51 protein-coding genes and 6 pseudogenes are annotated in these 57527 nt (G+C 60.2%); 36 read left to right on the top strand and 21 right to left on the bottom strand.

The window, feature by feature from the left end:
- Nucleotides 1-162 precede the first annotated feature (162 nt).
- Nucleotides 163-1056 (bottom strand): LysR family transcriptional regulator, encoded by an 894-nt coding sequence (locus CO656_RS23675; protein WP_037421639.1) that lies wholly within the window; start codon nt 1054-1056, stop codon nt 163-165.
- 98 nt (nt 1057-1154) lie between these two features.
- On the opposite strand from CO656_RS23675, the gene CO656_RS23670 reads away from it, so the two are divergent.
- The 3 genes from CO656_RS23670 to CO656_RS23660 all read left to right on the top strand — a co-directional run bounded on the left by CO656_RS23670 (nt 1155) and on the right by CO656_RS23660 (nt 2979).
- Nucleotides 1155-1616 (top strand): cupin domain-containing protein, encoded by a 462-nt coding sequence (locus tag CO656_RS23670; protein ID WP_097527389.1) that lies wholly within the window; start codon nt 1155-1157, stop codon nt 1614-1616.
- A 71-nt stretch (nt 1617-1687) separates the two neighbouring features.
- Nucleotides 1688-2512: an arylamine N-acetyltransferase gene (locus tag CO656_RS23665; protein ID WP_097527334.1), complete on the top strand. Its 825-nt coding sequence runs from the start codon at nt 1688-1690 to the stop codon at nt 2510-2512.
- A gap of 161 nt (nt 2513-2673) precedes the next feature.
- Nucleotides 2674-2979 carry a hypothetical protein gene (locus CO656_RS23660; RefSeq protein WP_234819568.1) on the top strand — a complete coding sequence of 102 codons (306 nt, stop codon included), beginning with the start codon at nt 2674-2676 and terminating at the stop codon, nt 2977-2979.
- Here CO656_RS23660 and CO656_RS30960 read toward each other — a convergent pair.
- Entirely contained in the window at nt 2897-3142 is a 246-nt protein-coding gene (locus tag CO656_RS30960) for a hypothetical protein (RefSeq protein ID WP_037426829.1), read from the bottom strand. The two genes, CO656_RS23660 and CO656_RS30960, sit on opposite strands and share 83 nt — an antisense overlap.
- Nucleotides 3143-3326: 184 nt before the next feature.
- Between CO656_RS30960 and CO656_RS23650 the strand changes: the two are divergent.
- Nucleotides 3327-3565: pseudogene (locus CO656_RS23650) on the top strand (LysR family transcriptional regulator); the annotation flags it as partial.
- A 424-nt stretch (nt 3566-3989) separates the two neighbouring features.
- Here the strand turns inward: CO656_RS23650 and CO656_RS23645 are convergent.
- Nucleotides 3990-4895 carry a LysR family transcriptional regulator gene (locus CO656_RS23645; protein WP_097527333.1) on the bottom strand — a complete coding sequence of 302 codons (906 nt, stop codon included), beginning with the start codon at nt 4893-4895 and terminating at the stop codon, nt 3990-3992.
- 117 nt (nt 4896-5012) lie between these two features.
- On the opposite strand from CO656_RS23645, the gene CO656_RS23640 reads away from it, so the two are divergent.
- On the top strand, nt 5013-5741 hold the full coding sequence (locus CO656_RS23640) for an SDR family oxidoreductase (RefSeq protein ID WP_097527332.1): 729 nt from the start codon (nt 5013-5015) through the stop codon (nt 5739-5741).
- Nucleotides 5742-5814: 73 nt separating this feature from the next.
- Nucleotides 5815-6066: an Atu4866 domain-containing protein gene (locus CO656_RS23635; RefSeq protein ID WP_097527331.1), complete on the top strand. Its 252-nt coding sequence runs from the start codon at nt 5815-5817 to the stop codon at nt 6064-6066.
- Nucleotide 6067: 1 nt separating this feature from the next.
- Here CO656_RS23635 and CO656_RS23630 read toward each other — a convergent pair.
- Nucleotides 6068-6474, bottom strand: a pseudogene (locus CO656_RS23630) (WYL domain-containing protein); the annotation flags it as partial.
- A 107-nt stretch (nt 6475-6581) separates the two neighbouring features.
- Complete coding sequence (locus tag CO656_RS23625) at nt 6582-9038, bottom strand: EAL domain-containing protein (protein WP_097527330.1); 2457 nt, start codon at nt 9036-9038, stop codon at nt 6582-6584.
- A gap of 399 nt (nt 9039-9437) precedes the next feature.
- Here CO656_RS23625 and CO656_RS23620 point away from each other — a divergent pair, with 399 nt between their 5' ends.
- The 9 genes from CO656_RS23620 (at nt 9438) to CO656_RS23580 (ending at nt 18765) form a co-directional block, all read left to right on the top strand.
- Nucleotides 9438-10010: a hypothetical protein gene (locus tag CO656_RS23620; RefSeq protein WP_144353230.1), complete on the top strand. Its 573-nt coding sequence runs from the start codon at nt 9438-9440 to the stop codon at nt 10008-10010.
- Between the two features lie 256 nt (nt 10011-10266).
- Nucleotides 10267-10671: a hypothetical protein gene (locus CO656_RS30555; protein ID WP_202862273.1), complete on the top strand. Its 405-nt coding sequence runs from the start codon at nt 10267-10269 to the stop codon at nt 10669-10671.
- A gap of 106 nt (nt 10672-10777) precedes the next feature.
- Nucleotides 10778-12019, top strand: coding sequence for an MFS transporter (locus tag CO656_RS23610; protein WP_097527329.1), 1242 nt, complete (start codon nt 10778-10780; stop codon nt 12017-12019).
- A 555-nt stretch (nt 12020-12574) separates the two neighbouring features.
- Nucleotides 12575-13006, top strand: a complete 432-nt coding sequence (locus CO656_RS23605) for a CHRD domain-containing protein (RefSeq protein ID WP_037421656.1) — start codon at nt 12575-12577, stop codon at nt 13004-13006.
- 52 nt (nt 13007-13058) lie between these two features.
- Nucleotides 13059-13250: a CsbD family protein gene (locus CO656_RS23600; protein ID WP_097527328.1), complete on the top strand. Its 192-nt coding sequence runs from the start codon at nt 13059-13061 to the stop codon at nt 13248-13250.
- Between the two features lie 657 nt (nt 13251-13907).
- Nucleotides 13908-14480 (top strand): DUF4157 domain-containing protein, encoded by a 573-nt coding sequence (locus CO656_RS23595; RefSeq protein WP_037421662.1) that lies wholly within the window; start codon nt 13908-13910, stop codon nt 14478-14480.
- A gap of 407 nt (nt 14481-14887) precedes the next feature.
- Complete coding sequence (locus CO656_RS23590) at nt 14888-16432, top strand: MFS transporter (protein ID WP_037421665.1); 1545 nt, start codon at nt 14888-14890, stop codon at nt 16430-16432.
- Between the two features lie 337 nt (nt 16433-16769).
- On the top strand, nt 16770-17558 hold the full coding sequence (locus CO656_RS23585; protein ID WP_097527327.1) for an alpha/beta hydrolase: 789 nt from the start codon (nt 16770-16772) through the stop codon (nt 17556-17558).
- A 31-nt stretch (nt 17559-17589) separates the two neighbouring features.
- Entirely contained in the window at nt 17590-18765 is a 1176-nt protein-coding gene (locus CO656_RS23580) for a PAS domain-containing sensor histidine kinase (RefSeq protein WP_097527326.1), read from the top strand.
- An 820-nt stretch (nt 18766-19585) separates the two neighbouring features.
- Here CO656_RS23580 and CO656_RS23570 read toward each other — a convergent pair.
- Entirely contained in the window at nt 19586-20392 is an 807-nt protein-coding gene (locus tag CO656_RS23570) for an SH3 domain-containing protein (RefSeq protein ID WP_097527325.1), read from the bottom strand.
- Between the two features lie 1038 nt (nt 20393-21430).
- On the opposite strand from CO656_RS23570, the gene CO656_RS23565 reads away from it, so the two are divergent.
- From CO656_RS23565 to CO656_RS23515, 11 genes are all read left to right on the top strand, one after another.
- Nucleotides 21431-22498: an ABC transporter substrate-binding protein gene (locus CO656_RS23565; protein WP_097527324.1), complete on the top strand. Its 1068-nt coding sequence runs from the start codon at nt 21431-21433 to the stop codon at nt 22496-22498.
- A 24-nt stretch (nt 22499-22522) separates the two neighbouring features.
- Entirely contained in the window at nt 22523-24031 is a 1509-nt protein-coding gene (locus CO656_RS23560; RefSeq protein ID WP_097527323.1) for a sugar ABC transporter ATP-binding protein, read from the top strand.
- Nucleotides 24028-24996 (top strand): ABC transporter permease, encoded by a 969-nt coding sequence (locus tag CO656_RS23555; protein WP_097527322.1) that lies wholly within the window; start codon nt 24028-24030, stop codon nt 24994-24996. The genes CO656_RS23560 and CO656_RS23555 overlap by 4 nt, the downstream gene beginning before the upstream one ends.
- Nucleotides 24978-25934, top strand: a complete 957-nt coding sequence (locus CO656_RS23550) for an ABC transporter permease (RefSeq protein WP_179864831.1) — start codon at nt 24978-24980, stop codon at nt 25932-25934. Before CO656_RS23555 ends, CO656_RS23550 begins: the two co-directional genes overlap by 19 nt.
- The gene (locus CO656_RS23545; RefSeq protein ID WP_097527321.1) at nt 25931-26881 is read left to right on the top strand and encodes an amidohydrolase family protein; all 951 of its coding nucleotides are present in this window, start codon (nt 25931-25933) and stop codon (nt 26879-26881) included. Before CO656_RS23550 ends, CO656_RS23545 begins: the two co-directional genes overlap by 4 nt.
- Complete coding sequence (locus CO656_RS23540; RefSeq protein WP_097527320.1) at nt 26874-28184, top strand: alanine racemase; 1311 nt, start codon at nt 26874-26876, stop codon at nt 28182-28184. Before CO656_RS23545 ends, CO656_RS23540 begins: the two co-directional genes overlap by 8 nt.
- Nucleotides 28185-28217: 33 nt before the next feature.
- Entirely contained in the window at nt 28218-28562 is a 345-nt protein-coding gene (locus CO656_RS23535; RefSeq protein WP_097527319.1) for a RidA family protein, read from the top strand.
- A gap of 7 nt (nt 28563-28569) precedes the next feature.
- Nucleotides 28570-29595, top strand: coding sequence for a succinylglutamate desuccinylase/aspartoacylase family protein (locus CO656_RS23530; protein WP_097527318.1), 1026 nt, complete (start codon nt 28570-28572; stop codon nt 29593-29595).
- 19 nt (nt 29596-29614) lie between these two features.
- The gene (locus tag CO656_RS23525; protein WP_097527317.1) at nt 29615-30814 is read left to right on the top strand and encodes a hypothetical protein; all 1200 of its coding nucleotides are present in this window, start codon (nt 29615-29617) and stop codon (nt 30812-30814) included.
- 247 nt (nt 30815-31061) lie between these two features.
- On the top strand, nt 31062-31337 hold the full coding sequence (locus tag CO656_RS23520; protein WP_097527316.1) for a type II toxin-antitoxin system ParD family antitoxin: 276 nt from the start codon (nt 31062-31064) through the stop codon (nt 31335-31337).
- Nucleotides 31334-31663: a type II toxin-antitoxin system RelE/ParE family toxin gene (locus CO656_RS23515; RefSeq protein WP_097527315.1), complete on the top strand. Its 330-nt coding sequence runs from the start codon at nt 31334-31336 to the stop codon at nt 31661-31663. The genes CO656_RS23520 and CO656_RS23515 overlap by 4 nt, the downstream gene beginning before the upstream one ends.
- 129 nt (nt 31664-31792) lie before the next feature.
- Here CO656_RS23515 and CO656_RS30955 read toward each other — a convergent pair whose 3' ends face one another.
- The gene (locus CO656_RS30955; protein WP_234819566.1) at nt 31793-32173 is read right to left on the bottom strand and encodes a hypothetical protein; all 381 of its coding nucleotides are present in this window, start codon (nt 32171-32173) and stop codon (nt 31793-31795) included.
- Between the two features lie 109 nt (nt 32174-32282).
- Nucleotides 32283-32483 carry a hypothetical protein gene (locus tag CO656_RS23510; RefSeq protein WP_097527314.1) on the bottom strand — a complete coding sequence of 67 codons (201 nt, stop codon included), beginning with the start codon at nt 32481-32483 and terminating at the stop codon, nt 32283-32285.
- Nucleotides 32484-32958: 475 nt separating this feature from the next.
- On the opposite strand from CO656_RS23510, the gene CO656_RS23500 reads away from it, so the two are divergent.
- Nucleotides 32959-33600, top strand: coding sequence for a peroxiredoxin-like family protein (locus CO656_RS23500; RefSeq protein WP_037424518.1), 642 nt, complete (start codon nt 32959-32961; stop codon nt 33598-33600).
- Nucleotides 33601-33925: 325 nt separating this feature from the next.
- Here the strand turns inward: CO656_RS23500 and CO656_RS23495 are convergent.
- Nucleotides 33926-34147: pseudogene (locus tag CO656_RS23495) on the bottom strand (hypothetical protein); the annotation flags it as partial.
- A 116-nt stretch (nt 34148-34263) separates the two neighbouring features.
- On the opposite strand from CO656_RS23495, the gene CO656_RS23490 reads away from it, so the two are divergent.
- From CO656_RS23490 to CO656_RS23480, 3 genes and pseudogenes are all read left to right on the top strand, one after another.
- On the top strand, nt 34264-34635 hold the full coding sequence (locus CO656_RS23490) for a DUF2188 domain-containing protein (protein ID WP_097527312.1): 372 nt from the start codon (nt 34264-34266) through the stop codon (nt 34633-34635).
- A gap of 44 nt (nt 34636-34679) precedes the next feature.
- Entirely contained in the window at nt 34680-34976 is a 297-nt protein-coding gene (locus CO656_RS23485) for a hypothetical protein (RefSeq protein ID WP_234819565.1), read from the top strand.
- 13 nt (nt 34977-34989) lie between these two features.
- A pseudogene (locus CO656_RS23480) lies at nt 34990-35175 on the top strand (hypothetical protein); the annotation flags it as partial.
- On the opposite strand, the gene CO656_RS30950 reads toward CO656_RS23480, so the two are convergent.
- On the bottom strand, nt 35142-35357 hold the full coding sequence (locus tag CO656_RS30950) for a hypothetical protein (RefSeq protein WP_037424507.1): 216 nt from the start codon (nt 35355-35357) through the stop codon (nt 35142-35144). The pseudogene CO656_RS23480 and the gene CO656_RS30950 sit on opposite strands and share 34 nt — an antisense overlap.
- Before the next feature lie 686 nt (nt 35358-36043).
- Here CO656_RS30950 and CO656_RS30340 point away from each other — a divergent pair.
- The 3 genes from CO656_RS30340 to CO656_RS23460 all read left to right on the top strand — a co-directional run bounded on the left by CO656_RS30340 (nt 36044) and on the right by CO656_RS23460 (nt 39159).
- Nucleotides 36044-36220, top strand: a complete 177-nt coding sequence (locus CO656_RS30340; RefSeq protein ID WP_158255695.1) for a hypothetical protein — start codon at nt 36044-36046, stop codon at nt 36218-36220.
- A gap of 37 nt (nt 36221-36257) precedes the next feature.
- On the top strand, nt 36258-36554 hold the full coding sequence (locus tag CO656_RS23465; RefSeq protein ID WP_103452582.1) for a hypothetical protein: 297 nt from the start codon (nt 36258-36260) through the stop codon (nt 36552-36554).
- A gap of 475 nt (nt 36555-37029) precedes the next feature.
- Nucleotides 37030-39159 (top strand): TonB-dependent siderophore receptor, encoded by a 2130-nt coding sequence (locus CO656_RS23460; RefSeq protein WP_097527310.1) that lies wholly within the window; start codon nt 37030-37032, stop codon nt 39157-39159.
- A gap of 492 nt (nt 39160-39651) precedes the next feature.
- On the opposite strand, the gene CO656_RS23455 is transcribed toward CO656_RS23460, so the two are convergent.
- From CO656_RS23455 to CO656_RS30945, 9 genes and pseudogenes are all read right to left on the bottom strand, one after another.
- Nucleotides 39652-40818 carry an ABC transporter substrate-binding protein gene (locus CO656_RS23455; protein ID WP_037424525.1) on the bottom strand — a complete coding sequence of 389 codons (1167 nt, stop codon included), beginning with the start codon at nt 40816-40818 and terminating at the stop codon, nt 39652-39654.
- Nucleotides 40815-42044, bottom strand: coding sequence for an MFS transporter (locus CO656_RS23450; RefSeq protein ID WP_097527309.1), 1230 nt, complete (start codon nt 42042-42044; stop codon nt 40815-40817). Before CO656_RS23450 ends, CO656_RS23455 begins: the two co-directional genes overlap by 4 nt.
- Nucleotides 42041-43927, bottom strand: coding sequence for an IucA/IucC family protein (locus CO656_RS23445; RefSeq protein ID WP_179864830.1), 1887 nt, complete (start codon nt 43925-43927; stop codon nt 42041-42043). The genes CO656_RS23450 and CO656_RS23445 overlap by 4 nt, the downstream gene beginning before the upstream one ends.
- Nucleotides 43927-45066 (bottom strand): NAD/NADP octopine/nopaline dehydrogenase family protein, encoded by a 1140-nt coding sequence (locus tag CO656_RS23440; protein WP_097527307.1) that lies wholly within the window; start codon nt 45064-45066, stop codon nt 43927-43929. Before CO656_RS23440 ends, CO656_RS23445 begins: the two co-directional genes overlap by 1 nt.
- Nucleotides 45063-46073, bottom strand: coding sequence for a cysteine synthase family protein (locus CO656_RS23435; RefSeq protein ID WP_037424530.1), 1011 nt, complete (start codon nt 46071-46073; stop codon nt 45063-45065). The genes CO656_RS23440 and CO656_RS23435 overlap by 4 nt, the downstream gene beginning before the upstream one ends.
- Complete coding sequence (locus CO656_RS23430; protein ID WP_097527306.1) at nt 46074-47447, bottom strand: Y4yA family PLP-dependent enzyme; 1374 nt, start codon at nt 47445-47447, stop codon at nt 46074-46076.
- Complete coding sequence (locus CO656_RS23425) at nt 47444-47875, bottom strand: ParB N-terminal domain-containing protein (RefSeq protein ID WP_097527387.1); 432 nt, start codon at nt 47873-47875, stop codon at nt 47444-47446. Before CO656_RS23425 ends, CO656_RS23430 begins: the two co-directional genes overlap by 4 nt.
- A 543-nt stretch (nt 47876-48418) precedes the next feature.
- Nucleotides 48419-50188: an adenylate/guanylate cyclase domain-containing protein gene (locus CO656_RS23420; protein ID WP_097527305.1), complete on the bottom strand. Its 1770-nt coding sequence runs from the start codon at nt 50186-50188 to the stop codon at nt 48419-48421.
- 418 nt (nt 50189-50606) lie between these two features.
- Nucleotides 50607-50969 (bottom strand): annotated as a pseudogene (locus tag CO656_RS30945) (DDE-type integrase/transposase/recombinase); the annotation flags it as partial.
- Nucleotides 50970-51741: 772 nt separating this feature from the next.
- Between CO656_RS30945 and CO656_RS31430 the strand changes: the two are divergent.
- The 3 genes from CO656_RS31430 (at nt 51742) to CO656_RS23385 (ending at nt 54870) form a co-directional block, all read left to right on the top strand.
- Nucleotides 51742-51909, top strand: coding sequence for a hypothetical protein (locus CO656_RS31430; RefSeq protein WP_210421641.1), 168 nt, complete (start codon nt 51742-51744; stop codon nt 51907-51909).
- Nucleotides 51910-53674: 1765 nt separating this feature from the next.
- Complete coding sequence (locus tag CO656_RS31305; RefSeq protein ID WP_097527302.1) at nt 53675-53797, top strand: hypothetical protein; 123 nt, start codon at nt 53675-53677, stop codon at nt 53795-53797.
- A 437-nt stretch (nt 53798-54234) separates the two neighbouring features.
- On the top strand, nt 54235-54870 hold the full coding sequence (locus tag CO656_RS23385) for a DUF1326 domain-containing protein (RefSeq protein WP_097527301.1): 636 nt from the start codon (nt 54235-54237) through the stop codon (nt 54868-54870).
- A gap of 723 nt (nt 54871-55593) precedes the next feature.
- Here CO656_RS23385 and CO656_RS23375 read toward each other — a convergent pair.
- Both CO656_RS23375 and CO656_RS30545 read right to left on the bottom strand, forming a co-directional pair.
- Complete coding sequence (locus CO656_RS23375) at nt 55594-56949, bottom strand: PHB depolymerase family esterase (protein WP_234819564.1); 1356 nt, start codon at nt 56947-56949, stop codon at nt 55594-55596.
- Nucleotides 56950-57124: 175 nt separating this feature from the next.
- Nucleotides 57125-57244, bottom strand: a pseudogene (locus CO656_RS30545) (DNA polymerase IV); the annotation flags it as partial.
- Nucleotides 57245-57527 lie beyond the last annotated feature (283 nt).

Genomic DNA, 57527 nt, shown 5'->3' with positions numbered 1-57527 from the left:
CTTGCTACTCTATATTGTTGTGCTGGGCTGTGTCGTGTGGCGGTCGAACCGAGCATCTGTACCATCATACGAACTGCTGGCATGGTCCTGTCGATTGCCTCGGGCAGGGACTGGAATCCGGCGCCCGTGCAGCGCACACTGGCGCTGAAGCACGACATTCTGCTACTGCCGGAGCTTTCCCGCCAAGAATGAGACGAAGCGCCGGACCTTCACCGCGATATGGCGATTGGCCGGATAGACCACCTGCAACTGTATCGTGCTGATATCCCAATCGGGGAGAAGACGTACGAGCCGGCCCTGCCGGATGTCCTCTCCGACGATGAAGTCGGGCAGGAGGACGATGCCGATCCCGAGCAAGGCGGCATCGCGCAAACCAAGACTGTGATTGAGTTCCAGCCGGGGCACGATCGGAACGCGGAACTCCTCACCGTTCCTGCTGAACGGCCAGATCCGTCCCCATCTTAATTCCGCAAAGTGTAGACAGGAGTGGTGGGCGAGGTCGTGCGGCATTTCCGGCGCACCATGTTCGTCAATATAGGCGGGCGAAGCGCATATTACGATTTGCGATGTCGCCAGTTGCCGGGTGATGAGATTGATATCGACCGACAGGCGGCCGCGAATTGCAAGGTCGAAACCATCCTCGACCAGGTTCACGGCCCGATGCGACAGGTCCAGCTCGATGGACACGGCCGGGTTGAGCTTGAGGAACTCGGAAACTGCCGGCACGATCACCAGATGCCCGAGATCGGGAGGCGCGGACACCCGCAATCGCCCGACGGCTTCCTTCTGGAACGACATTGCCGCCCGTTCCGCCTCCCTTATCTGCGGCAGGATTCCCGAAAGCGCCTCCCGGTAGGCGGCGCCCGCCTCGGTCAGGACGACCTTGCGCGTCGATCTCTGGAAGAGGCGGATGCCGAGGCGATCCTCGAGCTGCCTCACCTGGGCTCCCACCGTCGCGCGCGACATGCCGAGTTCGTCTGCCGCCTTCGAGAAGCTGAGATGTGTGGAAACCGTTAGAAAGGCGGCAATCCCGTCAAGCGGATCGAGCGTTTTCATGAGAGCGATTATCCGTTCAATGATGACAATTCATCGATCTTATCATCAGGAGCGGCAGAAGGTAATCGATGGGTGCCCTCAAGCAGATGGAGACCGACATGAAGACATTCACCCATGCGGCGGTATCACCGCCCGACCATGGAACGCCGGCAATGGCGTTCGGCAAACACGTCATACGCATGATGGCGGCCAATACAGGCGGCTCGTTCGGCATGCTTGAGACCTTCGTGCCGCCCGGAGGAGGTCCGCCGCTTCACGTGCATGAGCGCGAGGACGAGTTCTTCCGCGTCCTGTCCGGCTGCTTCGGCTTCTGGTGTGCCGGCGACTATGTCGAACTGGCGGAGGGTGGCTGCATCGCGCTGCCACGTGGTGTGCCGCATCGATTCCAGAACATTGGAGAGACGGAAGGCCACCTCATGGTCGTCGTGACGCCGGGCGGGTTCGAAGCCTTCTTTCCAATCATCGAGCTCTGCAAGCCCGAAACGCCCGAGCAGATCGCCTCCGTCGCAATGGAATTCGGCCTCACCTTCCTGCCCGACGAAGATCGCAAGGTCGCCTGATCTGGCGACGCGCCGACCTGAAACACAGCGTCGAGAACCTCAACAACGGTCGATCGAAAGGAGGCCGAAGGATGACATACGCACCTTCAAACGAAAACGGAATGACCCTGACAGCCCGCCAGTTGGATACCTATCTCGCAAGGATCGGAATCGACCGGCCGGTTGCTCTCGACCTTCACAGCCTGTCGAGACTGCACCGTGCTCACCTCATGACATTCACCTGGGAAGCGCTGGATGCCTTCATGGGGTGGCCTTCCTCGATCGCCCCGGCATCCGCCTTCGTCAAGATGGTGGAGGGCAGGCGCGGCGGCTGGTGCTACGAGATGAACGGTCTCTTCGGCGCCGCTCTCGATGCGCTCGGTTTCCGGGTGACCCGCCTTTGCGGCGGCGTTGATCGTGAAAAACTGGGCGACATTGCCATCGGCAATCATCTGACTCTCCGTGTTGATCTCGACCGCTCCTATCTCGCCGAGGTCGGCGTGGCCGACGCCATCATCGAACCCGTGCCGCTTGCTGTCGGACCGTTCAGCCAGCGCGGTTTCGATTTTTCGATCATGCCGACGGAGGACGGCTGGCTGCGCTTCAACAATCATGCGCATGGCATCGCACACAGCTTCGATTTCCGGGCCGATCACAGCGACGAGCCCGCCATGGCCGCCACCTATGCCTGGTTGACGCGGGATCCAGGGTCGCCGTTCACAAACGCATTGGCAGTCCTGCGTCACACCGCGGACGGCTATGTCGGAACTGGGGGACGAGGTGAAGCTCGTCATCGAAACGCAAATGGTCCCGGCCGACTATGCCTTCCGCTGACGGTCCGGCGGGCGGTTCGACCTCGAACGGTGTGTCTCATAACCATAGTGAGAGGGGCCAAGTTCATCCCTCAACCAAGGTGACAAGGCCATTATCGAGACCCGCTGGAGAGACGGATCTCAAAGAAAGCTGCCGCCATCTGTCATCCGCGGCAGCAATTTAAAGAATCTAATCCGCTTCGACGCCGCGCCTCCGCGTGCCGGCGAACGAAGCCTCTATGCCAACACATACTCAGGAGGCACGAATGGCAATGATACCGGGTAGCGATGGTGCCGATACGCTGAATGGCGATTTCGGCGCCGACAACATCTTCGGCATGGGCGGAAACGACACGCTCAGCGGATCATTTCAGGGCGACGTCCTCTTCGGCGATACCGGTGAAGACACGCTGAACGGCGACAGCGGCAACGACTTCCTCGATGGCGGCGAAGGCAGCGACGACATCAATGGCGGCTCCGGCTCCCAATCTAACGCCAGTACCTCCGCCCGCTGTCGACTGACGATCGACCCACAACAAACCCGATTGCGAAGGCGAGGGCGCCGACCGTGAGCGCCAGGCCGGTTGCTGTGTATGGGTGATCCGCGGCGCCGACCACCACAGCGTTTGCTTCGCGGCTCACTGCGTCGGTGGCTGTCTTCGCTACCTTTCGGACGCCGGTGGGCGGTTCGGTCGGCGTCCCGGTGAAGCCGGCGCTCAGTTCGTCTTTGGCCATGTTGTTTCTCCTTCTGGGGAAGGAGGAACCGACGACGGGCGAGGAGGTTCCGGATATCAGTGCACCGACCCCGAACGCGCGTACAGCGGGTTCAGGCGCCGGCCAGCGAGGGGATCGCGGCTTGTCCGCCGCGATGGAATGGCGGATCACAGCGCGAAACCGCCGTGCTGTCGGCTGTCGCGGCGAATGTGCAAGCGCTGCTGGAATCGTTGCAGCGGTCATTCGGCCATGGGTGTAGCACTTCTGAGCGAGCGCCATCTGCGGCCCGAGATGCAGATCGTCACCAACCGCCTGCCCGCGCCTCCTGCGTTGGCCTATGTCGCGCGCCCCGCACGAAAGACGAGAAACCCGGCGCTTGATACCCTTGTCGCCGAAATCGAAAACGAAATCAGTCGTTACGGAGGGCTGGTTCTAGCGAGCTGAGTTCGCTAGGCTGACTCCCTATCGGAGACACCGGGGTACTTCTACGAGGGATTTGCCGCAGAATGGCAGCAAATCGCCTGATAGTGGTTCGTCTGGTTGCCAGGAATGTCCGCTCCGGCCAGCTGGTGCGATTGTCGAGCGTCTGCAATGGGTCGAGAGTTCACCTTCACCAGCGTCGTGGGTGGGTGGACAGCTGAAGTTCGGACAATCTCTGCTGAAGGCCTGGTCCGCGCCCAAGAGCCGCCACTGCATCGTTTTCCAATTCCGCGGGCTGAATGTCGTCTCCTAGCCTGCAGCATAGCGCCAAACCATCATCGGGCGGAAATCAACGTCAGCTCACTTTGGCCCGAATCATGGGCCCGGCTAAGATCCCTTTCCAGTGCTGAGTTTGTCGCCGGGCGATGCAAGCGGGGCAGAGATTGCATCAAATCGATGACCCACTATCAAATCGCTTCACGTGATCGACGAATGCGCGCAGCTTCGCGGCCATGTTGCGCCGGCTGGGATAATAGAGATAGAACCCGGCAAAGCTGGGGCTGTAATCCTCCAACACCGGGACCAGGTTGCCTTGCTCGATCCATGCGCGAAAGTATTCCTGCATGCCGAAGGTGATGCCTGCACCAGCGCAGGCGAGGCTGGTCATCAGCGCCATGTCGTTGGTGGTAATCTCAGGCTTCACTGCGACGCTGAATTCCGTCCCGTTCTCGGCGAACTCCCAGCGGTAGGGCGCCACTTTCGGCGCGGGTCGCCAGCCGATGCAACGATGGCTCGTGAGTTCACGTGGATGCGACGGCCGCCCGAAGCGATCGATATAGCCGGGCGTGCAGACTGCGAGCTGCCGCTGCTCGCCTGAGACCGGCACAGCGATCATGTCCTGCGCGATCACCTCGCCGAGCCGAACGCCGGCATCGTAACCTTCGGCGACGATGTCGAACTCTTCGTCAGTGACGGTGATGTCGAGTTCGACGTCCGGGTAGACATCCGCGAAGGCGGCGAGCATGGCTCCGGACAGGAAGCTCTCGGCGATCGAGGAAACCGCGAGCCGCAACTGGCCGCGTGGACGTCCACGAACATCACCAATCGCTGAAAGTGCTGCGTCGAGCTCGGCAATCGCCGGCGCCACCTCAGAGTAGAGCCGTTCGCCGTCCTCGGTCAGGCTGACGCTGCGGGTCGTTCGTCGGACGAGCGCGACGGCCAAAGTTTCTTCCATGCGGCGGATCGTCTGGCTGACGGCCGAGCGGGTGACGCCCAGGCGGTCCGCCGCAGCACGAAAACTCCTCTCTTCCGCGACGAGGGCAAACGTGGCTAGCGCGTTAAGGTCAGAATGCATTGGTTAAAAATCCTTGCCAGTATGGAAAGCTAGGTCGGGCTTATCGCGACAATCGCATCGGCTTATCTCTGTGACAACTGCTCAACGCAGTTCGACGTCATCGGAAAGGAGATCCACATGTCGTTAGATAAGGTCGTCCTCATCACAGGTGCTTCCAGCGGTATTGGCGCGGGGATCGCTCGCGAACTGGCTAGCTCAGGCACAAAGCTCGTCCTCGGCGCGCGTCGCACGGATCGTCTCGAAGCACTGGCGGGAGAAATCAGATCGGGTGGCGGCGAGGTGCTGACCCGCAGGCTCGATATCACCGACCGCTTGGACGTCGTCGGTTTTGCCGAAGCGGCGCAAAATAGGTTCGGGCGCATTGATGTGATCGTCAACAATGCGGGAGTGATGCCGTTGTCCCTGATGGCCTCGTTGAAGGTCGAGGAATGGGACCGGATGGTCGACGTCAACATCAAAGGCGTGCTCTACGGTATCGCCGCTGTGATGCCAGAAATGACGGCACGCGGCTCGGGCCACATCATCAACATCGCCTCGGTGGGAGCGCTCACCGTGTCACCGACGGCAGCCGTCTACTGCGCGACGAAATATGCGGTGCGGGCAATCTCGGACGGACTGCGTCAGGAGCGGAACGACATCCGCGTGACCTGCATCCATCCCGGCGTGGTTGAGAGCGAGCTTGCCGATTCGATCACTGACCCCGCCGCAGCCGAGGCGATGAAGAGCTACCGCGCCATAGCGCTGCAGCCGGATGCGATTGGGCGGGCAGTGCGTTTCGCGATTGAACAGCCGGAAGATGTCGACGTCAGCGAGATCGTCGTGCGTCCAACGCGGGCGGCTCACTGATGCGCCTCGCGTTCACCTTGGCGTCACCGCCTCACTCGAGGCGGTGCTTTCTCACGCTTCTGCAGAGGACGACATGACCCGCAACAATCAGATGCACCTCTTTATTGGCATGTGGGTGACCGCCGACGGCTTTATCCGTCACGAACTGTTGCCGAACGGCCGTTACGACGAGGCGCGGGGAAACCGTAAGAGCGTCTATCAAGGCCGGTATGAGGTAACCGGCGAGCACATCGAATATCGGGACGACACCGGCTTCACTGCCGATGGTAGCTTCATCGATGGCGTGCTGCATCACGCAGGGATGGTCCTCTATCGCGAGCCGTAGATCAGCGGGTGCCCTGGCAGGGTAAATATTTCTGCATTTCGGCATCGCGCCGTTGCTGCCATTGCTGCCATTGCTGCCTCAGCTTGCTCCTGGACATGCCTATGGGCTCATCGAAAGATCTCGACTTTGAGGATACGTTCGGTGCGGAAATGACGGAAGGCTTGTTTCGATTGGCACCACGCGATCAAGAGGCTGTGCGTATCGGCATAGCCGAGAAGCACAGGCCACACGATGCGGCTGGTGACCGCCCCATTCGCCGCGCGATTCGATCTCAAGCTTGCGGCCTTCCCGGATCGCCAGCCTGAGCGGTCGCGTGTCGAGTGTCACATCACCGCTAACGGCATCCGTTTTGATGCCGACGGCGGGTTGGGCAATATAGGGAAGAAGGTCCTGCGGCATAACCGATGTGGATCTTGGCCATCCCGGCCCTGCTGTGCGCATGGCCACAACCCCGCGATACTAACCGGCATCGGTTGCGCTCGAGACGGTGCCTAACGACAGAAGCGTTCCTTGGGTCATCCCTGCTCGGTCGTGAACATCCCGGCGCGGGCGGAATGAGCGAGCTCCAGTGCCTGCGGACCGGGCAGGGGGCGTGCGATCAGGTAACCCTGCGCCTCATCAAAGCCTTCTGCCTTGATCAGGTCGAACTGGTTCTTGCGCTCCACGCCTTCTACCGTCGTTACGATGCCGAGTGAGCGGCCGATCGCGGCAACCGCTCGAACAATTGCCAGGGACTCCCGACCTTCCGGGAGATCGGTGATGAAACTGCGGTCGACCTTGATTTTATCGAACGGAAAGGTTCTGAGATAACCAAGCGAGGAGAAGCCGGTCCCGAAATCGTCAATTGCAATCTTTACGCCGAGTCGTCGGATCGCCTTCAGTGTCTGAAGATTGCCGTCGCAGTCGTCGAGCAACACCGTCTCGGTGATCTCCAGCTGCAGGCGCGAGGCATCCAGGCCCGTCTCATCCAAAATGCTGCACACGCTCGCGGCGAGGCGCCGGTTTCTGAATTGCAGCGGTGAAAGGTTGACAGCCACACCGATATGGGAGGGCCACTTGACCGCTTCGGTACAAGCCTGACGAAGGATCCACTCGCCAAGCGGACCAATCAGGCCGGTTTCCTCGGCAACAGGAATGAACTCGGCCGGCGACACCTGGTCTCTTTGCGGATGTGGCCAGCGCGCCAGCGCCTCAAATGTCGTAATCTCGCCTGTATGAAGGTTGACGAGCGGCTGGTAGTGGACTTCCAGATCGCCGTTTTCGAGCGCCTGTCGCAGTGAAACTCGCATTTGCTGCACCGCCTGCAGATGCGCATCGATTCCAGGCTCATACTGGACATATGTGCCACGCCCGTCGGACTTGGCCCGGTCGAGCGCCACGTCTGCAGCCTTGATCAGTTCGTCGACCGGCTGGCCACTCTTCGGAGCAGCCGCAAGTCCGACAATAACCCCAAGATCGACATGCGTGCCGGCGAGTTCATACGGTACTTCGATGACATCGATCAGCTGCTGGGCCAGCAAACGGGCCTCAACATCGCTATTGATCCCAACGCGCAAGACGACAAATTCGCCGCCACCCAAGCGACAGAGGATGTCGGATTGCCTAAGACAGTTTTGTAGCCGTTCAGCCACACGGCGCAACAGCAGGTCGCCGGTAGCGCGACCATAGGCGTCGTTGACCGCCTTAAAGCCATCGAGGTCAAGGCAGAGAACTGCGATTCTCGTCCCCGGGGCGATCTTGTCCGACAGGCGCTCGAACTCCTCGCGCAGGAACTGACGGTTCGGCAAGCCGGTCAGCGCATCGTGGCGCGCCATGTGATGAATTTGCTTCTGTGCCAGCAATCGCTCCTGTTCCGCGTTACGGCGTTCGGTGATGTCGAGCGCAATGCCGACGAAGCCGAGAAACTTGCCGTCCGTTGCAAAGCGCGGTTGTCCTATGTCGATGATCCAGGCCGAGCCTCCGCCGGCGCGTTTCAGACGATATTCCATCTGGACGGGCTTGCGGCGGTGAAAGGCCTCGTAAAAGGCTCGATCGACAGCGTTCCGGTCATCGGGATGGACGGCATTCAACCAGCCTTCTCCGGCCGCCTGTTCGGCGGTCTGGCCGGTCGTCTCGAGCCAGAGCCGGCTGTGGTAGTCGTCTTCGCCGTCTTCGCCAGTCGCCCAGATCATCACCGGCGCGTCGTCGGCGATTGCCCTGAAACGGGCCTCGCTCTCCTTCAGGGCTTCGAACATTTTGCGACGATCATCGATGTTCTCGACTGTGCCGTACCATCGACGGATGCTTCCGTCTTCGGTCCTGCGGGCGGCGGCACGACCGCGGAACCAACTGTAGCCGCCCTCCGCGGCCGCCAGGCGGAACTCGATATCGAGCGGCTCTCCGGTCTTGAGCGATTTCGACCACTCTCGCTGAACGTCGTTCAGGTCGTCGGGGTGCATCGCCTTTGCCCATCCCCCTGCGAGAGCTTCCTTTGCGGCAAAGCCGGTATTTTCCCATCGCGGACCCATCTCCAGAACCTGTCCCGATGGATCTGCCGTCCAAGGCACCTGCGGATGCAGTTCCACAAGCGAGCGATAATGCTCCTGGCTAGCCTGAAGCTCTGCCTCCACTCTTCGCTGTTCGGTGACATCCAGGATCGCCGCGACTATGATCTTTTCGCTCGAGTCCGTTCGCGTCAGCTCGGCTCGGCGTGTCCGGATCAGAAGAGACCTCAGCTCTCCTCCCGCTTGGGCGATATCTTCCTCGACCGATCCTCCGGTACAAAGCACGCGCTTATCGATCGCGCGGATCCGATCCGCTTCCGCCGCCGGCCGAATGTCGTAATCCGTGCAGCCGATCAGGTCGCCCGATCTTCGACCAACCAGCGCGCAAGCCGCCTCGTTGAGGAAGCGGAAGCGAAACTGCTCGTCCTTGACAATAATGGGTAGCGGGATTGCGTTGAGGAGGACCTCGAGATCGGCGCCGAAAGTCAAATGCTACTCCGATGATCTCAGTTGCGGTTTCCGATAGCGCCTCACATGACGGTGGCAGAAAGCGCGTTGCCGATATCGGCTCCGCAGCAGCGAGCCGGGATATGATCCGTATTTCAGAGGCGAAATGGCGCGCACTGGCACCTTTTCAACACCCTAGAGTGGCAGCAGTTAACAAGAAAGTGAGGGCTCGGTCCTGAACGAAGGTGCAAACTTTGCAAATCACATGAGGTTTGCCATGGATTCCGCGCTCGTCGTGATAAGGTGTTGAAGGGCGCCTCTGCCGATAGGCGGCTTTGTTAACCCGTCTTTCGCTCGGGCGAAAACAGGCTTCGAACCTATCCCGGTCACAAAGATGACCGGCCGGAAACAATAGCTGCTCGGCTTGCTCAAGGTGGGATTATGAAAACACCGCGGAAATTCCTGGCCCAACTGACGTCGCGGCGACCGTCGGCGAACGCGCAACAGAGTTCGATCGGGAATAGCGCCGATTCCAAGGCTTTGGAGAGCGAAGCGGAGCATACGCCCGCACTGCGGCTGAGTTTGAGGGTCGCTGCCAGCCCACCTGCTCCTGATGAGGAGGTCTCGATTGATCACGCGTCGATGGCATCGGAGGATAAGGCGAAAGGCGATGACGATGTCGCGCAGGCGCCAAAACAGGCGATTGTTGCTGAAGCGGCTCAAACAACTGCGCGTCATCAGGTCGACCATTCAGGTGCCGAAGCGAATTCATTGGTTCCCAGAAGCGCGGCAAGCACAAAGTCGCATGGCAAACCGCGGGTCAAGCGTCGAGAACGTGGTAGGAGCGCCAACGGCGAGTCGACTTCGCAGAGCGCTGTCGCCCCAAAGTCCCATCAAAGCTTGCAGGCCTCGTCTTCACGTGACTTGTTCTTCCATGGGATTGTGAATGACCTCACTGAGAAGTCGATCCGAAAAGCTTCGATCCGCAGCCTTTGGAACGAGGTGCCTCAGTGATCAAGAGTGAGATACTTGAGCGCCTCTCTCGCACAGACGGCCTTCGCCTCGGGATAGAACCCTTGCTTGATGACAAGCAGATCGGAGAGATGACTGTCGATCTGAGGCTCGGATACGATTTTCTCGTCTCGATTGTCACCCGGCGGCCCTATATTGTGCGGCCCGCGACGATGAGCGCTTCAGACCGATATCCACCTATTTTCAACCCACACGGCGAGAACTCGGTGAACGCTTCATTCTGTATCCGGACCAAGTCGTGCTGACGACGACGTTGGAATACATCGCGTTGCCCAGCGATTGCTATGCGGATGTCCTGACCAGGAGCAGCTACACCCGTCTCGGTATCTCGGTGAGCACAATGGTCCAGCCCGGATTCCGGGGGTGCTTTTCGATCAAGCTATTCAATCACGGCAACAATCCGATCGAGCTCGTCGTCGGTGCGAAGATGTTTCAAATGCGCCTCACGAAGCTAGCGGATGGCCTGAGCTACGGCGGATTAGACAGAAAATACTTCGGAAATGTGAGGCCGACTCCGTCGCGCGCGGCAGACGATGACGACGTCCAAAAGCTCAAAGCGATCTCCGAGAGGCAACGACATGTCCCGAGCGAACCGGAAACGCTGATGTCAGCTGAAAAAAAGATGCAACTTCAGACTCGATAGTATGTGGTCGCCGACGGCAACCTCGGCTAGCTTGACCGCAATTCGCTTGCATGCCTGTGCAAACTGGGTTGAAGGCAGGCGCGGGACAGCAGATTTGGAAGAGTAGATGAGCGCGCCCAATGACCTTCAAACCGGCGGCGTTGATTCAGGCTATGCTTGGCTGCGGCTGGTGCTCACGCTTGTTCTCGGTACTGTTGCCTGCGTCGGCAACTGGTCTGTCGTGGTGGTGCTGCCGACCCTCCAACTCGAATTCGACACACTGCGCGGCGGCGCATCCTTGCCCTATACCTCCACGATGCTGGGCTTCGCCTTGGGCGGCGTGGCAATGGGGCGGCTGGCCGACCGGGCAGGCATCGTGGCGCCTGTGCTGATCGGCGCGGCTCTGCTGGGTGTCGGCTATGTGGCTGCGGCCTTCGCCAGCAACATCTTGCAGTTCACCGCGATTTCCGCCGTGATCGGCCTCGGCTCCGCCGCCGGCTTCTCGCCGTTGATCTCCGACCTTTCCCACTGGTTCCGCAAGCGGCGAGCGCTCGCCGTCACCTTTGCCGCCTCGGGCAGCTATCTTTCCGGTGCGGTGTGGCCACTTGTCATCGAGCATTTCCAGACGACGCAGGGCTGGCGCGCCACCCATATCGGCATCGGGCTGTTCGTCCCCCTAGTGATGGTGCCGATCGGCCTTTTGCTGAGGCGGCGCCTGGAGACCGCCGCCTTAGCGGAGGCGGAGGCTGCGACCGAAGCGGCGCGCAACGAACTCGGCCTAAAACCGAACGTACTGCAGAGCATTCTTGTCGTCGCGGGTTTTGCCTGCTGCATGGCGATGTCGATGCCGCAGGTCCATCTCGTCGCCTATTGCGGCGATCTCGGTTATGGTGTCGCCGTCGGCACGCAGATCGTTTCGCTAATGCTTGGCCTCGGTGTCGTCAGCCGTCTCGTCTCCGGCGTGGTCGCGGACCGGATCGGGGCTGGCCCTATGCTCATCCTCGGCTCCTCCATGCAAGCCGTGGCGCTGCTTCTCTATATGTTCTTCGACAGCCAATCCTCGCTGTATGTGATCTCCGGGCTGTTCGGGCTGTTCCAGGGTGGCATCGTGCCGATGTATGCGGTGATCATTCGCCAGTTCCTCCCGCCACGCGAGGCAGGAATCCGCATCAGCCTGGTGCTGATGGCGACGGTGCTCGGCATGGCCTGCGGAGGTCTTGCCGCTGGCTACATCTTCGACGCGACCGGATCCTACCGCTTGGCCTTCCTGCATGGCTTCCTGTGGAATGTCGTGAACCTCGCACTAGTGAGCGGGCTGATCCTTTGGCCGAAGTTGCGGCAGCGAAGGCGGTTAGCGACAGCGTCGTAAACGTTAGCAACGTCGAAAGGGGTCCAAATCGCCCTTGCGTCTCATGACGGAGATTTTCAATCACTTAGGTGATCCGCTTGACATGCCGTTGGTTCGAATCCCTTCAAGGCGACGGATGCACAGTCGGCTCCCGAAGGGGCATCGCATCGATCGTCTCGGAAGGGTCGTGAGCGGAAGTCCGACCCTAAGGCCCCAAATGGCCGCTTTACTGAAAAGGCTGACTTCGGCGAAATCTCAACTGAACTATTGTACATCTGAAAGCCAAGCCACAAGTCGGTAGACCGATCGTCTCGATATCGAGAGCACCCCGACATAGGCCCGAAAGCCACGCTTACACGTAATTTCCTCCCTGTACTCATCGTCCGTCCCATTTCCGCTCGATCTTGCCTCGGCCGCGACCGCACCCATCTTTGTGGGGTTTTCGCTCGTGCGCCGTTCCCCACGCTCCGTGACCGTCCCTTGATGATGTCTGGAGAGAGGGTGCCGTGATCGGAACCCAATCCGTTCTCGCGAGTTGAGAGGCAGCCTGCAATACACCTTTTGGGAGGATGCACAATGATATCTATCCGCAAGAATTATCTCCTCAGCGCCCTCGCGGTAATCGCCATCATGGCCGGGAGCCCCGTTTTTGCTGAGACATTGAAATTCACGGCTAATCTGCAAGGATCGAGTGAGGTGCCGTCTAACGACAGCGCCGCCAAGGGTACGGGCGACATTACCCTGGACACAGCCACCAAAAAGCTCACCTGGACTGTGACCTCCAGCGGCCTGACCGGGCAACCCACGGCCGCGCATTTTCATGGTCCGGCCGGTGTGGGCGAGAATGCCGGCCCGGTGGTCGACATCTCCAAAGCCATTGCCTCCGGATCTGCCGAAATCACGGACGCGCACGTAGCGGATCTGCAGGCCGGAAAGTGGTATCTCAACATCCATACCGAAAAATTCCCGGATGGAGAGATCCGCGGGCAAGTGGAAAAAGCACAATAGTTCGAGCGCCTGTGGGGGCGCAAGTCGCGTCCTCCAAATCGGGAGACCCCGCATGGGCAGTGCAAAGGACAAAGTGGCCGGCAAGGCCAATGAGCTCGCTGGTAAGGCCAAGAAGGCCGCGGGCAAAGCAACCGGCAACGGCTCGCTCCGCGCCAAGGGGGCGGCGCAAGAGGCAAAGGGCGGTGCCCAGCAAGCCAAGGGAAAGCTAAAGGACGCAGTTAAAAACGCTGTCGACAAGACCTAAAGCATTCAAGCGCTGTTGATGCGAACCTGTTCCGGTGCCTGACGGAACAGGTTTCTAATATCGTCGTCCTCGCATCAGCGGCGGCTTTGCGTCACCGGAAGAGGCGGAAACCCTGCAACTGACGCTCGGAACGCCGGTGTTTCGAATAAACGCGCTCAACAGCGACGGCGCCAACAATACGGCCGCGAGCGCAGACCGTAAAACCACAAACTGAGAGAATCAGCTATAGCACTCGGACGTTCTCAGCTCGCGATTTGCCGCTTGAAGTACAGGCGGTGGTGGAACCGCTGTCGTCGGGTTCTAAAGGGTTCCTTCCGACGGCATGTTGAGAGCAACTACTATGCATCTTTGGGCCCCATTTCTGCTCCGGATCGACTTCCAGCACAACGATTTAGCGTGAACCTCCGTCCAAATTCGTCGCGCCGCTCAGCGATGAACGTTTCTGTGTCGTCCTCGGCCAGCAGACGCTCGTCTGCAGCCATATCGCTTTCCCGAAGGGCTGAGATGAGTTTCTCATGGAAGCTCAATCTCCACCATCCACCACGTGGTTGAGGCCGGGCCTTCCGCCGTCAGCGACATTCCGATCTTCCGCTTCTTGCCGTCGTTCTGCCATTCTTGCTAAATTAGCCGTTTCTCCAGCTTAGTGGAGGGATTGCTATGTTTACCAAGTTCACACTAGTCGCCGTGATCCTAAGCTATCCTGGCTCCGCTATTGCAGCGTGCGATTCCGACGAGAATTGCTCTAGATGCCTCATTTCCGCGTTTGGAAGCTGCCAACTGACCTATGAGGCTGTGCGGCCCATCGTTGATGCCTATCGCTCTTCTCTCGCGCACCAGGCAACTGGTCGGTGGCAATCTCTTCCTTCCGAGTTTTCTGATCAGATCCGTGGCAAATTTCCCAGCATAGACCTCGATCATGTACGCTACGCTACAAATATCTTTACGGTTCATGGCCAAGCTATAACTATTGGATACCAGATCTATTTCCCCCACGAAATTGATCTGAGAGAACCGGATGGAAAGAGGCTTATGTATCACGAGTTGCAACACGTGGTACAATACGAGGATCGAGGCGGTGTAGAGCCATTTCTCGTAGAGTACATCGCGAAGGCGATAGGCAAGATAGTGCAGAAACGCAGTTTTAATGTTCACGACGACATCGATCTGGAAGCAGAGGCAAACAAAAAGGCGGACAGTGTGCACTCTGGTGGCTCAGCCTCAAACCTCTGAGGGTATCGATGGTGACAACGACCATGCCGACGCCAATTTGGTTTCAAGCCGAAAGGTCCTTGCCCGAAGATAGCGACGGTATCTTCGCCAGGAAGTGAGACAGGGTTCAATGCGGCCCATGAGGCCCCCGACGCCGCAGGAAATTGCTGCTTACTTCTGAAAGGAAAACTCACGCCGCTTGATCTCACTGTGACGGATTTGTAACCGTCGAGTGCAGCTTGGCGCGATGTAGAGCCAGCATCTCGGGCTCGGCGTCATCCATGATGGGGCACCTTCAGCCGTATCTGATCGGCGACGGCGCGTCATTGTGGCTGGCGTTATTGCGATCGAGCGCTGGTCGTCTTCGCAAATTGATGCTTGCCAACTAACGCGATTCGGGGAAATCTCCGCCGGCCCGGGAGACGACCATGGCCGAGACTATTCACACGCCCGAACAGGCAAGCCGCCGCGAGTGGGTTGGCCTGGGCGTTTTGTCGATCGCATGCCTGATTTACTCGATGGACCTGTCGGTTCTGTTCCTCGCCGTGCCGGCGATCGTCGCGGACCTCGATCCGTCCGCATCGCAACTGCTCTGGATAAACGACATCTATGGCTTCATGGTCGCTGGCTTTCTCGTGACCATGGGAACCCTGGGAGATCGGATCGGCCGTCGGCGGGTCTTGCTGATGGGCGCCTTTGGGTTCGGCGTCGCATCTGCCTTCGCCGCGTTCGCAAACACCGCGGGGCAACTCATTCTGGCAAGGGCTCTGCTTGGTATCGCCGGTGCGACGATCGCGCCGTCCACGCTGTCGCTCATCGTCAATCTCTTCAAAAACGAGGCGGAGCGAAACAGGGCGATCAGCATCTGGGGCACGGCCTTTGCTCTGGGTGGCCTTGTCGGCCCCCTCATCGGCGGAATTCTGCTACAGTACTTCCACTGGGGATCCGTGTTTCTGATCAACGTACCGGTCATGCTCTTGCTTCTGGCCGTCGCCCCGTTTCTGTTGCCGGAATACAGGAATAACGATGCTGGCCGATTGGACCTGCTGAGTGTGGTGCTTTCGCTCGCGACAGTTCTGCCGATCATCTACGGCGTCAAGCATATGGCTGCCGACGGCTTTCAGTTTGCCCAACTCGTACATGTCGGACTGGGGCTTCTGGTGGGCCTTCTGTTTGTTCGGCGCCAGCGGCGCCTCAGCGACCCGTTGGTCGACCTCGCCCTCTTCCGGGTGCCAGCCTTCACGGCATCGCTGATGGTAAACCTCGCCGGTGTTTTCTTCGTGTTTGGCGTCTTTCTGTTTCAGAACCTCTTCCTCCAGCTTGTGCTCAGTCTGTCACCATTAGAGGCTGCACTTTGGTCTGCGCCATCGGCCTTCGTCTTCGCAGTCATGTCCTTTCAAGCCTACCGTTTCACCAACCGCTTCGGACCCGTCAGAACCGTGCTCGGCGGGCTGTTGATCAATGCAGCGGGAGCCGCCGCTATGGCTGTAGCCGCTTACGCCGAGAGCTTGATAGGCATCCTTGGCTCCAGCATGATCATCGGCTTCGGCTTCGTCCCCGTCATTCTCACCACGACCGGCTTGATCGTGGGGACTGCACCGCCCGAACGGGCAGGCTCGGCTTCGGCCATATCGGAGACGAGCGCAGAATTTGGAGGCGCATTGGGAATCGCGGTGCTGGGCAGTTTGGCAACCTTGATCTATCGTATGGCGATGAACGGCGCCGACCTGAGCAGCCTCAATCCCGTGCAAGCCGAGGTCGTTTCTGCGACGCTTGCCGGGGCGGTCGAAACAGCTCAGTCAATGCCAAGTTCAGCTTCAGCTGTCTGGCTGGAGACAGCGAAGAGCGGCTTCTCACTTGGTTTTGCCACATGCTGCGTTGTTGCAACGGTGACGCTCCTTCTTCTCGCAATCATCGCACGGCGGGTATATGCCACAGCCCACATCGATGAGAGCACTTTGTCCCCTCATTGAGGCTCGCGCGTCCCCAACCGATCTATGCGAATGCTCTGACACGCTCTTGATCACTTGCGGCACTCATTCAAGTCACGCAGGTTCGGGTCGCCGAAGTTCGTCGTTGACGAACGATGTTCTCGTTCGGTGCTTAAAAGATCGCATAATGCATCGTCTGGAACGCTCTAGGCTGCAGGGCACATGCCGCTGGCCCGCAACCTGAATACGGCCCCTTTGCGATGGAGATAGCCGCTACGCTGAAAGGGCGAGCAGCATCTTGGACATTCTCATTTCCGCACTATCTGCATAGCAGGTGCGCACGTGATCCTGTGCTTTGCGTCATCAGCAAGGAAGTCTCATGTCCATCTGGAAGCGGAACAACGTGATCGTTCGTGGCGGCGGTGAGCGGGCTATGGTGTTTGCTCACGGCTTTGGCTGTGACCAGAACATGTGGCGTTTCGTCACGCCTGCCTTCGAGCAGGATTTTAAAGTGGTCCTATTCGACCATGTCGGCTGCGGTCAGTCCGATCTTAAGGCCTACGATCCAGCGAAGTACTCGGATCTTTCGGGCTATGCCGACGATGTTGTCGAAATTGGCCGCGAGCTGAACGTCGTCCGGGGCATTTTCGTTGGTCACTCAGTTAGCGCGATGATCGGCGCTCTCGCATGGCTGAAGGCTCCGGAACTCTTCGAATCTTTGGTCATGATTGGGCCATCACCGCGCTATATCGATGATGGTGATTACGTCGGAGGCTTTTCGAAGGAACAGATTGAAGAACTGCTTGAGTTCCTGGATGACAATCACATGGGCTGGTCGGCGGCGATGGGTCCGCTGATCATGGGCAATCCCGACCGTCCGGAACTATCAGAAGAATTGGTCAATAGCTTTTGCAGCACCGATCCCGAGATAGCAAAGGCATTTGCTCGCGTTACGTTCACCTCTGACAACAGGGCCGACCTTCCCAATGTCATGGCGAGAACGTTAGTAATCCAATGTAAGGAGGACGTCATTGCTCAACGGCGCGTTGGCGAGTACGTTAGGGATATTCTGCCGAAGGCGGAGATTGTCGTCATAGACGCGACAGGTCATTGCCCCAATCTCAGTGCACCGGACATGGTCATCAGGGCAATTACGGATTTTGTGTGATCGGGAAGACAGAGGCGAGAAAGACGCGCTCATGGAGGACTTAGAAGACCTCTATGAGAATGCTCCGTGCGGCTATCTTTCCTTAGGGGCTGACGGCATCATCATCAAGGTAAACCAGACTCTGTGCCGCTGGTTGGACGCCAACAGCCACGATCTACTCGGCGAGCGCTTTTATGACCTGCTCAGCGTCCCCGGCAAGATCTTTTACGAGACCCATTTCGCTCCACTTTTGCGTATGCAGGGTTTTTTCAACGAAGTGGCTCTTGATCTGGTCAGCCCTGGCGGGAAGCAAATCCCGGTCCTCGTGAATGCCCTCGAACGCCAGGCACCGGACGGAAGCCTTCTGTTTACCCGCGTGACACTGTTCCAAGCTTCGGAGCGGCGTCGGTACGAGCGAGAGCTGCTGGACGCTCGCAATGCGGCTGATAGAGCGAAGCGAGAGTTAGAGCGTCTTAACAGCGGTTTGGAAACGCAACTCGCTGAAGGCGTTACGCAGCTCTTGCAGTTGCAGCGGGGTCTCATTGCCGAGCAGGAGATTGCTCGGCTCCGGGAGCAGTTCGTAGCGATACTCGGCCACGACCTCAGAAATCCCCTGTCATCAATTGTCGCCGGTCTTAACATCCTTTCTAAGGAGCCGCAGAGCGAAAGGGCGCGCCGGGTGCTTGCGCTGATGAGCAACAGCACTGCCCGTATGTTCAGGTTGATCCACGACATGCTGGACTTTGCTCGGTTGAAGAGTGGTGCAGGTATCGCTGTGCAAATCCAGCGTTGCGATCTTTGTCCAGCCCTGGAGCAGGTCATTGAGGAACTTCGGAATGCCTACCCGGGCCGAATGATTGAGAGCTGCCTCTCGTTGCCGGAGCATGTCTATTGCGATAGCGAAAGAATTGCTCAAGTCGTTTCTAACCTTCTTGCAAATGCCCTGAGCCACGGTGCCAAGGACGCGCCCATTCGAGTCGATGCAGCGGTATCGGGAGAAGATCTTACGATTTCTGTCGTCAATAAGGGCCAACCGGTCCGTCAGGACATAAAGGAGCGGCTTTTCCAACCGTTTTTCCGAGGGCAGACCGGAACTCAAGGACTTGGGTTGGGGCTTTATATCTCCCGCGAGATTATCAGTAGCCATAGAGGCAGCTTGGATGTCACGTCCAATCCGAATGAGACGCGATTCTTTTTCAATATTCCCATAAAGCCTGAGGCCTTGTGATCGGCCTCCAGGCGTCCTCATCAGCAATGCTTGCGGTTTGAGGGCAAGAGCGAGCTAATCGCCTCAGCCGCAGTCCCCCGCTCTTCCCCGCGGTCGAGGCTCATGGCTCTCTCTTTTGAGATGGGCTCTTCAGCTGCAATCCGCCTGTGCGCGAATTCACCGAGTTGCCGGAGCGGCCGGTCGAAATCTGGGTTGTGCAGATCAACCCGCAGCAGCGTGAATTCGAGCCGCGGTCAAGGCCGGAGATTTCGACCGCCGGAACGACTGTCTGGCAATCCGGCGCTCGGTCAGGAATTGTACTTTATTACGAAAATTAATGAGCTTCTCGCTTCTCGTCGAATCCCTCGGCGAACTTTACAAACCTATCAAGATCCGAGTCGTCGAACTCGAGGGTGACCTGGACTATGCCTCAAAGCTGGACCGCTCCAGCGCGACGATCCAGCGCCTGCTTCGAGACGGCCAGGAACGCGCAGAATGGTCTTTCGACAGTCGATCTTTGTGGCCACGCTAGGAAGCAACGAGGGGCGGAATAGCACCGTCGAGAGACACGGCTCATCACCGGCAGACATGTGAGGTGGCGTCGTCTTCATGAGTGGGCTTGGCGTCGTCTGGAACAGGGACGGTCGCTGCTCGGGGTCATGGCCGGCACCTGCTTCCTGGCCCGCGGCGGTTATACTAGGTCTGCTGAAATGTTATAACTGCCGGTGATTTGCGATATTTCAAAAGAGATGGAGGCTGCCCCGCTTGGGCCTTGAACGGGTTCCGGATCGCGCAGCCACGGCCGTCGAGCGGCAGCATCTTTGCCGTTGCCGGGCCACATTTAGTCCGGGCAATCCGGTTCGCCGGGTTCGCAGACACGTCGCTGCGGTCTGCGGCGGTCATTGTCACCACCCCTGCGGTCACGATTGTCGTCGCCGCGGCGGATGACGCGATCGCCATCATTGCCCCCACGCTCGAAGTTCCGACGGTTGCGATCGCCGCCGCGCAGATCACGGTCAACGTCCGGCTGCCTGTCGACATCAGGCCTGCGGTTGGGGGCGCGATCGAAATCCGGAAGGCGCTCCGGGCGATCGTCGAGGTCCCGGCGTCTTTCGCGGGGACGACTCAAATCGGGCCTTCGCTGCAATCTCTCGTCGAATTCCGCGGGCGGAGCTGGCCTTGGTTCGAATTCAGGTCTGCGGCTGGGCGATGGTTGCGCACGGCGATCCGGGCCGCGATAGAAGTCCCGTCCGCGGCGCCAGCGATCGCGGTCGCGGTAAAAGTCGCGGTCGCGGTAGTGACGATCCCAATAGCTGCCGAAGCTGAAGACAACGACGGGAATACCGAGCCGGCGATAATATTGAGGCCCGACATAAACGCGGCGCTGTTCATAAAGCGCCTGAATATATCGGCCGTGCACCCAGCCACGGCCGTCGTAGAACTCCACGTCGCACCATGGCACGTCGGCAAGACAACCGTAGATTTCGATGGATTCGCCGGCCGGAATCACAGTGATCGCCGGGTATGCGGTGCTTGGGCCGGCGCGCATGTTGACGTTGGTCGTCGCGAAGCCTTCTGCCGCCTGAGCGATCGCCGGAGTCAGCAAGAGCATACCGGTCGCAGCAATCTTCAAAAGGGCGCGTTTCACTTTTTCAACTCCCAGGGAGGCAGGCATCATCCTCGCAACCGGTATCTGGTTTTTTGTCCGGCTCGGGGGCATAGTTGGAGTGCCTGCAAGCTTTTGTTAGAACCTCCATCGTCTTGTCTTTCAATGGTTTATAGCGCGTTTTGCATGAACGCAGCTTGAACGGAAGAGGCTGCGCTATAGACCCTGAGAAGTGCCGGAGCGGTTTATCCGGCTGGCGTTGGGGGCCCCGGGCAGACTGTACGCACAGGCTCTCCGAAATATTTCAGCAGTAGCGAAAAGGACCTCTCGCCGGATGCGATGATAGGCGCCCACGAACCGGTCGCCTTCCCTGAAGAGCGCCTCACGTGGAAAGTGACGGTCTCCGCCGCCCATAAGGGCGACGGAACTGCCGGCATCGGCGGCGCCATTTCCTTTGAAGCTGGTGCTCATACGGTCTGGTACACGCATCTGCTTGGCCACAGTTCCTGGGGCTTTTTTGCCTTCTGTTTGTCGCGCCGCTCCATGGGTTGGCCCCGATGTGAAATCCATGCCCAGCCAGTGCCTCCTCGTTCCTCGACGGCGGCATTCCGGCAATGCCTCGCAATGTCGCAAGGTTTGAATGACAGTCCAGGAAGCCCGTCGTCGTTTCCTAGGCCATGCTTGATCAAATGCGTCCACACGGCCTAAGACGGCTAGTAATCTAGCCGGCAGAACAAAAGCCTTGCCTCCGTCAATCTCGATTAACGGGCCACATTCCGTCCCGGCGGTGACTGAAAATCGTTTACATTCTCGCGCGTTGGGGTCAGTCAAACTGCAGAGCCCTATCCGTGGCATAAACCAACGAAGCCCTTCTAAGGAGGCTATTGTCCGAGATCCTGACCCAGCATTCAGGCGACGCGCGGGGTCATCGAGCACGTGCGGACGAAAATTCTTTTCATATCCCACTTGCGAAGCGCAGAAATGGGCATACTATCTTTGTCATCCATTATAACGATACAGCGTCCAATATAATGGACATCGGTCGTGCACGACTGCAATCTCAACAAGGGGAACGACGCCATGAAATTCCAAGCTTTGCGCATTCTGTCCTGCCGTCGTACGCTGCTCGTAGGCGCAGCGACTGTCGCTCTCGTCCTTGCCGCCGGTGCCAGCCCGGCCGCCGCGGCGGCAAACTGCATCAAGGGTGACCGCAAGGCGCCATACACGGTCGGGTGGGCAAACATCTATTCCGTCCCGACCTGGATGAAGCAGACCGAGGGCACCATCACAGCCGAGGTCGAAGAGCTGAAGAAATCCGGTCTCGTGAAAGACCTGATGATCACCGACGCGCAGGGCAATGCCCAGACGCAGATCCAGCAGATCCAGTCGATGATCGACGCCAATGTCGATGCCATCATCGTTATCGCCGGTTCGTCGAGCGCCCTTGACCGCGTCATTTCCGACGCCTGCGACAAGGGCATCGCCGTCGTGAACTTCGACAGTCTTGTCGATACCGATAAGGTCACCGCCAAGATCAACACCGACTCGAACGAATGGGGTGCCACCGCTGCGAAGTGGATGGTCGATCAGCTGGGCGGCAAGGGCAAGATAATCATCATGAACGGCCCGGCCGGGATTTCCGTCAGCGACGACCGCCGCAAGGGAGCACAGCCGGTGCTCGATGCCAATCCCGGTCTCGAAATCATCACCGAAACCAACACCGAATATAACGCCGCTCCGGCGCAGGAGGCGATGACCAGCCTGCTCTTCGCAAATGCCGAGATCGATGGCGTTCTCTCGCTCGGCGGCGCTCTTTCGGCAGGCGCCGTGATGGCCTTCGATCGCCAGGGGCGCGGACAGGTGCCAACGACCGGTGAGAACGCGCGGCAGTTCCTGGAACTCTGGAAGGAAAAAGGCCTGAAGGGCTGGGCGACGATGCAGCCGAACTGGCTGGGGGCGCTTGCGGTCTATACGGCTGTTCAGGCCTTGGAAGGCAAGGACGTTCCAGCCTTCGTGAAGGTGCCGCTGCCGGTTATTGACGACAGCACTATCGACACCTACCTCGCCCGCGCGGGACAGTTCCCGGCCGATGGCTATATCTATTCCGATTACGACAAAGCCCTCTTCGACAAGCTGCTGGCGCACTAATCTCACGAAGCTTGGCTGACCGTCATGATGAAGACGCTGCCCCTGCTGGAAGCCCGGCACGTGTTCAAGGGGTTTTTCGGCAATCCGGTTCTCAAGGGGGTCGATATCGCCCTTGAGCCCGGCCGGGTGCATGCGCTGCTCGGCGAGAACGGTGCTGGAAAATCGACGCTGATCAACTTGCTGTCCGGCGCCTTGCAGCCGGACAGCGGGGAGATCCGCGTCAATGGCGTGCCCGTGTCGCGTTTCCATCCAGCTGCGGCGCGCGCCGTGGGGATCGCTGTCGTGCAACAGGAGCTGAGCCTTACGGCGGAGCTCTCGATCGCCGAGAACATCGGGCTCGGAGCCTTTCCCCGGAGGCTTGGCCTCATCGATTATGTGGCGCTTTCCGCTCGCGCCAGCGAGGTGTGTGAACTCGTGGGGCTGACGGAATCGCTCGATACACCCGTCGGCGATCTGTCGCTGGGGCGGCGCCAGATGGTGGAGATCGCCAAGGCGCTCTTCCGCAAGCCACGCGTGCTGATCCTCGATGAGCCCACTTCATCTCTGTCCGCCCACGAGGCCGGCATCCTGTCGCGGCTGATCGAAAGGCTTCGCGATGCTGGCATCGCGCTGCTCTACATTTCGCATCGCCTGAACGAGGTGCAGGCGCTGTGCTCCCACGTCACTATTCTGAAGGATGGCGTGGTGACGGCGGATCAGCCCCTGGCCGGGATCGACGCCCAAGGCTTGGTTCGGCTGATGGTCGGCCGCGATGCGGGCGATCTTTTCCCGCAGTGGGAGCTGCCTCGACAGGGCGAGGAACTGATCCGTCTGCGCGGCTTCTCGTCCGGCCTGGCGCGTGACGTCGACTTCTCCGCCTCGGCCGGCGAAATCATCGGCATCGGCGGCCTTGTCGGCCAGGGGCAGGAGGACTTTCTCCTCGGCCTCTACGGCGCCATGGGCAGTTCCGCACGGGAAGCGGTTATCGTCGGGCGAAGCGGCCCCTTGAAAAGCGTCGAGGAAGCGAATGCGGCAGGACTGGCCTATGTCCCGGCGGACCGGAAAAGGGAAGGGCTCGTCCCGCCGCATTCGATCGCCTCGAACCTGCTGCTGCCATCCCTCGGGCGAATTGCGAAACACGGGCTCCGCGATCGCCGCGCAGAACGCAATCTCGTGGCTGGTCTCGTCAAACGCCTGAGGATCAAGGGGGAAACATCTCGACCGGTGCAGGCGCTTTCGGGCGGAAACCAGCAGAAGGTGGCACTCGCCAAATGGCTGCCGCTCGCCCCGTCCGTCCTGCTGCTGAACGATCCGACGCGCGGCGTCGATATCGAAACCAAGCGTGAGATCTACCACATGCTGAAATCCTTCGCGCGCGAAGGAAGGCTCATCATCCTTCTAAGTTCAGATACGCCCGAACTCGTTCACCTCTGCGATCGTGTCACCGTCTTTCGCGAGGGGCGTGCCGTCGCGACCTTGCCGCGCGGGCTGATTTCCGAAGAGGCGATCGTCGGCGCCGCCATGGGCGTCAACCCGAAGGGATCGGCGGCATGAACATTGCCTTCTCATCGCGGCAAAACCTCTTTTTCTCCGTGCAACGCCGGCGCAATCGCGGCTTGAACGGCCTCTACATTGTTGTAGGGCTCTTCCTTCTAGCCTATGCCATGCTCTTCCCCGGGCTTCTCGGGATCAGCGGTTTCTCCAAATTTACCCAGAATTGGTTTCCGCTAGCGCTCGTGACGATGGCGCAGGTCCTGCTCTTGCTGAATGGCGGCATCTCGCTCGCCATCGGGCCGCTCGTCAGTCTCGGCGCGGTGATCGCGGCTACGACCATGGGAGGTCCGCTCGGAACGATCGGAGGACTGTTCGCAGTCGCCGCGAGCGGCCTCCTCTCCGGTGCGCTGATCGGCGTAATTGTCACCCGTCTCCGGCTTCCGGCAATCATCGTCACGCTTGCCGGTTCGTTCATCATCGCCGGCGTCGCCTTGATCATCCTGCCACGCCCCGGCGGCTTCATCCCGGATTGGCTTTCAAATCTGCTCGCAGGCAACGTTCCCGTCGCGTTCGGTCTATTGGTGCTTCTGCTCGTCTGTTGGAAACTGTTCCTGGCGACGCCGCTCGGTCTCGGCATCTATGCCGTCGGCGACAATCCGGTCGGCGCCTTTCGCTCCGGTGTGCCGGTCGACAGGGTCAAGATCACGGCCTTTGCTCTCTCCGGCCTGCTGACGGCCTTGGCCGGGCTCTTCGTGGCGGCGCAAACCGGCTCCGGCGATCCTGTCATCGGCACCCCTTTCACATTGAATTCGATAGCCGGAGCCGTGCTCGGCGGCGTCGGGTTTCTCGGAGGGAAGGGGACGATGCGCGGCGCGATCTGCGGCAGCCTGCTCCTGTCGGTGATGATCAACGTCATGTTCTTCCTCGGATTTTCACCGGTCACGCAATATGTCGCCCAGGGGCTCATCATCCTTGCGGCCGTTGCCATTCCGGAACTGACCAGCCAATGGAGCAGAAAGCCGTGAGCATCCTCAAAACCGCGCTGCGCAACCCGCCGCTCCTGACCTTGTTGCTCGTCGCGCTTGTCTGGCTTGCGGCAAGTCTGACGCTGCGCGGTTTTGGCGCCTACGGTCACCTTCGCTACCTGCTGGAGCTTTCGGCGGTGATCGGAATCGTTGCGGCCGGTCAGACCCTAGTCATCCTCATGGGAGGCATAGATCTGTCGGTCGGCGCCATCATCACGGTTACTGCCATCCTTCTGCCGCTGCTCTCGCCGGCTGCCGACCCGACCGGCCTCTCGGGCCTGGCGATCGCGCTGGCGATCGCCACCGGCATCGGCTTCCTCAATGGCGCCGGCGCCGTCTACCTCCGGGTGCCGCCCATCATCATGACGATGGCCATGGCCACATTCCTGCAAGGCCTGCTGGTCATCGTCGCCGGGGGAAGCGCCGTTTCGGTGACGAACGCCGCCGTCCTGTGGCTTGGCCAGGCGCGTCCGCTCGGCGTGCCCTCGGGCGTGATGCTCTGGATCGCTGTTTCCGCGGTGGTGCTGATGATCATTCACCGAATGCCGCTCGGCGCGCGCCTGCTGGCGCTCGGCGCCAATCCGCTGGCAAGCCGTCTTTCCGGCATCAACGTTACCCGAAGCATGCTGGTTCTCTACGCCATGTCGGGATTCTTCGCTGGGCTCGCAGGCATTCTGATCCTCGGCATGAACAGACAGGGCTATGTCGGTATCGGCGAACCCTATCTGCTGACCTCGATCGCCGCCGTCGTCCTCGGCGGCACGTCGATCGTCGGGGGGCGCGGCACCTACGCGGGGACGATTCCCGGTGCGATACTGCTCGTAACCACCACGGCACTGATCACCGTTGTCAACGCTTCGCCGGCCTGGCGGTCAATCATGTTCGGGTCGCTGATCCTCGCCCTTTTGCTCATCTCCGGTCGCGAGGGGCGGCGATGAAGGGTGCCTATCGAGGGCCGGTCATCGACCCGCACCATCACCTGTGGGATCTGACGCTGCGGCGTCATTCCTGGCTGATGCGAGAGCTGCCAAGCGGAGAAGAAACCGGCAACCTTGCTTCGCTTCAGCACAACTACGGCGTGGCGGAATACCTTGCCGACACCGCGCGGCAAAACATCGTCGCGACGGTGCACGTGGAGGCCGGATGGTCGGACGACTTCCCGCTGGAGGAAACGCGCTGGCTAGACGGGATCGACAAGCGCTCGGGGGTGGCTCGGCGCTATGTCGCCCGAGTAGCACTCGACCGGCCGGATGCCGAGCAGCTACTCGAAATCGAAGCCGCCAATCCGAACGTCGTTGGCGTTCGCGACATTGTGAGCTGGCATCCGGATCCTGCGAAGAGCTTTGCCGCGCGGGACCGCCGCATGAGCGATCGCCGTTGGCGGGCGGGACTTGCCGAGGCGAGCCGCCTAGGCCTCAGCTTCGATCTGATGTTGTTTCCGTGGCAGATGGCCGAGGCAGTGCGTCTTGTCGCCGACTTTCCGCAAACCCGCTTCGTGCTCAACCATTGCGGCAGCCCCATCGATCGCAGCGAGGAGGGGATGGCGCTTTGGCGAAACGGTCTCCATGAGCTCGCGAGGGCGGAGAACGTCTCCGTCAAGATCTCCAATCTCTTGGCCTATGACCACGATTGGACGCTCGAGAGCCTACGACCGGTGGTCGAGTTCTGCATCGAGTGCTTCGGACCGTCGCGGTCGATGTTTGCGAGCGACTTCCCCGTGGCGGGAGCGCACGCGACGTTTGACGAGGTCTACGGCGTATTCCGCATGGTTGCCGCCTTGCACTCCCCAGAGGAGCAGCGCGCCCTTTTCTTCAGCACGGCGAACGACGCCTATCGCCTCGCCATTGACGACACCACGAAGGCGGAGGACCGCGGAAATGTCTGAGGACAGCCTCTCGAGACGCGGCCCCATGATCGATGACCGCATTCGCGGGTTTCCGGCTGGACATCTGGCCATGCCGCTGAACGACATCTGCATGACGGGTTGGAAACCTTACGACGGCAGAATGTCCCTTCCGCTGATCTCGCTGGATCGTGACGCCTTCCGCGACAATGTTGAACTGATGATGAGCTATGTGCGGGGCCATGGCATCGAAATCGCGCCCCATGCCAAGACGCCGATGTCGACGGCACTCGCCGCCGAACTGCTGGCTGCCGGTGCGTGGGGAACGACGGTCGCCGACATTCGCCAGGCATCGGTGATGCTGAAGGCCGGTTTTCGGCGGCTTATCCTGGCAAACGAGATCGGCGGCAGCGCCGCGGCGCGAAGGCTTGCGGCACTGCTTGCCGGATACCCGGAGGCGGAACTGCATGTCTTCGTCGATTCGGTGGAGTTGGTGACTGCACTTCACTCGACCTGGTCGGCACGACAGGATCTGCCCGCCTTGGGGCTTCTCGTGGAATTGGGCAGCGGCCGCGCCGGCGCACGGACGCTGGCGGCAGCCCTACAAATCGCCGAAGCCGTGATCGCTGCGGAAACACCTCGTTTTCGCCTTTCGGGTCTCGCCTGCTACGAAGGTGCTGCCGCGAGCGGCGACAGCATCGAAACTGCGAAGAAAATCGATGACCTGGTCGGGTCAATGGGCGCTCTCCTGGGCAAAGTCCGCGGACGCATCGGGCCGCAGCGTCCGCTGATCGTCACCGCCGGCGGCTCTCTCTACTTCGACATGGTAGTGAAACGGCTGAAGCCCGCCACCGTCGCGGACGGCAATTCGCTGCTCGTATTGCGCAGCGGGGCAATCTTCTTTCACGATCACGGGATCTACGAACGCGGGCTGAAGGCGCTCGACGACCGATCGGGGCTGGTGATCAACGGGCAGGTCAACTCCGCATCCTCTGGCTTTCGACCGGCGCTTCGCGTATGGGCCGAGGTCCTGTCCTGCCCCGAAGCGGCGATCGCCATCTGCGGCATGGGACTGCGCGATGTTGCTATGGACCAGGGTTTGCCGCGGCCGCTTTCGGTCTATCGGGGCGGGCGGAAGCTGCGCGATGCTGACGGCGCCGAAGTCGTCAAGCTCAACGATCAGCATGCCTTCCTCCGCCTGCCCGGCACTTGGCAGGCGGCGATCGGCGACGTCATAGAGTTCGGCATCTCCCACCCCTGCACGTGCCTGGACAGGCACATCATCGTCTACGGTCTCGATAGGGACCGCTCGGTGACGGCCGCCTATCTCACCAGCTTCGGCTGATCCCTTCGGACAAACAAAGAGGAAACACGAACCATGATCATGCGCTATCACAAAGAGGCCCGAATGAGCCAGGCGGTCAGCTATGCCGGTCTCGTCTACATCGCAGGGCAGGTCGCCGACAATCGCAAGGCAGGAATCGAGGAACAGACGCGTGACGTTCTCCGCAAGATCGACGGACTGTTGAAGGAGGCCGGTACCAACCGGTCAAAGCTGCTGACCGTGAACGTGTTTCTGCCAGCTATCGTCGATTTCGATGCGATGAACGCCGTCTACGATGACTGGGTCGACCTCGAAAACCCGCCGGCGCGGGCCTGCGTCGAGGCACGCCTCGCCGACGCGGATCTGCGCGTCGAAATGACGGCCCTCGCCGCGCTTTGAGGCCGAGATGCACACGGGCCTTGTCCACGCAATCGACTTTGAGGCGGAAGGCCGGCAGGAGGGGTTTCTCAGCATTCCTCATTCTGTCGATCGCTCGCCTTACTATCAGATCAAGATTCCCTACGTCCGCGTCAGAAACGGCGATGGCGCAAAATTGCTGCTGGTCGCCGGAAATCACGGCGACGAATATGAGGGCGAACTGCAACTCGGCAGGCTGATGCGACGCATCCAGCCGGGGAAGATTCGAGGCACGGTGACGATCCTGCCAACCCTCAACGTTCCGGCCGTGATGGCCGCCAGGCGATGCTCGCCTCTCGACGGCGGGAACCTCAATCGTGCATTTCCGGGAAGCCCGTCGGGAACGCCCACGGTGCGTCTTTCCCATTTCCTCGAGCATGATTTGTTTCCGCGCCACGACGTCGTGCTCGACCTCCATTCCGGCGGGACCTCGATGGCGCACCTGCCTTCCACGCTCATCGAGCGTCGGGATGATCAGGAGCGCTTGGAGCGCTCCATCCAACTGCTGAGCGCTATGGGGTCGAGCCATGCCTTCATCGCGGACAACGGCATGCAGACCCCGACTTCCATGGGGGCGGCCGGCCGGGCAGGGGTCATCGGCCTTTCCGGTGAGTTCGGTGGGGGCGGCGCGGTGACGCCACGGACGATGGCCTTCACCGCCAATGCGATCGACCGACTGATGCTAAAGCTCGGCATCATCGATGAACCGATGCTGTCCCGCCATCTCGAGGCGACGCTGCCATCTTTGCAATTGCTCTTCCTCTCCCGGCACAGCCAGGCCATCTACGCGACGCGACGCGGCTGGTTCGAGCCTGCGGTCTCCCTGGGCGAGAGCGTCGATGCAGGTGACCTGGCCGGTTGGTATCACGATCTCGAAAGAATCGATCTGCCGGAGGAGGAGCTGCGCTTCACCGAAGGCGGAGTCGTGATCTCGCATCGCCTGCACTGCGACAGCCAGTCCGGTGATTGCCTGATCCAGGTAGCCGATCCAATCGACCGGAGTCAAATTTGCTGATCAAGCCGAGGGCGGAGCCGTGCACCTTTCCATGTGGACCTATCCCTGGGACGTTCAGGATCAGGGGCTTGCGGGAACAATATCGGACCTGAGGGAGAGGGCGGGTCTCAACACCGTCAGCCTTGCGACCTCCTACCATGCCGGGCGCTTTCTCCAGCCGCGCAGCCCGTCGCAAAAGGCTTACTTCCCGGAAGACGGCACGGTCTATTTTCGACCGGACCGAACCCTGTGGAACGACAAGGAAATCCGGCCTCTGATGGCGCGCAACGTCGAGGAGCGCGGTGACATGCTGGCTGAGTTGATCGCCGACCGGGACCGAGGCGGGATGAAGGTCTCCTGCTGGACCGTCTGTCTGCACAACACCCGCCTCGGCATGCTTCATCCCGGGCATGTGACGCGCAACGCCTATGGCAACCCGAATTACTACAATCTCTGTCCCTCGAGCCCGGCGGCGCGCGACTATGTCGTAACCCTGGTCCGGGATATCAGCGTCAACTATCAACCGGACATGCTGGAAATCGAGAGCCCGAACTTCATGGGCTTCGCGCATGAATTTCATCACGAGAAAGACGGTGTGGGGTTGAACGAGGAGGACGATTTTCTCCTGTCGGTCTGCTTCTGCGAGCACTGCATCGCGCGAGCGGCACATGCGGGTGTCGATGCAGACGGCGCCCGGCAAACAGTCAGACGTTTCATCGCCGAGATGTGCGAGCGCGAGATTCCGGAGAAGCAGTTCATCGATTTCCCCGCCGCGGGCATCGACGCCTTCAGGCATCACAGGGCCCTTCACGACTTTCTGATGTGTCGCACCGAGCCGGTCACCTCTCTCATTCGCGAGATCAAAAATGCCGCACATCCCGGGACTAAGATAGTCCTGATCGATCTCAAGGACGGCTGGTTGGGCGGTGTGGATCTCGGCGCAGTCGGAAAAGTGTGTGATGGTGCGATCTTGTGTTGTTATTCCATGACGTCCGCCGCCATCGCGAGCGTGATCAGCAGCGGTCGCGCGTCACTGGGCGCAGAGAAATTCCTCGGCGTCGGACTTCGTGTGTTTTATCCGGAGGTGGCGTGGGCCGATGATCTTGCCGAACGGGCGAAAGCGGCGGTCGGTGCCGGCGCGGACGGGGTGAACTTCTACAACTACGGTCTGATTCCGGCCCGGCGGCTTGATTGGGTGCGCATTGCGAGCGCTGGTTTGTCGAAAGCTCCACATCGCTGAGTCCTCGGAAAATAATCGAACGATCACGTCCGGGCTGCTCGGCGATGACGGTGGCGCTCATGCCGCCGCTCGCCACCGAGTCTGGATGCGGAGCACTACGCCCGTTGGACAGACGCCGGGGTGCGTCCGACCGGGATGCTCACGTTCTGTGCTCCGAAAGTCGCATAATGTATCAACGGGAACGTGCTACCCCTTCCCGTCTTCCCTGCGGCGGCGATGTAGGAGTTAAAGGGAACACCATCCATTCTTGCCAATTTTTGCCATTGCTGTTATGGTCTCTGGTATGGGCACGATGAACATTTCTCTACCGGACTATTTGAAGAGCTTCGTCGATGAGCAGGTTGCGGGGCGGGGCTACGGGACGAGCAGCGAGTATATCCGCGAACTGATCCGTCGAGATCAGGACCGTCTTTTTCTCCGCAGGCTTTTGCTTGACGGAGCGTCGTCCGCACAGACCGAACCGGTCGATAGGCATTATTTCAGCAGCCTTCGCGATCGAGCGCGTGGTCGGCACAGCAAGTGAATAGCAAAGCGATTGTTCCCCGAGAGCTTGCTCGCAGTGATGTCGAGACAGTCGTCGATTACTATGCTAGCGAAGCCGGATCCGAGGTCGCTCTCGGCTTCATCGACGCACTTCAAGCTGCTTATGATCTGATCGCAAGCCATCCGGAGGCCGGATCATTGCGGTATGCATACGAGCTGGGATTGCCTGATCTGCGGAGCGTTTCGCTGGAGCGATATCCCTATCTAATCTTTTATCGTGACCAGCCAGATTATGTCGACGTCTGGCGTGTGCTTCATGCCAAACGAGACAATCCGCAGTGGATGCAGGAGCCGGATAATCATTGAATGCAACTTTTCCGCAGACGTGGGGCTTTGAAAGATTGTCGGCCTGCGGCTCGAATCCACTCAAGGCGGGAGTACTTTCGCGTTTTCATTGCTTTTCGGCGTCGTCGCGCCGTTTGGAGGGCGATTTGCCTATGGATGTGGATATTGCGCCGAAAAATCATCGAGAGTATGCTTAGCTAAGTAAACCAAAAGGTTGAGAAGCGGCTCGAGATAAAGGGATTTAATGTTGCTTGTCACCGCAAGCTGAAAGTCTTTTGTGCCGTAGTGGAAACCGGGAGTTTCGCCAAAGCTGCCGACCGCCTGGGCTATGTGTCGATCATGGCCCTTGAGCTGATTGGCCAAGGCTTGCAGGCGATCAGCGTTTCTTGCGGCGAGAATTAGCGAGTGACCGGCTTCCGCAAGTCTTATGCACAACGGGACGCCAACTTCCGCCGGTTGCTCCCGCCATGTAAATTGGCGTATCGAAATCGCTGAGGCTCTAATCGCCGCTGGATGAAAGTTCAGTGGCACGTCACGCAGTCTCCCGCGACCGCATTGCTTTAGCAACTGCTGATTAGCTAATTTGATCTCAGCTCGGGCTTTTAGGCCCTCCGACCGCGCTGAGATCCGCCGTGCTACTCTAGGGAGGAGAGCCCTTTGGTGGCGTGATTTCTCGCGTATTCCCCTCCGTCTCGCTACCGTCGTCCAGCTCGTGGAAGGGCAGAAAACCGTACTGCTCCATCCACTCGCGAATGATGAGGCGGATCAGCTCGTCCCGCGTCATCGCAAGTTCTTCGCAGGCGATAGCGATCGCCTCCTCGACGTCGTCATCGAAGATCATCAGAGTAAACTTTCAGCGTGCTAATGCCGTGGGCCACCACTCGAGATGACGCCCTTGCTTACGAGCCAGGCCTCGAACATGCCCGGGCACCCCTCCTGAGCCCACATCCCGCGATACGAGAAGCCAAGGCCATGGGAGCCGCGCCCAGTGGCGCTGAAACCTTCCTCGGTGAGGCGTTCGGTTCCACCTGCTTTGATTTCGGGATGGTTCTTCTTCGCCCTTCTGATTTTCACTGCCTGTCCTCCTACGCAGTACAACCGAGAGGACTCAGGGTGTCACAACACAGGTCGCAGTCAAGGATTAGCGGCGCCGCCCAATTGGGGTAAGGGGCGCTCTGGATGGACCCGTTTGCCGGCTGCCGGTATAGTAAGAACGAAGGCTGGAGGTGAGCCGGATTAGGTGAATTCCCCGCATGAGCCGTGTGTCGTGGTATGATGGAGTGCTTTTCCTGACTGGCACGGGCGCGGAGGTTGTTATGACCAAGAACAGTGCCGGCCGCCCCCTGCAGCCGGGCGACCTAGCTCCAAATGTTGTGCTCGATGCGATCTCGCGCGAAGGCAAGATCGCGCTCGATGACTTTCGTGGGCGTAGCCCCGTGTTGATCGGCTTGTTTCGCGGTCTGCATTGTCCGTTCTGCCGTCGCCATGTTGCCGTGATGGCGCAACTTAAACCGGCGTTGCGTGAGAAAGGCGTCAAATGCCTCGCGGTCGTCAATACGCCCGTGGAGCGCGCACGAGTGTATTTTCATTACCACCCTGTGCCCGATCTTCTTGCTGCGTCCGACCCGGTAAGGGCCTCGCACCGAGCTTTCGGCTTGCAGGAAGTCGGGGTGGACGAGCTCACGGCAATAAGGTTCCATTTGCCCGGCGAGTTGCCGGAGCAGATGGACGTCATGGCCATGAATGCGTTTCTGAACAAGAAGGAAGGATATGAGATCACCGAGGCTGATCAGCAAATGATGGCCGGTCGGGCCCAGCTCGTGGGTCAGTTCCTGATCGATCGTGAGGGCATCGTACGCTGGAACTACATTGAAGTTCTGGAGCCCGGGCTCCACACCTTTGAGCCACCAAATCGCGAGGAATTGGTGTTGGCAGCCTCCGAAGTCGCACATCAATAAGCCCTGCCGATGCTATCCGCTGGTGCGGTCGGCACTGATCGTCTGAATGGAACCGTTTGCCGGCTCGGCGCATAAGTACAGGCGCAGGCCTTAGGTCGAAATGGCTGAGTCAAGATCGAGGTGGGCGACGAGGTCCGCTCGTGGCAAGGTGATCTGGATCGACCAAGACGGGGTGCCGCGCGTCCGCAGGGCAGCAAGGGGTCGAGAATTCGCCTCCATCATCGTCGTGGATGGAGAGCGGGCTGAATGACAGTAATGCGCGCGAGAAGCCGTATTTGCCATAGCTCCTAGATTTCGACGCTGTTCTGACCGACCACAGCTCTCGTCATCTTCGCAGCATTGCGAAGCAGGTTAGTCCCCGACCCTTCGAGCTCTTGCCTTCCCAGGATGAGGGCATCGAGGTGCGATTAAGATTAGCCGAGGGCATCGGCATCCAGCACTTCAATTCCGGCTCCGCGTATCCGATGATGCGGCCGGGCGAGAAATCAGAGGCGCGCCAGCCTTCTGCACCGAACTGGTCGCCATTTGACCAAGAGGTAAGGTCAACTCCTGCCGTGGCCGGGGTATTTGATCGCCAAATGGCTCCTACCACTGCCCTAATAAGACTGCTCGGAACTAAGATCGATATCGGATGTTTCTGCTTTATCTAACGGGAGCAGCGCCATGCCAAAGGTGCAGTATGAGATAGTAGAGCATGACGGGGCTTGGGCGTACAAAGTTGACGATGTCTTCTCTGAGACCTTTCCCACCCACGCCGATGCACTTGCCGCCGCCGAAATTGCTGCGCGACACCATGAGCTTCCCGGTTCGACGGAGAACATTGAATTCCAAGACTCCGCCGGTCGCTGGCATGAACAAGTCGCGTCCGGTTTCGATCGCCCGCTTACCGAAGTCGTCGATACACCGGACGTTCGGCACGCGGCAGAACGCCGGATTCGAGAGCATCGGAGCATATTTGGCACTGCTTTGCTGCTCGCTGGTACTGCCTTCGCGATAGGCTATCTCCTTCGTCTTACCCAACGCGGTCGACTCTAGAGCCGCTCGCCTCGCCGCCTATGCCCGTCGCTGCTGTGGGCGGAATGACGGAAGTTGAACCGAGCAAGCTCTTCGCGGGCACGATCGAGAGGAAAGGCAGGCCGAAGGCGAAGGTCCGCGCGGCCGAAATCTTCTGCCTGTTCCGCGACTGGCTCGCCGGCAGATCCGCGAGCTTGGTGCCGTTGAGCGGGCGGAGATGCTGGCGCTGCATCTTCTGGCCTGGTCGCAGGGGGTTGGCGGTGATGACGGCAGCCTTCAAGGACGAGGCATTCATCCGCAACGAGGTGGCCGGGATCGAACGCTGGCTGGCCTCCCTGCCGGACCTCGCGCAACCTAAATGATCAAGGAGCACCGATGTTTGTCACTTTCCTGAGATTTGAAGATAACCGCAGCGCCGCACTGGAATTCATGGCGGTGCATAACGACTGGATCGCGCAAGGCCTCACCGATGGCGTGTTCCTCTGCGTCGGCTCGCTCCAGCCCGCCGTCGGCGGCGCGATTATCGCTCATGCGGAAAGTCGCGACGATGCGCGCTTATCACGTTCTCGACGCTCTGGATTCGTGATCGGCGAGGCGTTGATGAGCTTTGCGGCGAGCGCTTCAGCTTCGTCAGACTTGCGTGACAAAGCGCGCCTTTGCAGCTCGTCCTTGAAGGCCCTTCCGATCTTCTCGAATTCGTCAGGCCCAATTGGATCGAAGCTCAAGGTTTGCGCTGAATTCATCGTTTCCCCCCTTTCCTCCGCCGTGCGACGGAAGAGCCTTGTGCGTTTCCTGTTTCGAAAGGCTGTGCTGAAAATTTATCGAATGAGAGCCGTCGTTACGGCCGGGCCATTCGTATCGGTCCACTCCAGTGCCGCAATGGCGGAGCCGAATAGCACGGCCGGGATAGCTAGAGCTCCCATGAGCCTGAGCATTTGGAGCCGACGTGTGCGCTTTCCATCCCAGTCGTAAGCCATTGCTACGCCCCTGCTACTCGGAAACAGTACCGCCAAGATAGAACCAGAGAACCACTTTCTGGTCGAGTCAATTTTCAAGTATTACTTTTGAACAAATTTGATGCTCAGTGTTTATACTACGTGTCCAAAGTGCGTCGGTGGGAAAAGCCGAAAGTAGAGGAGCCAGCAACTGATGCTGACGATCGCGCTTGCTTGGCGTGATCCCTAAGGACGAGGTGGCCTGGCGCATTATAAGGCGATACCGCTCGCTCTCGCGCCAAACCTGCGCCAAACAAGGATGGGTCGCCACGATCGTCAAAGTGGGGATGGTGGTAAGCAGGGCGTCGTATATTTCAGGTGAGAGCCGGGAGCCATTCACCGTCGATCGCTCACATGCCCGCTCGGCCTGGCGCTGGTGACGGCCGAGGCGATCCGCAGCGCCTCTTGGATGCCGGCACAGGTGCCGCTGTTGGTTGCGATCCGCTTTTCTGGAGGATGGCACGGCCAACTCGATCCTGAAGGCGCAACTCACGGAGCTTCGCGCTCGCAATGCGCTCGCGGCGGCCCTGCTTAGCGGCCACAGTTTCGCCTCCGATCCGCGCTGCATGTTCATCTGGCTGCGGCTGCCGGCACCCTGGGGGCTCGGATGATTTCACCGCGACCTTGAGCGCCCAAGGCGCCGCCGTCATGCCGGCGAGCGCCTTCGCCTGCGACCGGCAGCCGGTCGAGCACGCGGTCCGCACCAACTTCGCCTGCGCCTCGTCGCGTGACGAACTGGCGAGGGCGCCTCGCATCGTCGTCTCGACGCTCGCCGACCGGCCGCGGGCGCTGATCGGGCACGCACGAGGCCGGAGCGAACCGGGCGCGGGAGGTGGAGGAAGCGTCACCCGCGTGGACCGGGCGACGGCAGATGGGGTCCGGGAACTCGAGCCGAAGCTGCCGCCGAACTATCAGGGCGGCCTCTGGTTCCTGACGCCTATGTAATTTCGAGCCCGAGCGGTTTGTCCGGCTGCTGGCGCGCGCTATTCTTGCCCGCGACGGCCGCTTCGTGCAAGGCGACGCGCGGGATCTGCAGGTCTCTCCGATCAACCTCACGATCGTTCAGGGCGGGCTCGGGACGCCTTCGCTGTGAACATCGTCGGTCACCTACTCTCGAGAACCGAGCGTCGCTCGAGGCGCATACGCTGGGCGCCGACCAATGCGCTCGCCTTCGGAGGACGTGCTTAATACAGCCTGAGCAACAGCCTCGTCGTTGAAGGTCGCATAGTGGATCAACGGGAACGTCATACCAAGCGGCGTCTGAGCAAGAAATTCAGCTTTGGACGGTTTTTCATCCCGCTTCTGGCATATATCTTGACAAATATAGTCATGTTAATTAGCACCCCCTCGAACCAACGGCATCCAGCTCCTTCCGGGGCGACCCAAATGTTTTTGGTCAATGTGTTACAGGGGGCTTTGAATGGAATTGCGTGTTGGACTGCTGACCGTTTTGCTGGCGACAGTGAGTCGCGCCGCCTTGGCGCAAGATGCGACGGCGCTGGAGCGCCTCGAAGTGAAGGCGGGGGCCACGACCTCAACGATCGGCACTTTGCCAGAAGACTATGCTGGGGAGCAGGTCGCACGCGGCGGCCGCGTCGGATTGCTTGGCAACCGGGATTTCATGGACACGCCGTTCAACATCACCAGCTACACGGCGGGGACGATTGAAAACCAGCGCGCGAAGACGGTGGCCGATGTCCTGGCCAACGACTCCTCGGTGAGAAGCACGCACGCATCGGGCGGCATGTTGGATTCCTTCTATATCAGGGGCTTCCCACTAAACGAGGGGAACTTCGGCGAAGTCGCCTTCGATGGCGTGTACGGCGTTGCCCCGACCTACCGCCTGTTTACGGATTATATCGAACGGGTCGAGGTCCTGAAGGGACCGACGGCACTCCTCTATGGAGTCTCGCCGAACAGCAGCGTCGGCGGCACCATCAACATCGTGCCAAAGCGCGCGTCCGATGTCGACCTGACCCGAGTGACGACCGACTATGCTTCCGATGTGTACGGCGGCGGCCATTTGGACGTCAGCCGCCGGTTCGGCGACCAGCGGGAGTTCGGCGTTCGCTTCAACGGCAGCTATCATGGCGGCGACACAGCGATCGACAACCAGTCTCTTGACGTCGCGGTCGGCGCCCTCGCACTCGATTACGAAGGCGAAAACCTCAGGGCGACGCTGGACATCATGGGGCAGCGGCAGGATGTCGACGCTCCGCTGCGGCCATTCATCCTCGAAGGCAGCTTTGAAGTCCCGGACGCGCCGGACGGCAGGTCTAACGTCCAGGAACCGTGGGAATGGGCGAAGACGGACGATCTATCCTGGCTGGGCCGCGTCGAATATGACGTGAGCGACGCCGTCACCGTGTTCGCAGCCGTCGGCGGTGGAAATTCGCGCGTCGAGCGGCTCTTCGGCACGCCAAGAATTACCAGCGCCGCCGGTGACGTCAGAGTCATGCCGGAAAATTTCATTTTCGATGTCGACCGGCTGACTGCCGAAACGGGCGTACGCGGCGAGTTCGAGACGACCGCTATCAACCACTCGGTCACATTTCAGGTCAGCGGTCTTCAGCAGCGCCTTGCTCGCGGCTCCAACTCGGGAACGTTTCAGCCCACCAATCTCTTCGATCCCCTTCCGCGGCCCGAGCAGGATGTGCCGCAACCGACACATGTGCCAAGGCTCTCGGAAAACGTCTTCTACGGTTTCGCGCTTTCCGACACGATGTCGATGCTCGACGAGCGCTTGCAATTAACCGTAGGTGGACGCTGGCAGCACATCGACACTGAAAATTACAACACCACGACCGGTGTGGTTTCCTCGTCTTCCGATGAGAGTGCATTGACGCCGCTCGCGGGCATTGTCGTTAAGCCGTGGGAGAATGTCGCGTTTTACGCCAATTACGTCGAGGGCCTGAGCGTCGGCGACACCGCGCCAACTGGGTCCAGCAACGTAGGCGAAACCCTTGCACCCTACCGATCCAGGCAGTACGAAATCGGCACCAAAGTCGACCTTGGCCGGGTTGCGGTGACCGTCAGCGCTTTCCAGATCGAGAAGCCCTTCGGCGTCGTACGCGACAACGTCTTCGTCGAAGGCGGCGAGCAGCGCAACCGCGGCGTGGAGTTGAACGTGTTCGGCGAGGTGACCCCCGAGATCCGAGTGCTCGGTGGCGTGACCTTCATTCATGGCGAGATCACAAAAACGAGTGTCGACACCGAGCGAGGCAATACCCCGATCGGCGTTCCTTCGCTGCAGGTCAACCTGGGCGCGGAGTGGGATACGCCCCTCTTGCCCGGCCTGACGCTCGCCGGCAATGTCATCCACACGGACGAGCAGTTTGCCGACAGGGCAAACAGCATGGAAATCCCCTCCTGGACGCGGCTTGACCTCGGCGCGCGCTACCTGACCGAGATCAACGAGAGGCCGGTCACCTTCCGTGCCGACGTCGAGAACGTCTTCGACCTCGACTACTGGTCCGGCGTTGCAAGCTTCGGGACGATATCGCAAGGTACGCCGCTGACCGTGAAGGTGTCGATGACGACCGATTTCTGATGTGGCGGCGGCGAGCCTCCGTCGATGGAGTGTCGAGCCTGCACACATTTTGGATGCGTAAAAGCAAATGCTCCGGTGGGAACACCGGAGCATTTTGATCTTGGAGGAAACTCGGTCTGGTGGGCGGCGCGTGGGTATCGCGTATCCGCGGGGCGCTCGCGGCCCCCTGTCCGTCCTGCCTGGCATCTCCCCACAAGCGAGTAGACCGCCAAACCGGAATGCACCGCTACCGGCTTCCGGCTGGACTAAACCGATAGTGATTTCAGCACTTAAGTCCTTGCAGTCGGGCAATGCCCTGTCTCTAGATTAAGACTAGCCGATCTCCCCCTCCTGGGCCCACAAGGGGGAGATGCCCGGCAGCGCCGAGAGGGTATCACGCGCTTTCCGGAAGAGCGTCGCCCTCCGATCAAATCCGCAATTGTAACAACCGAACGGAAATGGCCCCGAGTCGGTCGGGGCGTCGCCATCAGGACAACCGCTCCACCGGATCGTTCAATCCGCGCTGCCCACCAGGCTTACGGTATAGCCCGGCTTGTAAGAGATGGGCAGGAAGCGGCGGTGATATTCCGCAAATGTCGCGTCCGGATCGAGATCGGTAAAGAGGTCGGGATGGAACCACTTCGCGAACTGCTGGACAGCAATGAACTCATAGGGGCTGTTATAGAACTGGTGCCAGATGCCGTGGAAGTTGCGCGTTTTCTGCGCGGCGATCCCGGTATAGGCATCGCGGGTCGTGAACCACTCAAGCTTCCTGTGCGTCTCCTGTGGATCGGCGCCGGGGCCAAGTGGGATCCAGTGGCCGCCGGGCACATAGGCCTGCCAGTCGGCGCTGGTGACGACCACATGCTCGGGGTTGGCGACGATCACCTGCTCCGGGTTGAGCTGACCAAAGGTGGTGGGGAGAATGTCGCTGCCGATATTGTGGCCGCCGGCAAGCTCGACATACTTGCCGAAGTTTTCCGCGCCGAAGGAAAGGCAGCAATCGTCGGCATAACCGCCGATCCGCTCGATAAAGACCTTCGGACGTCGCGGTTTCACCCGGTCGATGACGTCGGTGACGCGCGCCATGGCCTGGTGGCGAAATTCGATAATCTCCTCCGCACGAGCCTCGCGCCCCATGATTTTTCCGAGGAGCCGGATGGTCGGTTCCGTGTTCTTGAGCGGAAAGTGGCGGAAGTCGATATAAAGGACCGGGATATTCAGCTCTGCCAGCTTCTCGATATATTTCGCGTCCTCGTTGGCGCGCATGGCTTCGAGATTGAGAAGGACGACGTCAGGCTTTTGGACAATGGTCGACTCGATGTCGAGCAGCCCATTCTCCTGCCCGCGGAAGGCCGGCAGCTTGGCGAGCTTGGGAAAGGCCTCTAGATATTGTGCGTAGGTCGCCGGATCGGCCTCGATCAGGTCGTTGCGCCAGGCGACGATGCGGGCGAGCGGATCTTGTGGCTCGAGCGAGGCGATCAGATAGAGCTGTCGCCCCTCGCCAAGGAGGATGCGCTTGACCGGTTCATTTACCGTCACCTCGCGGCCGGTAATGTCGGTGACGGTGATCGGCGTTTGCCTGTCCGCCGCGGCCGGCTTCTGGGCAAGGGCCGCGGCCGGAACCCACAGGGCCAGAACGGCGATCACGGCTTGGAGCGCCGAATAAATTCTCCTCACGATATTTCTCCTTTACTGAAGAGCCGGCGCGATTTGAGCCACAGGGCGAGCGCCATCAAGAAAGACAGGCCGTAAAGGCTTGCAACGAGCGGGAATGCCACTTCAAGCCCAAAGCGCTGGGTTGCGACGACGCCGGTGATGATCCCAACAACTGAAGCACCCTGCTGGCAGGTTTGCGCGAGCCCGAGGACCGATCCCTGCCGCTCACTGCGCGTCGCAGTCGAAACGAGTGACAGAAGAACTGGCGTCGTTCCCCCCAGAAGCGCGCCCCAGGCAAGATAGAGCGCAGCGAAAAGGCCCATATCGCGGGTCGATCCGGCAAGGCCGGTGACCACGAGGCAGCCGGCGGCGATCAGCACGCTCCACCCGAGTACTAAGGTCGGCGCTCGTCCTTCGAACATCCGCGCCCACACCGGGGCGCCGACCACAAAGCCAAATGCAAGTAGCCCGTAGCTCAACCCCGTGATCCAATGCTGGGCGCCATAGACCTCCGACATGTAGAGAGCGAACGGCACCTGCAGGACCATCCGGCTCGCGAGCAGCAGTCCCATGAGCACGAGAAGCCCGGTGACCGATATGCCGGTCGCTGGTGCGGGAAAAACCTTCGTCGCCCTGGCCGGGCCCGTGCCGCCTGCTCCTTGTGGCGGAACCGGCAGGCTTGCCCAGGCGACAGCGGCGCAGAGCGCGCAGATCACGCCGGCGGTGAGATTGACGGCGGCGAAAGGCAAGGCATCGAGGATGAGGCCGCCGAGGAAGGCGCCGCCGAGGGAGCCGACATTGGTTGCCACCTGGAGCCAGGCGAAGAGGCCAGCGCGATCGCGTCCGCCGGTCACCTGCACGCCATAGGCCTGAGCCGGGGCGATATACCCGGCGCAGGCCCCTTGCAGAAAGCGCAGCGCCAGAATGGTCCAGACGTCCTGGGCAAAGGCGACAAGCAGTTGCGTGATCGCCAGGCCCGCAAGGGCCCGCACCATCATCAACCGATTGCCGTAGCGATCGCCCATACGTCCCCAAAAGGCGCTCGTCAGCGAAACGCCGAGCATGGGGCAGACATAGACGCCGATCCCGGCAAGCGCGAACACACTCTCGGACGGGCTCAACGCCCTGATCTGGATCGGCCAGAAGGGACCGCTCATTTCCATGGCGCCCATGGAAATGAACTGCAGGCCAAAGAGAAGCGCGAAGACCGGTCCGAAGCCGCGCAGGACGGCGACTGTCCCGGTCATTTCGCGCTCACCAGCGGATTGGGCAAGTGATGTTCGACCCGGTAATCGCGATAGCGCTCCAGATGCATCCGGAGCACCGAGCGCGTCGGCCAGGGCCGTTCGAGGAAAGCGTCGCGCTCCTCGATCCAGAACGCATCCGACAGCATGCGGGGCTTCAGCGCCTCGAACGCCGCTTCCGTCTCTTCCCGTAGGATGCGCCACAGGGTGTAGCCGACAAGCGAATACTGCTCAGTGAGGCAAAGGGCGATCTCGTGAAGATGGCAGACGAAGCACGCGTCGATGACGAAGGATCTGACGAGACTGATGTCGTCGTCGAACGTGGTCGGCAAAATGCCCTTGCGGCTGAACGGCTTCAGATCGTAACCGCGCTCCCTGAAGAGCGGCGCGAAACTGCGGCCGTCGCCGAAGTCGCGGATCAACAGCTTCCGCGGCATGCCGCGATCGTCGAAAATGATCGTGCTGTTCTGCTGATGTGCCTCGAAGGCAATGCCGTAGAGAAGATACATCGCGAGTGTCGGGCGGACGACCGTGCGCGCATAGGCGCGGAAGAACGCCGCGACGGCCGCCTCGCTCGCGCTGCCGTTCCTGGCAATGAGCTCGCAAATGAGCGGCCGGCCGTCGAGCGGACTTGCCGTCAGCAGGGCTGCGACGGTCACCGGCAGCATGCCGTCTTCGCGGGTCAAGGGATCGGTGTTGCGGTAGACCACCGAAAGGAAGCGGCCGGGATGCTCGTCGCCGGTCTCGGGATGGTGCAGGATCGCGCCCAGCTCCTCGGTGAAGATCTCCAACTCGCGCCCCAGATCATCCTCTTTCGACAGGATGTCGGAAATCAACGTGCTGAGGCGCGGCCCCATATGGATCGATTTCCCCTGCAGCGTGCGCTGTTCGCTCGTCATCCAAATCGCCACCGGCAGTTTGACAAAGGGTCTCGGCGCCGCGGTCTCCGGCAGCATCGTGCGGAACGACATCGACGGCAGCGTGACGACCTCGGGGCCGTCCGGATCGAGCACGCCGTGCTCGATCTCGGCCGCGAATTCGCGGCGCACGAAATTCTCGAGATGCCAGCCATGGACGGGGAGGGGAATCCAGTCCTCGGGCGATTTGCCGCGCGCCCTCAGGTCCTCCGCCCAATCGCGCCAGAGGTCCGGGAAGTTCCCTGCAAACCATTCCGAATAGCTGCCGACATGCGGCATCTTCTCGACATAGGCCCAGTCGTTTCGGAGCGCCGCGATTACGAGGGGCACCCGCGCGCCGAATTCGGGCGATAACGCCGCAACGTCCTCCGGCGCCAGGCCCGGCTTTGCCTTCCAGGTCGGGTAGAAGGGATGGCCCTCAAGCGCGCCCCATTGGTCAAGGGTAATCGCCGCCAGATGCGTCGGCAGGCTTTCCTGGAGATAGGCGAGGAAGCCGGGCGCGCCGGCTTCGGCGATCTGCCGGCGTAACGTCGCACTCCAGCTTTCGCGGGTGCGGCGGGCGAGAATGTCGTTCTGCATGCTGTTGTCGACGTCGCACATCAGATGCTCGAGTCCATCTGGAGCAGGCGTAATTGCGAGGGAGGGTTCGACCTCCCTCATCAGGGCCGATGGATCGTCAATTTTCCGGCGACCACCGATACCGTCCAGCACCTCGACCTTTCCGCGGTTCTGCAGCGTTCCGGCCGGTGCCAGGTGCAGGTCGGTGAAATGCAGCACGCGCCGTGAGGCCCAGAGGGGAAACCAGGCCTGGCGGCCGTCGCGCGCCCACATCAGCGCGTCGGGATCGAGCAGGCGTTCGGCGAAGAGGCAGCGCACCAGCCGATTGATCGCGTTTCGCGATGCCTTCGACAAAAGCGCGCGTCCGTCACTCGCAACGGCATCTGCCGCGAAAAAAGTTCTCTCGTCCATCATTGAGCCTCCGGCCAATCTGTCGGAACATAGTCCGGCGCGCCCGCGGCCAATTGGCCGTGGTAATCGCGCGCCCAGTTGTAGGTCTTGGCGATCGTCGGCGCGGCAACGCCGAGCCGTGCCGCCATCGACACGAGCAGCGCCTGCCCGAAGGCAATGTCCTCGTGAAAGGCGCGGCTTTCGCGATCGATGACGAGACCCGGGCCATCAGGATTGGGGACGAGCGGCGCGTGGATTCCCGCATAGGCGCGGTTGGTGCGCAGGAGCGAGTACATGGTGCTGTCGTCCTCGATCTGCTCGCCATAGGCCTCGATCAGCTCCTGTCGAAGCGGCTTCACCGAGCTGAGGTCGATGCCGAGGCGTGCCTCGCTCGCCCGCCGGATCGCCTGGTTTTCCGCGTCCAGTGCCTCGAGCAGCTCGGCACCCGCGAGGGGGCAGTCGCTCCACCAGCAGATCGGCTCGTCGAAGGGCCTGTCCTCGAACGGAGCCCCGGGCCCGATAAGGGCGTAGAGCACCGCCGGATGCATCAAGGGGTTGCCGGGGGTCAGGGTGATCTCGAGATAATCCTCGAGCATGGTGACGGGCGCGTCATAGAGGCGATTGAGCATCGCCCCGAGCGCCGCGGCGCTTTCCGCGCTTTCGCGGCGATGCAGTGCGGCAAAGAGCTCGGCCTTGCCGCCGCCCATGCGTACCCGTTGCCCGGGGAGGAGATCGAAGGCCGTGTGCGGCACGTCCTTCATGCCCCAGATGACGACATTGTCGCGTCCCTCAAATGCCCGTGCCGCAAGCCAGTCGAAGCCGCAGAAACCGGGGATCGCCCCGGCATAGACGTTTCTGTCGCGCGGCAGGTGCGGCGCAATCTGCGATAGGAGTGCCGGCCGCGCCTGCGCCGGCTGGGTTATCATCACCATGTCGGCACCTTCGAGCGCCGTGCGGGGATCGGTGCCGACATGGTCCGGCCGGCCGGTCAGGATCTGATCGTCCGGCGTTTGCGCATGCCACGGCCCGTCACCGCCTGCCCAGGTTTCCGCGACTTCCGACGAATTCGTCAGCACGGAAACCTCGATGCCGGGGCGCTGCTTGAAGAGGACGGCATTCAAATGTCCAGTGCGGCCCGCACCGCAAATCGTCACCTTCATGCGGCACGCGCCCTTCCAGCGAGCCAGCCGTCCAACTGGTCTGCGATGGCAGGGTCGAGCAGGCGGCGCTTGGCCATCCACTCGTCGTCGAAAATCGTGCCGAGATATTTCTCGCCGCCATCCGCCACCGTGGTCACGACCGTGCCGGTCAGCTTGCCTGCTACAATGAATTCAAGCGCCTTGTAGATGGCGCCGCCGGTCGAGCCGCCGACGAGCAGCCCCTTGCGCCGGGCGATGTAACGCGCCGTCTCGAAGGCTTGCGTGTCGGTCACCTGGACGCCCTCGTCGATGCACGAATAGTCGAGCACCTTGCCGACCTCGTCGCCTGCGGGGGTGCCGGTGCCCGATTGGAAGTAGGGATGTCCCGGCTTGCCGAAGACGATCGACCCGGCCGGCTCGACCGCGACCGTGCGCACGGCCGGATTGTGGCGCTTGAGGCGCTGCGAAATGCCGGTCATGGAGCCGCCGGTTCCGACGCAGCCGACAAAGGCGTCGATCCCGTCCGGGAGCTGCTCCAGCAACTCATCGACGAGGCCGGCATAGCCATCAGGATTTGCCGGGTTGTCGGACTGGTTCATGAACAACGCGCCGGGAAGCTGCGCGCCGAGTTGCGCGGCCAGCCGCTGGCGCTCGACGACGGCGACCTCGTCCTCGCGGAAGTCGCCTTCGACATAGCGGATCTCGGCGCCGAGCGCCCGCATCATGCGGATCTTGTCGGGCGCCGCATGGTGGTCCACCACGGCGATGAAACGCAGCCCGAATTCCAGCGCCGCCAGTGCCAGACCGGTACCAGTGTTTCCGGAAGAGGATTCGACGATCGTGCCCCCGGGGGCGAGGCGTCCGTCCTGAAGCGCCGCAACCACCATGCTGCGCGCCATGCGGTCCTTCATTGAACCGCCTGGATTGTTCTTCTCGATCTTCAGCACCAAAGTGGCGTTGCGCTCCGGTACGTCGATCGACATCAGCGGCGTCTGGCCGATCAATTGCGTTACGGTCGTGTGCAGCATCTAAACCTCTCCAATTGTGTCGGGTACGAGATTGGGCCGCCCTTCCGCGTCTTCGGTGACGCAGAAGCGGGCGGGCATGGGATGGCGATGGAACTCGTTTTCGAGGAGATCCATCTGATAGCCGGCGGTGTTGGCGTAGACGAGCAGGTCGCCTGCCTTTGGCGCGGTCGGGAAGGTCAGCCACCTGTTGCTGATGACGTCCTCGTCAAGGCAGCTATGGCCGGCCAGATAGGCGCGGACCGGCGCCGATTGAACGGCCGCCCTGGTGGCAGTCACGAGAATGGGATCGATCAGGAACTCGGAGGCGAACCAGGTTTCGCAGGCGCTGAAGCTGCTGCCCTCGAGGAAGATGACATGCGTATCCGGACCCAGCGCCTTCACCCGCAAGATCCGGAAGACGCTGATGGCCGCCTGATCCGCCAGGGCGCGCCCGGGCTCCATCGCCAAGGTCAGCCCCTCGTGCTTGAGATAGCCGGCGACGCTCGGACTCTTGCTCATTTTTGCCTGCAACAGCTCGCGCAACCAGTCGGCCGCCGAAAGAGCGCCGCCATAGGGATAGAAGGAGCTAGGCACGGTCCCGGTGCGGTAGTCCTCGGGAGTCTGGGCCGCGAGATGCGCCTGGTATTTGGCCTCATCGACATATTGGATGGGCAGGCCGCCGCCGATATCGATCATGCGCGGGGAGAATCCCATTTGCCTCGCTTTGGCGATGAGCCCGGTCGCTTCTTCCAACGCCGTGAGACGGGTCTCCCAGCGATAGCCGCTGAGATGGAAATGCAGCCCGTCGAAGCGCAACCTGCTCTCGCCCGTAAGTCGAGTGAGGCAATGAATGACGGCCTCGGCCGGCATGCCGAAGCGGCTCTTTTTCTGATCCCGCGGCTGCAGGCGCAACAGGATCGGCTGCGGTCCGGCATCTGCCGGCAGCAATGCGATCAGGTCCTCCAGTTCTTCCGGAGAATCGACCGAGATCAATGCCCTGCAATCGAGCAGGTCCTGATGAAACGCTTGCGTCTTCGCCGGCCCGGTCGCGACCACCCTTGCACCATCGGCCCCCAGCCGGCGCGCATCGCGCAGTTCGTAAAGGCTGGAGACGTCGAGCCCCGCGCGGGCTCTAAGCGCTGCCCGCATGAGCCCGGGCGATTTGTTGACCTTCGCACCGTAATAGATCGCATGCTCAACACGGCGCGCCGTCAGCACGCCATCGAGGGCGGCAAGATTCTCCTGCAACGCGTCCGGCCAGATCAGGTTCAGCGGCGAGCCGTAACGGTGAACCCACTCGAGAAGAAGAGCGCCGTGACGAGTGAGAAGGTCCGCAGCTGCCGATCGCAAAATCGGTGGAAGGCCAAATGCGGTTTCGTGGCCATGCAGCGTCATGACAGCGCCCCCGCGGCACGGGCCGGCACCATTTCGGACGAAGTGGGCCTGAACAAAAGCTGCAGCGGCACATCGCACCTGGGCAATCCCTCGGCGAAAATGTGCCGGGTCGTTTTATAGGGAAACTTGCGGCCGCTGCGGGCCATCGCGAAGATTTCCGCGGGAGTGATCGTTTCACCGGCGCGCCAACTCTCCACCCGAACTGAATCGTAGTCGAGAAGGACCACAGGAACAGTGGTGAGCCTGAGGCGATGCGCAACCGTCAACCGATGATGGCCGTCCATCACGAACAAGGCATTTTTCTCGGCTGTTATCGGCGCGGTCCATGAGCCCGCCTGCAGGATTCTGGCCTGCAGTATATCGACCCTGTCGAGACTCACCTCCTCTGTTGGAATCAATCGTGCTGGGGAGAGAAGGCAATATTTCATTCGTCCGGCCTCGCGCTCGCTTTTTTGCATCGCATAATCTTGAGTCAATGACTCAAGATATAGCTCGTCGCTATAGCCAGCCACGATTGTGTCGTCAATAGCGCCTTCAATGACCGATTGCTTGAAGTGGCCTGTAGGGGCGCAACAACGTTACTGTTTCTTCGAGTCGCGACTGCATTTCTGCCAAATTGGAAACAAGCCATGGGAAGGGTGTGATGCGAAAATTTTTGCCGGTGTCGCAAAACATTTGTTGAACTCAGGTGGCGTCTGTGAGGCAGCACGTGATAGGACGAGCGCGATTTCACCGGCATTCCGATCGAGTGAGTTTACGGCTCTGCGGTTCGATTCCCCTCATGGCGAGGGATAGAAACTCCCACCGAAGCGGCGGCCGCATCTGCCAGCAGCCGATCGCTCGTGATGGGTGGACTGCCGCTGTTCGGGGAACGAGCAAGGAGTGGGCAGCACGGGTCATAGCCCAGCGTTGAACGAATGGCTGCGGAAGGTGCAGGACCGGAAATTCGCCTAGCATGCAATTACACCTAATCACACCAGGCCGGCCTTGCGAAGCCCGTCCACGACTAACTCGAAGTCGGCGGGATTTTTGTAGGGCAATACCTTGCGGCGATGTTCCAGAGAATAGTCAGGGTTAACGCGGAACACTTCCTGCCACTCGTGGCGGGCTTCTTCGAAGCGGCCGAGATGGCCGCAGCTCGCCGCCAGGAGCACGCGCGAGACGTCGGTGCCAGGGTTACGGACAAGTCGCCGCTTCAGGATGTCAATTGCCTCTTTGTACCTGTGCAACTGGAACATCGCTTGTGCCTGGAAATGGAGGTATACGTCGGGATAGTATGGGTTCAAGGCTATTGCCTGCTCGAAACACCCGAGTGCCTCCGCAGATCTGCCGGAATAATGCAGTGCGTAGCCGAGATTTTCGTACCCCTCGGCAAGATTTGGAGCGAGGGCGATCAAGCGTTTGGCCGCGCCGATGGCGACGTCGTGCCGTCGCGAATACAATTCGACGATGCCCAGCGCCCAATGCGCGTAAGGATATCGATCGTCGAGCGCCACTGCCCGTGTTGCAAACACTTCCGCTTGTTGCATTGATGTCGATGACGACGGACCCCACTGGTTTCCGTAATCCAGCATGTTTGCGAAGGCGAGGAATGCGTAGGCGGGAGCGAATTTCGGGTCCAGTTCGATGGCGCGCTGCAACAGTTCCCGACTCTGGGTGTTTTGCTCTCTCGTGAACCGCCACAGCTGCTCTCGGCCACGCAGGAAACAGTCGTACGCTTCCAGGTTGTCGGTGTGCTCGGTCACGAGCCGCTGCTGGTCGCCCTCCGTCAGGTTGAGCGCGAGCGCGCCGACAATTTGCTGCGTCACGTCGTCCTGAACGGCGAAGATGTCTGTCAGGTCGCGATCAAAACGATCCGCCCACAGATGTCCGCCCGTGGTTGCGTCGATAAGCTGTGCGGTGATCCGTACCTTATTGCCGGATTTCCGGACGCTGCCTTCCAGCACGTAGCGCACGTTGAGATTCCGGCCCACCTCCTGAACGTTCACGCTTCTTCCCTTGAAGGTGAAGGACGAATTGCGAGCGATCACGAACAGTTGCGACAGCTTTGAGAGAGCCGTGATGATATCTTCGGAGATACCGTCGGCGAAATACTCCTGCTCGGCCTCACCACTCATGTTGGCGAAGGGCAACACGGCGATCGAGAACTTCGGCGGGGGCGCTGTCGGAGGTAAAGCCGCCATGAGTTCGGGAGCCACTGTCTTCGCGTGAGCCGCGGTTCCGACTCGGAGCGAATAGACCCGGATCGGCTCTACGATGTTCTTGAGCTGGGTGTTGCCGAGATCGCTGACCGAAAGGTCGAGTCTGGTCTTGACCTGGCGATAGGCATCCTCGGACAGGCAGATGCCCCCTGGAGCAGCGACGCCCTCAAGGCGCGAAGCGATGTTGACGCCGTCGCCCATCAGGTCGCCGTCGCTTTCCTCCACTACGTCGCCAAGATGAATACCGATCCGAAACTCGATGCGGCGGTCCTGTGGCACGCCGGCATTACGCTCGAACATGCCGTTCTGCACCTCGATGGCGCAGCGCACGGCGTCCACTACACTGCGGAACTCGACCAGCGCCCCATCTCCTGTGCGCTTGATCACGCGCCCGTTGTGAACGGCGACGGTCGGATCAATTAAATCGCTGCGCAGCGCCCGCAACCTAGCCAAAGTACGGTCTTCATCCGCGCCAGCGAGGCGGCTGTAGCCGACCACGTCCGCGGCCAGGATCGCGGCTAGCTTGCGGTTCTCGCTCACAGGGGACCATCTCCTCGTCTCCATAATAACAGGAAGGCACCGGGAAGAGGAGATTTTCGGCGTTCGGTTCAGAGCGACTTTGGGTGAGATCAATGCTCGGCATATGTACGCAGAAATCGTGAATGCTCACAATGTCGAGAACCGATCGGGAGGAGCGGTTGTCCTGTGCCCGTGGCATTGAACACGGCCGAAGTCGTTCCTGGGCAATGGCTGCCGTGGCAACCGTCGGACATTCCTCCCTGTGACGCCGAAAGGCAGCTCGTGGCCATGGGCGTGATTTCGGCCGAGAGCGAACGAAGTTCCGCAAGGGGTCGATTCTGCTCGTTCGTGTAGGTTTCACTAGGGTGGAAGACTTGTCGGTCGTCTTGCTCGTCGGAACGAGCACGTTGCAGGATTCGACAAGCCGTTCTGCATCGGCTTTTCCCGGCACGATGTAGTGCCACTCTATCTTGTGCTCCTTCGACCAGGCGAGGATCGCGTCCGAGGTGAACTCCGTGCCATGGTCAGAGACGATCATGCCAGGCTTGCCGCGCGCCGTGCACCATCAGTTCCCGCGCGACGCGACGCCCCGAGATCGAAGTGTCGGGGATTGCTGCCAGACATTCGCGCATCACGTCATCGAGGATGTTGAGCACGCGAAAGCGTCTGCCGCAGGCGAACGCTTGCGAACAGAAGGCCCTTCCTCACGATACAGCCGATACAGCCGATAGATGCGGTTGACCCCGGACGGCTCTCCCTCCCGCTTGAGTAGGAAAATCAGCCGCCGATAACCGAAGCGCCGGTCCGCAGATCGGATCCCAAACAGGTCAACGCGCTTCTAAGCGGCACCCACTGAGCGGGTTTGTCCGATCCCTCGACCGTTCGTCACCATCAGCATCTCACCGACTTCTGTATCCATCGCGAATGCTCATTTGGGCCACGCTGGCCTCAAATCGCCTGCCCGTCGCCATCAACTCCCAGCCGATCCGGCTTATCTTGTTCGCCAAGGCAACAGCGACAACGTTCACACCGCGCTCACTGCGTTTACGCCATGCACCTGAAAGACATGCTTGGCGATATCCAAACCGATTGTGCTAACCCTGCTCCATAGGACGGCTCTTCCTCATGTGACTTTCGACAGCCACACTTTGGCACATTGCGATGCCGGGAGCGGAGGCCGTCCACCACATCAGGTCAAATGCGGGCTGCGAGCTACATAAGGGACGGTCATTTCCCTGCGTTCTCCACATAATGCAACCGCTTGAGGAGAACTCTTATATTCTTTGGAAGTTCGGGTCTGACTCTGAACACGGGAAGTGATCGGAGAAAAGCGACGTTGTAATCGGTTGCTATCACCTGCCGGATATGCGTCGCCACGTCCCTATGGGGCTTCTTCATGTCGCCGTTCCTAAAGAGGAAAAACACCACGACTGAGAGAATGTTCCTTAAATGAGTTCGTGTCGGACAGGGGACGCAAGAACGCCGGCGAACCGACCTTCCTGCAGTCATTGCCAATACATCCGTGGTGCGCGTTAGGCGCCGATCGTGACGAGAACGTGACGCACAGAACCCTCATGGACGTCCTTGTGGACTTCCGCCGTTTTTCACCCGACCCTGATCATCTCATGAAGAACATCAGCCCGTCTGACTCCCGATTGGAAGAGCACTATGAGCCTTCTGGCAAGGTCATTCGCCTCTTCGCTGTCATTGTCGATGTGTCTGGCATCAAGTTCCGCAATTAGGATGCCTTGAAGCAAGTTAAGGTCAGCGGAGGAAAGCGGAGGAGAGTGGAAGTCATTAGGGGGATACACGACGCAGCCTCCATTCAAATTAGGCTAACGCCAGCGGCGCCGTGTCACCAGCCGCTGATTAGGCAAGGATACATGAAAAATTGTAGCGGTCCCAGAGGCGTCCCGCATCGAAAAAAGCTTTCGCTGATCCGAGATCCGGTTATAAAGCAAAGCCCGCCAAAACGCGGGCTTTGTCACCAATGTAATTGGACGAAGATTGAATTCTCGATCTCGTAATCAGGGGCACCTGAAACAAGCATCTTCCACCACTTATCGGATCCGGTCCAGAAAAATTTCAGGGGTATGGGAAACATCCGGTAACGGCCAGCGTTGATCTGGAGAATAGCCATCCGACTTTAACGACTTTCAACGCGGAAACCGAGTCTTCCTCGTGCAATCCTCTTCTTCGCCTTCGACTCCGCTACCTTGACGGGCACGACCTGTGTCGTAGCCGGCCTGAGAGGGTCGTACACTGTTGAAATCATTTTGCCGCCGCGAAGGTGCGATTAGGCTGTTGCAACTCGATTTGCAGGGCACGCTAAATCGGGCAGGTTGTTGAGGCAAGTACGCGGGGACCAGATCGCCCTGGCCCAATCGCTATTGCTTTGCGTCCATGCTGACGAAGTCAATCCGGTTCATGCCCTAAGGCGCGGGCCATGCTACCACTCAGACCGCTGTCGCCGGCGACGTGTCATACTTCACCCGCGCGGTGTGCCCTGGGAGGGCAGCCGTGCTGGTGTTGTTCCACAGGTGTAGGATCACGGCTAGGTTGAGTTATTGAGAATATGCAGCTGCAGCTCTCCTCCCCGCAGGCGCCTGCGCGACAGCTGGAGGCTGATCAGTTATTGGACGTCAACCGTCAAGCGGCTCCAAGTTATCTTCGTTGCGCAACTGAGGCGAATTGTCACTCACAGGGAATTTGGCGGTGATCTGATAGGTTTCCGCCGCGAGGGGAAATATTTACGCGATCTTTAAGTCGCGCCGACAGCCCGATCCGGAATAGATGATGGCGCATCGGGTGTTGCCTTATGGTAAAAGTGACGGGAAGGTCGCGGCTTCCTTGCGATCGACTGCCGTCAGGCGTTCAAGCTCATCAGGATTGATCGCTACCAGCCGCATTCGGTATTTGTTCTCGGCCGTGATGCGTCGTCCGGGCAAACATGCTGCCCTCCTGTTCTGTCGCTTCGTCGCGTGAGATTAAACCGGCCCGTTAGGCGCCACTTGAGCGTGCACCGCTACAACCGCCGCATTGCAGCAAAACGCAATCGGCGGCCTGCGCTTTGAATATGCGGAGCCGTGAGCTTGGTTTAGTGCCTCTGATGAAGCAAAAGCAGGTTTTATGGAAAATAGAATTCGCGTCCTTTAAATATAGATGTGCCAGACGCGGCGATTATTCCGTACGGATGCGAAAGATTTTCTGCGACCGCCGGCCGAAACGTGTTCGTGAACGAGGATCTCAATTAGCGGTTTACGTTACCTATTTTATGGAGCACCGTAAAAAATCTGGATTGCCATTGGCTCCTGGTTCGAGCACGGGCCTGCATCGATCCCGATAATCAACCTCACCGCGACGACCTCGTAGCAACCATTATGAGCGATGTCCAAGTTCCAGCGGACCTCTTTGGCAGGGTCAGCACGAGTTGCAGTCGCTCATTGTCTTGAAGTGCAGCGGACGCGGCGCTTTGGTATTCCGACAAACGAAACTTAGGAAATGGCAATGAAAAATCTCATTCCCGCCCGCTTCTATACCTACGATTTCACGCGCCTGTTCGTATCGCTTGCCTTTACTCTGGCGATTGCAGTGATTGTTTATTCCGTCCTGTTCGGACGCATCCTGTAATCGTCTGACATACGCGCATCTGCACTACGAAGCTCCAAAAGTCTGGACGGACTTTCGGGGGTGCCGCGCCGCTGAGTGAACCTGGAAAGTTATCCCGACATTACTTCTTCTGGCGAGTAAAATGGGAGACCTGGCATTGGTGCTGGGTCCGGGCGGTTATCGCTTCGGCGACTGTTTGAGGTTGGGGCTGCCGCTCTCATTGTGCTCGTGCTGGGCGTGCCTTTGATCCTATGGTTTTGGCCGCCAGTTTAGGGCCAAGCACTGCTGCACCGCGTCTGTTGCGCGATGGAGCTTCGAGTTGGCGGTGCCACCGTCATCGGGCAACAGTCCGGCGGCTTGTAAGGCTTCCGCGATCCGCTGGACAGTCACGGGTTCCTGGCCGGTCGAAGCAGTGTCTGATACATTCTGCCTTTACTGGAAAAATCGGGAAGGTTGCCATGGCCTATGTTGATTGGGCGATTAAGGGTCCCAAGATCGCATCGTGCAGTTGCGATTACGGCTGCCCGTGCGAATTCAACGGCAAGCCGACTGAGGGCCTGTGCGAAGGCCTGGAATGCATGCTTATCGAAGAGGGATGGTTCGGCGATCTGCGGCTGGATGGGCTGAAGGTTGCTGCCGTATATCGCTGGCCTGGTCCCGTGCATGAGGGCGGCGGCGTCCTACGCGGGTTTTTCGATGCCAATGCGAACCAGGCGCAGATCGATGCCCTGTTCACCATACTCGGCGGCAAGGAACAGGAGCCGACAACCGTCTTCAATATTTATGGCTCCACCATCTCCCAAGAGCTCGAGCCGATTTTCGCCCCGATCGAGTTTCACAGCGACATAGAGAAACGCACCGGCGGTTTTCGCATAGACGGCCATCTCGAACTCGAACTCGAGCCGATCAGGAATCCTGTGACCGGCGCCCCCCATCGCGCGCGCATCGTCCTGCCGGAAGGCTTCGAGTTCCGCGAGGCGGAGATCGCAAGCGGTACGTTTAATGCCAACGGCGAAATCGCAATGGGGCGGCAGAAGCGCTACGGCGCACTTTGGCGCGCCGCCTACGGGCCATACGGCATCATTGAAGAGTGAGCAAGCGCACGCTGCAACACACCGAAATCGGATCGCCCTTCTCGTCGAGCTTGAATGCGCCATGGCTAGAGCGACCTTGAAAAAACGCCGGCTCGGCCCCCGGCGCGAATCGAGCCGGCGTGGCAATGCTCGTCGGCCACCCCATCCAAAGGACCGCAATGTGGCCTTCGAGGTGGAATGATACGGATACCGACTAGCTGTTCACGTCGGCCGGGGAGGGTACGGATCATCACGGGGAGCGGTGATGACTGGATTATCCGCCTCGCCGCGATCTCGGCCGAGGGGCGCCAGCTCGGCCATGAGGCCGTGATCTCCGAAGCGCAAGCGTCCCGAACTCTCCATACTATAGACCGGTCATCCGAGGATAGCCGCGCGCAACAGGACCGTTGCGTGGCGTTTTCGAGACTTGGGGCGGATAAACACTCTCGCGGTCCGCTTTTGACGGGTCGCAGCGGATCTTGTCCATTCGGCCGAGCAGGACTGTCCGAAATGGTATCTCCCGTCTTGCAGCAGAACGGCAGCAACAAAAAAGGCCGGGCAAACCCGACCTTCCTCACATCGCTTCGATTCCAGTGCCAGTACATCCGTGGTCAAAAGTCTCTAGCGACTTGCGGCCACGCGAACATCCTCAGACGCTCACCAGCAAGGCCGATGGGCAGACATATAGAGGTAGATTGTGTTCGCAACAAGTTCATCATGCTCCTTGCGGTGATAATCGCCTAGCTACCGCATCAGACCCGCCGCTCGGAGCGCGTCGTTTATGACCTTGGCGATCTTGCCGTCCGAAGCGGTGTCAGCGGCATTCGATCGCGACCGAGCGAAGCGCAATGCCCTTTCTATCGGGGATGACGCCACATCGGTTTCTTGCCCGCGGACATGATTGCCGGCTGACTCAGCCTCCTCGACGTCTGCCGCAGTGGCAAGACCCCATGAACGTGCGATACGCACGGTTGAGGAAATCCCAGCCTCAAGCATATGCGGACCGGCTCTCCCGATCGGAACATCGCTGTTTGTCGCCAGAGGTACGCCGTGGCCCATGCCTTTGACAAAGTAGGTCTCGACGACCTGCCTGCCTTCCGCGTCTAGCCAAACTTTGCGGGTATGGCCGTGCACCAACTCGCTCCGAGTCGCCTCGGTAGGGAGGGCGTGAACACCACTCCATTGCTTCGCGATCTGGTCGGCATTCCTGGGTCGGACCGTCTGGTCATGCGTGCCGTGCCAGATCGAAACCGTAGGCCAGGGCCCGCGGTGGCTTGATGCGCTCTTGAGAATGGATTGGAGCCTGGAGACAGTTGGCGGATTGCGGCCTTGCATACGCTCGAACGCCTCCGCGACCGTGTCGGCCACCCCATAGGGTAGCCCGCTGATGATTGCGCCGCCCGCAAATATCTCAGGATAAATCGACAGCATAACATTCGCCATTGCACCGCCTGCTGAAAGGCCTGTGACAAAGATGCGACTGGGATCGATGCCCTGCGACTGGACGAGATGGCCGATCATCTGCCGGATGGACAATGCCTCTCCCGCATCCCGCCTGATGTCGCCGCGCTCGAACCAGTTGAAGCAGAGATTGCCATTGTTCGATCGCTGTTGCTGGGGATAGAGCACGGCAAATCCGCGCCGCTCCGCGAGCTGTGACCAGCCGGAACCCGCTGCGTAGCCCGCTGCCGTCTGTGTGCAGCCATGCAGCGCAACGACAAGCGGGGTGCCGGGGGCCATGATGGAAGGCAGATACAGCCACGCCTTCAATGATCCGGGATTGGAGCCAAACCCGGCGATTTCGACCAGACGGTGATTTTGGGGAGGTTTCTCGAGCAATACCGTTTCCTTGGCCGCCGATCGGGCCTGAACTGTTGATGTGGGGACGATTGCTGCGCCGCACAATGGTATTCTCAGATTAATTCGCACGTGCATATTTTTCTTTGGCATTCCAGGCGCTGCAAATTGGAGCGGCGGAGCCGCCAATAAACCCAGGGGCAGGAATGCCCACGTGTTCTGCGGATTGTTGCGACGCGTGCATAGCTGCACTGCAACATAGACGCTGGCGGACGGCGCTTGTCGCAGTATGATCATTTTCATCGAAGCGATGCTCCCTCCCGCAACGCTTCGAATTTCAGACGGCCCACTCCTCCTCCCAGTAGGACGTCTGTTGGAAAAGCGGCACTCCTCCTCCCAAGTCGCTGTTCGGTTCTTTTAGGAAAGCCTGCCGCACCTCCTCCCGCGGCAGGCTTTTTTATTTCGGGGCGATGGCCCGTCAAAGTCCGAGATCAAGTTGGGACTGTGATTGCGCATCGCCGATTTCTGTGGCCGTCAGTGTTGAAAGCGTGACGCCGAGCAGCCGCACCGGCCGCTTGAATGGATAGACGGTCGCCAAGAAGCTCCAACCCTTATAATTGCGTCAGCCGCCTAGCTCGCCAGCCTATGGTCTGAACGAATGGGCGGCCAAGGACTATCGGCTCGATCAGGTGGTCCGGAGATTACCTACATTGGTTGCTGATGATCTTCGTCTTGCTTAATTGGTCGGCTTCACAAGCGAGATGACCCGCGGCTTAGATGGCGCGTCCAGCCATTCGATCCAACTGTCTCGTTCCTCGATCGTGTCGAAGAACCGCCAGAGCTTGTACTCTTCTTCGGTAGTATCCAGCATCTCGCCAACG

Origin of the sequence: Sinorhizobium sp. FG01, from assembly GCF_002531875.1 — a bacterium.
Classification (GTDB): Bacteria; Pseudomonadota; Alphaproteobacteria; order Rhizobiales; family Rhizobiaceae; genus Sinorhizobium; species Sinorhizobium fredii_C.
Note: the sequence above shows the minus strand (reverse complement) of the source record. Positions and strands in the feature narration are given on the sequence as shown.

Coding starts and splice junctions, on each gene's coding strand:
- CO656_RS23675 (WP_037421639.1), bottom strand. CDS start 1,056: ATGAAAACGCTCGATCCGCTTGACGGGATTGCCGCCTTTCTAACGGTT.
- CO656_RS23670 (WP_097527389.1), top strand. CDS start 1,155: ATGAAGACATTCACCCATGCGGCGGTATCACCGCCCGACCATGGAACG.
- CO656_RS23665 (WP_097527334.1), top strand. CDS start 1,688: ATGACATACGCACCTTCAAACGAAAACGGAATGACCCTGACAGCCCGC.
- CO656_RS23660 (WP_234819568.1), top strand. CDS start 2,674: ATGGCAATGATACCGGGTAGCGATGGTGCCGATACGCTGAATGGCGAT.
- CO656_RS30960 (WP_037426829.1), bottom strand. CDS start 3,142: ATGGCCAAAGACGAACTGAGCGCCGGCTTCACCGGGACGCCGACCGAA.
- CO656_RS23645 (WP_097527333.1), bottom strand. CDS start 4,895: ATGCATTCTGACCTTAACGCGCTAGCCACGTTTGCCCTCGTCGCGGAA.
- CO656_RS23640 (WP_097527332.1), top strand. CDS start 5,013: ATGTCGTTAGATAAGGTCGTCCTCATCACAGGTGCTTCCAGCGGTATT.
- CO656_RS23635 (WP_097527331.1), top strand. CDS start 5,815: ATGACCCGCAACAATCAGATGCACCTCTTTATTGGCATGTGGGTGACC.
- CO656_RS23620 (WP_144353230.1), top strand. CDS start 9,438: ATGAAAACACCGCGGAAATTCCTGGCCCAACTGACGTCGCGGCGACCG.
- CO656_RS23610 (WP_097527329.1), top strand. CDS start 10,778: ATGAGCGCGCCCAATGACCTTCAAACCGGCGGCGTTGATTCAGGCTAT.
- CO656_RS23605 (WP_037421656.1), top strand. CDS start 12,575: ATGATATCTATCCGCAAGAATTATCTCCTCAGCGCCCTCGCGGTAATC.
- CO656_RS23600 (WP_097527328.1), top strand. CDS start 13,059: ATGGGCAGTGCAAAGGACAAAGTGGCCGGCAAGGCCAATGAGCTCGCT.
- CO656_RS23595 (WP_037421662.1), top strand. CDS start 13,908: ATGTTTACCAAGTTCACACTAGTCGCCGTGATCCTAAGCTATCCTGGC.
- CO656_RS23590 (WP_037421665.1), top strand. CDS start 14,888: ATGGCCGAGACTATTCACACGCCCGAACAGGCAAGCCGCCGCGAGTGG.
- CO656_RS23585 (WP_097527327.1), top strand. CDS start 16,770: ATGTCCATCTGGAAGCGGAACAACGTGATCGTTCGTGGCGGCGGTGAG.
- CO656_RS23580 (WP_097527326.1), top strand. CDS start 17,590: ATGGAGGACTTAGAAGACCTCTATGAGAATGCTCCGTGCGGCTATCTT.
- CO656_RS23565 (WP_097527324.1), top strand. CDS start 21,431: ATGAAATTCCAAGCTTTGCGCATTCTGTCCTGCCGTCGTACGCTGCTC.
- CO656_RS23560 (WP_097527323.1), top strand. CDS start 22,523: ATGATGAAGACGCTGCCCCTGCTGGAAGCCCGGCACGTGTTCAAGGGG.
- CO656_RS23555 (WP_097527322.1), top strand. CDS start 24,028: ATGAACATTGCCTTCTCATCGCGGCAAAACCTCTTTTTCTCCGTGCAA.
- CO656_RS23550 (WP_179864831.1), top strand. CDS start 24,978: ATGGAGCAGAAAGCCGTGAGCATCCTCAAAACCGCGCTGCGCAACCCG.
- CO656_RS23545 (WP_097527321.1), top strand. CDS start 25,931: ATGAAGGGTGCCTATCGAGGGCCGGTCATCGACCCGCACCATCACCTG.
- CO656_RS23540 (WP_097527320.1), top strand. CDS start 26,874: ATGTCTGAGGACAGCCTCTCGAGACGCGGCCCCATGATCGATGACCGC.
- CO656_RS23535 (WP_097527319.1), top strand. CDS start 28,218: ATGATCATGCGCTATCACAAAGAGGCCCGAATGAGCCAGGCGGTCAGC.
- CO656_RS23530 (WP_097527318.1), top strand. CDS start 28,570: ATGCACACGGGCCTTGTCCACGCAATCGACTTTGAGGCGGAAGGCCGG.
- CO656_RS23510 (WP_097527314.1), bottom strand. CDS start 32,483: ATGATCTTCGATGACGACGTCGAGGAGGCGATCGCTATCGCCTGCGAA.
- CO656_RS23500 (WP_037424518.1), top strand. CDS start 32,959: ATGACCAAGAACAGTGCCGGCCGCCCCCTGCAGCCGGGCGACCTAGCT.
- CO656_RS23490 (WP_097527312.1), top strand. CDS start 34,264: ATGCCAAAGGTGCAGTATGAGATAGTAGAGCATGACGGGGCTTGGGCG.
- CO656_RS23485 (WP_234819565.1), top strand. CDS start 34,680: ATGACGGAAGTTGAACCGAGCAAGCTCTTCGCGGGCACGATCGAGAGG.
- CO656_RS30950 (WP_037424507.1), bottom strand. CDS start 35,357: ATGAATTCAGCGCAAACCTTGAGCTTCGATCCAATTGGGCCTGACGAA.
- CO656_RS23465 (WP_103452582.1), top strand. CDS start 36,258: ATGCCGGCGAGCGCCTTCGCCTGCGACCGGCAGCCGGTCGAGCACGCG.
- CO656_RS23460 (WP_097527310.1), top strand. CDS start 37,030: ATGGAATTGCGTGTTGGACTGCTGACCGTTTTGCTGGCGACAGTGAGT.
- CO656_RS23450 (WP_097527309.1), bottom strand. CDS start 42,044: ATGACCGGGACAGTCGCCGTCCTGCGCGGCTTCGGACCGGTCTTCGCG.
- CO656_RS23445 (WP_179864830.1), bottom strand. CDS start 43,927: ATGGACGAGAGAACTTTTTTCGCGGCAGATGCCGTTGCGAGTGACGGA.
- CO656_RS23440 (WP_097527307.1), bottom strand. CDS start 45,066: ATGAAGGTGACGATTTGCGGTGCGGGCCGCACTGGACATTTGAATGCC.
- CO656_RS23435 (WP_037424530.1), bottom strand. CDS start 46,073: ATGCTGCACACGACCGTAACGCAATTGATCGGCCAGACGCCGCTGATG.
- CO656_RS23430 (WP_097527306.1), bottom strand. CDS start 47,447: ATGACGCTGCATGGCCACGAAACCGCATTTGGCCTTCCACCGATTTTG.
- CO656_RS23425 (WP_097527387.1), bottom strand. CDS start 47,875: ATGAAATATTGCCTTCTCTCCCCAGCACGATTGATTCCAACAGAGGAG.
- CO656_RS31430 (WP_210421641.1), top strand. CDS start 51,742: ATGGACGTCCTTGTGGACTTCCGCCGTTTTTCACCCGACCCTGATCAT.
- CO656_RS31305 (WP_097527302.1), top strand. CDS start 53,675: ATGAAAAATCTCATTCCCGCCCGCTTCTATACCTACGATTTCACGCGC.
- CO656_RS23385 (WP_097527301.1), top strand. CDS start 54,235: ATGGCCTATGTTGATTGGGCGATTAAGGGTCCCAAGATCGCATCGTGC.
- CO656_RS23375 (WP_234819564.1), bottom strand. CDS start 56,949: ATGAAAATGATCATACTGCGACAAGCGCCGTCCGCCAGCGTCTATGTT.